At 69.7% G+C, this 57,303-nt stretch carries 51 protein-coding genes and 2 pseudogenes (1 of these 53 only partly in view); 17 read left to right on the plus strand and 36 right to left on the minus strand.

Features of this window, described 5'->3' with window-relative positions:
• Positions 1-82: 82 nt before the first annotated feature.
• The 6 genes and pseudogenes from kdpB to tal form a co-directional block, all read right to left on the minus strand.
• Positions 83-1,498, minus strand: a pseudogene (kdpB, locus tag ACIGDI_RS18565) (potassium-transporting ATPase subunit KdpB); the annotation flags it as partial.
• The gene (kdpA, locus tag ACIGDI_RS18570) at positions 1,495-3,159 is read right to left on the minus strand and encodes a potassium-transporting ATPase subunit KdpA (RefSeq protein ID WP_399897695.1); all 1,665 of its coding nucleotides are present in this window, start codon (positions 3,157-3,159) and stop codon (positions 1,495-1,497) included. The pseudogene kdpB and the gene kdpA, both read right to left, overlap by 4 nt.
• A gap of 8 nt (positions 3,160-3,167) precedes the next feature.
• Positions 3,168-3,257 (minus strand): K(+)-transporting ATPase subunit F, encoded by a 90-nt coding sequence (gene kdpF, locus ACIGDI_RS18575; protein ID WP_016434100.1) that lies wholly within the window; start codon positions 3,255-3,257, stop codon positions 3,168-3,170.
• 294 nt (positions 3,258-3,551) lie between these two features.
• Positions 3,552-3,905, minus strand: a complete 354-nt coding sequence (locus tag ACIGDI_RS18580; RefSeq protein ID WP_399897699.1) for a hypothetical protein — start codon at positions 3,903-3,905, stop codon at positions 3,552-3,554.
• A 74-nt stretch (positions 3,906-3,979) separates the two neighbouring features.
• Positions 3,980-6,205 (minus strand): transketolase, encoded by a 2,226-nt coding sequence (tkt, locus tag ACIGDI_RS18585; RefSeq protein WP_399897702.1) that lies wholly within the window; start codon positions 6,203-6,205, stop codon positions 3,980-3,982.
• A 154-nt stretch (positions 6,206-6,359) separates the two neighbouring features.
• Positions 6,360-8,015 carry a transaldolase gene (gene tal, locus ACIGDI_RS18590; protein WP_399897705.1) on the minus strand — a complete coding sequence of 552 codons (1,656 nt, stop codon included), beginning with the start codon at positions 8,013-8,015 and terminating at the stop codon, positions 6,360-6,362.
• A 164-nt stretch (positions 8,016-8,179) separates the two neighbouring features.
• Here tal and ACIGDI_RS18595 point away from each other — a divergent pair, with 164 nt between their 5' ends.
• Positions 8,180-8,680 carry a hypothetical protein gene (locus ACIGDI_RS18595; protein ID WP_399897708.1) on the plus strand — a complete coding sequence of 167 codons (501 nt, stop codon included), beginning with the start codon at positions 8,180-8,182 and terminating at the stop codon, positions 8,678-8,680.
• Positions 8,681-8,743: 63 nt separating this feature from the next.
• Here ACIGDI_RS18595 and ACIGDI_RS18600 read toward each other — a convergent pair whose 3' ends face one another.
• The 6 genes from ACIGDI_RS18600 to ACIGDI_RS18625 form a co-directional block, all read right to left on the minus strand.
• A complete protein-coding gene (locus ACIGDI_RS18600; RefSeq protein WP_399897711.1) occupies positions 8,744-9,325 on the minus strand; it encodes a hypothetical protein in 582 nt (193 codons plus the stop codon).
• Complete coding sequence (locus tag ACIGDI_RS18605; RefSeq protein ID WP_399897714.1) at positions 9,322-10,719, minus strand: hypothetical protein; 1,398 nt, start codon at positions 10,717-10,719, stop codon at positions 9,322-9,324. Before ACIGDI_RS18605 ends, ACIGDI_RS18600 begins: the two co-directional genes overlap by 4 nt.
• Positions 10,716-11,588: an ABC transporter ATP-binding protein gene (locus tag ACIGDI_RS18610; protein WP_399897717.1), complete on the minus strand. Its 873-nt coding sequence runs from the start codon at positions 11,586-11,588 to the stop codon at positions 10,716-10,718. Before ACIGDI_RS18610 ends, ACIGDI_RS18605 begins: the two co-directional genes overlap by 4 nt.
• Before the next feature lie 44 nt (positions 11,589-11,632).
• Complete coding sequence (locus ACIGDI_RS18615) at positions 11,633-12,517, minus strand: zf-HC2 domain-containing protein (RefSeq protein WP_399897720.1); 885 nt, start codon at positions 12,515-12,517, stop codon at positions 11,633-11,635.
• Positions 12,514-13,056, minus strand: a complete 543-nt coding sequence (locus tag ACIGDI_RS18620) for an RNA polymerase sigma factor (RefSeq protein ID WP_399897723.1) — start codon at positions 13,054-13,056, stop codon at positions 12,514-12,516. Before ACIGDI_RS18620 ends, ACIGDI_RS18615 begins: the two co-directional genes overlap by 4 nt.
• A 164-nt stretch (positions 13,057-13,220) precedes the next feature.
• Positions 13,221-14,228 carry a TIGR01777 family oxidoreductase gene (locus tag ACIGDI_RS18625; protein WP_399897726.1) on the minus strand — a complete coding sequence of 336 codons (1,008 nt, stop codon included), beginning with the start codon at positions 14,226-14,228 and terminating at the stop codon, positions 13,221-13,223.
• 466 nt (positions 14,229-14,694) lie between these two features.
• Here ACIGDI_RS18625 and ACIGDI_RS18630 point away from each other — a divergent pair, with 466 nt between their 5' ends.
• Complete coding sequence (locus ACIGDI_RS18630) at positions 14,695-15,384, plus strand: hypothetical protein (RefSeq protein WP_399897728.1); 690 nt, start codon at positions 14,695-14,697, stop codon at positions 15,382-15,384.
• A 390-nt stretch (positions 15,385-15,774) separates the two neighbouring features.
• A complete protein-coding gene (locus ACIGDI_RS18635) occupies positions 15,775-16,212 on the plus strand; it encodes an ATP-binding protein (RefSeq protein WP_399897731.1) in 438 nt (145 codons plus the stop codon).
• A 104-nt stretch (positions 16,213-16,316) separates the two neighbouring features.
• Here ACIGDI_RS18635 and ACIGDI_RS18640 read toward each other — a convergent pair whose 3' ends face one another.
• From ACIGDI_RS18640 to ACIGDI_RS18650, 3 genes are all read right to left on the minus strand, one after another.
• Positions 16,317-17,162 (minus strand): RNA polymerase sigma factor SigF, encoded by an 846-nt coding sequence (locus ACIGDI_RS18640; RefSeq protein ID WP_399897734.1) that lies wholly within the window; start codon positions 17,160-17,162, stop codon positions 16,317-16,319.
• 350 nt (positions 17,163-17,512) lie between these two features.
• Positions 17,513-18,304, minus strand: a complete 792-nt coding sequence (locus ACIGDI_RS18645; RefSeq protein WP_399897737.1) for a class I SAM-dependent methyltransferase — start codon at positions 18,302-18,304, stop codon at positions 17,513-17,515.
• A gap of 184 nt (positions 18,305-18,488) precedes the next feature.
• Positions 18,489-19,574 (minus strand): PP2C family protein-serine/threonine phosphatase, encoded by a 1,086-nt coding sequence (locus ACIGDI_RS18650; protein WP_399897740.1) that lies wholly within the window; start codon positions 19,572-19,574, stop codon positions 18,489-18,491.
• 352 nt (positions 19,575-19,926) lie between these two features.
• Between ACIGDI_RS18650 and ACIGDI_RS18655 the strand changes: the two genes are divergently transcribed.
• The 3 genes and pseudogenes from ACIGDI_RS18655 (at position 19,927) to ACIGDI_RS18665 (ending at position 24,415) form a co-directional block, all read left to right on the plus strand.
• Entirely contained in the window at positions 19,927-22,731 is a 2,805-nt protein-coding gene (locus tag ACIGDI_RS18655) for a SpoIIE family protein phosphatase (protein WP_399897743.1), read from the plus strand.
• A 447-nt stretch (positions 22,732-23,178) separates the two neighbouring features.
• A pseudogene (locus tag ACIGDI_RS18660) lies at positions 23,179-23,307 on the plus strand (IS5/IS1182 family transposase); the annotation flags it as partial.
• A gap of 241 nt (positions 23,308-23,548) precedes the next feature.
• The gene (locus tag ACIGDI_RS18665; RefSeq protein WP_399898842.1) at positions 23,549-24,415 is read left to right on the plus strand and encodes a phosphotransferase; all 867 of its coding nucleotides are present in this window, start codon (positions 23,549-23,551) and stop codon (positions 24,413-24,415) included.
• 263 nt (positions 24,416-24,678) lie between these two features.
• Here the strand turns inward: ACIGDI_RS18665 and ACIGDI_RS18670 are convergent, their stop codons facing one another.
• The 6 genes from ACIGDI_RS18670 to ACIGDI_RS18695 form a co-directional block, all read right to left on the minus strand.
• Positions 24,679-25,131: a hypothetical protein gene (locus ACIGDI_RS18670; protein WP_399897746.1), complete on the minus strand. Its 453-nt coding sequence runs from the start codon at positions 25,129-25,131 to the stop codon at positions 24,679-24,681.
• 248 nt (positions 25,132-25,379) lie between these two features.
• Positions 25,380-26,495, minus strand: a complete 1,116-nt coding sequence (locus tag ACIGDI_RS18675) for a hypothetical protein (protein WP_399897749.1) — start codon at positions 26,493-26,495, stop codon at positions 25,380-25,382.
• Positions 26,496-26,814: 319 nt separating this feature from the next.
• The gene (locus ACIGDI_RS18680) at positions 26,815-28,002 is read right to left on the minus strand and encodes an ABC transporter ATP-binding protein (RefSeq protein WP_399897752.1); all 1,188 of its coding nucleotides are present in this window, start codon (positions 28,000-28,002) and stop codon (positions 26,815-26,817) included.
• Between the two features lie 89 nt (positions 28,003-28,091).
• Entirely contained in the window at positions 28,092-28,925 is an 834-nt protein-coding gene (locus tag ACIGDI_RS18685) for a carbohydrate ABC transporter permease (RefSeq protein ID WP_234490295.1), read from the minus strand.
• Positions 28,925-29,878, minus strand: coding sequence for a sugar ABC transporter permease (locus tag ACIGDI_RS18690; RefSeq protein ID WP_351579418.1), 954 nt, complete (start codon positions 29,876-29,878; stop codon positions 28,925-28,927). Before ACIGDI_RS18690 ends, ACIGDI_RS18685 begins: the two co-directional genes overlap by 1 nt.
• Positions 29,879-29,936: 58 nt before the next feature.
• Entirely contained in the window at positions 29,937-31,190 is a 1,254-nt protein-coding gene (locus ACIGDI_RS18695) for an ABC transporter substrate-binding protein (protein ID WP_399897756.1), read from the minus strand.
• An 842-nt stretch (positions 31,191-32,032) separates the two neighbouring features.
• Here ACIGDI_RS18695 and ACIGDI_RS18700 point away from each other — a divergent pair.
• Entirely contained in the window at positions 32,033-32,341 is a 309-nt protein-coding gene (locus ACIGDI_RS18700) for a hypothetical protein (RefSeq protein ID WP_399897759.1), read from the plus strand.
• A 234-nt stretch (positions 32,342-32,575) separates the two neighbouring features.
• On the opposite strand, the gene ACIGDI_RS18705 is transcribed toward ACIGDI_RS18700, so the two are convergent.
• Positions 32,576-33,139 (minus strand): YdeI family protein, encoded by a 564-nt coding sequence (locus tag ACIGDI_RS18705; protein ID WP_399897762.1) that lies wholly within the window; start codon positions 33,137-33,139, stop codon positions 32,576-32,578.
• Between the two features lie 204 nt (positions 33,140-33,343).
• Here ACIGDI_RS18705 and ACIGDI_RS18710 point away from each other — a divergent pair, with 204 nt between their 5' ends.
• Positions 33,344-34,219, plus strand: a complete 876-nt coding sequence (locus tag ACIGDI_RS18710; protein WP_399897765.1) for a MurR/RpiR family transcriptional regulator — start codon at positions 33,344-33,346, stop codon at positions 34,217-34,219.
• A gap of 110 nt (positions 34,220-34,329) precedes the next feature.
• On the opposite strand, the gene ACIGDI_RS18715 is transcribed toward ACIGDI_RS18710, so the two are convergent.
• From ACIGDI_RS18715 to ACIGDI_RS18735, 5 genes are all read right to left on the minus strand, one after another.
• Positions 34,330-35,619 carry a cyanophycinase gene (locus ACIGDI_RS18715; RefSeq protein WP_399897768.1) on the minus strand — a complete coding sequence of 430 codons (1,290 nt, stop codon included), beginning with the start codon at positions 35,617-35,619 and terminating at the stop codon, positions 34,330-34,332.
• 139 nt (positions 35,620-35,758) lie between these two features.
• On the minus strand, positions 35,759-36,979 hold the full coding sequence (locus ACIGDI_RS18720) for a M20 family metallopeptidase (RefSeq protein WP_399897771.1): 1,221 nt from the start codon (positions 36,977-36,979) through the stop codon (positions 35,759-35,761).
• On the minus strand, positions 36,976-37,728 hold the full coding sequence (locus ACIGDI_RS18725) for an amino acid ABC transporter ATP-binding protein (RefSeq protein WP_399898844.1): 753 nt from the start codon (positions 37,726-37,728) through the stop codon (positions 36,976-36,978). The genes ACIGDI_RS18720 and ACIGDI_RS18725 overlap by 4 nt, the downstream gene beginning before the upstream one ends.
• Positions 37,729-37,736: 8 nt before the next feature.
• Positions 37,737-38,699: an amino acid ABC transporter permease gene (locus tag ACIGDI_RS18730; protein ID WP_399897774.1), complete on the minus strand. Its 963-nt coding sequence runs from the start codon at positions 38,697-38,699 to the stop codon at positions 37,737-37,739.
• 2 nt (positions 38,700-38,701) lie between these two features.
• Positions 38,702-39,652 (minus strand): ABC transporter substrate-binding protein, encoded by a 951-nt coding sequence (locus ACIGDI_RS18735; RefSeq protein ID WP_399897777.1) that lies wholly within the window; start codon positions 39,650-39,652, stop codon positions 38,702-38,704.
• Positions 39,653-39,985: 333 nt separating this feature from the next.
• Between ACIGDI_RS18735 and ACIGDI_RS18740 the strand changes: the two genes are divergently transcribed.
• Positions 39,986-41,404, plus strand: a complete 1,419-nt coding sequence (locus tag ACIGDI_RS18740) for a hypothetical protein (RefSeq protein ID WP_399897780.1) — start codon at positions 39,986-39,988, stop codon at positions 41,402-41,404.
• Positions 41,405-41,443: 39 nt separating this feature from the next.
• Here the strand turns inward: ACIGDI_RS18740 and ACIGDI_RS18745 are convergent, their stop codons facing one another.
• On the minus strand, positions 41,444-42,088 hold the full coding sequence (locus ACIGDI_RS18745) for a dihydrofolate reductase family protein (RefSeq protein WP_399897783.1): 645 nt from the start codon (positions 42,086-42,088) through the stop codon (positions 41,444-41,446).
• A 210-nt stretch (positions 42,089-42,298) separates the two neighbouring features.
• Here ACIGDI_RS18745 and ACIGDI_RS18750 point away from each other — a divergent pair, with 210 nt between their 5' ends.
• From ACIGDI_RS18750 to hypE, 7 genes are all read left to right on the plus strand, one after another.
• Positions 42,299-44,017 (plus strand): hydrogenase maturation protein, encoded by a 1,719-nt coding sequence (locus ACIGDI_RS18750; protein WP_399897786.1) that lies wholly within the window; start codon positions 42,299-42,301, stop codon positions 44,015-44,017.
• Positions 44,014-44,610 (plus strand): hydrogenase maturation protease, encoded by a 597-nt coding sequence (locus ACIGDI_RS18755; protein ID WP_399897789.1) that lies wholly within the window; start codon positions 44,014-44,016, stop codon positions 44,608-44,610. The genes ACIGDI_RS18750 and ACIGDI_RS18755 overlap by 4 nt, the downstream gene beginning before the upstream one ends.
• Before the next feature lie 50 nt (positions 44,611-44,660).
• The gene (gene hypB / locus ACIGDI_RS18760; RefSeq protein WP_399897792.1) at positions 44,661-45,404 is read left to right on the plus strand and encodes a hydrogenase nickel incorporation protein HypB; all 744 of its coding nucleotides are present in this window, start codon (positions 44,661-44,663) and stop codon (positions 45,402-45,404) included.
• Positions 45,401-47,740, plus strand: a complete 2,340-nt coding sequence (gene hypF / locus ACIGDI_RS18765; protein WP_399897795.1) for a carbamoyltransferase HypF — start codon at positions 45,401-45,403, stop codon at positions 47,738-47,740. Before hypB ends, hypF begins: the two co-directional genes overlap by 4 nt.
• Positions 47,741-47,743: 3 nt before the next feature.
• On the plus strand, positions 47,744-48,025 hold the full coding sequence (locus ACIGDI_RS18770; protein ID WP_200698681.1) for a HypC/HybG/HupF family hydrogenase formation chaperone: 282 nt from the start codon (positions 47,744-47,746) through the stop codon (positions 48,023-48,025).
• Complete coding sequence (gene hypD / locus ACIGDI_RS18775) at positions 48,022-49,164, plus strand: hydrogenase formation protein HypD (RefSeq protein WP_399897798.1); 1,143 nt, start codon at positions 48,022-48,024, stop codon at positions 49,162-49,164. Before ACIGDI_RS18770 ends, hypD begins: the two co-directional genes overlap by 4 nt.
• Before the next feature lie 73 nt (positions 49,165-49,237).
• Positions 49,238-50,227, plus strand: coding sequence for a hydrogenase expression/formation protein HypE (gene hypE / locus ACIGDI_RS18780; protein WP_399898847.1), 990 nt, complete (start codon positions 49,238-49,240; stop codon positions 50,225-50,227).
• 55 nt (positions 50,228-50,282) lie between these two features.
• Here hypE and hypA read toward each other — a convergent pair whose 3' ends face one another.
• The 8 genes from hypA to ACIGDI_RS18820 form a co-directional block, all read right to left on the minus strand.
• Complete coding sequence (hypA, locus tag ACIGDI_RS18785) at positions 50,283-50,630, minus strand: hydrogenase maturation nickel metallochaperone HypA (RefSeq protein ID WP_399897800.1); 348 nt, start codon at positions 50,628-50,630, stop codon at positions 50,283-50,285.
• A 7-nt stretch (positions 50,631-50,637) separates the two neighbouring features.
• Complete coding sequence (locus ACIGDI_RS18790) at positions 50,638-50,823, minus strand: hypothetical protein (protein ID WP_399897802.1); 186 nt, start codon at positions 50,821-50,823, stop codon at positions 50,638-50,640.
• 20 nt (positions 50,824-50,843) lie between these two features.
• Positions 50,844-51,050 carry a hypothetical protein gene (locus ACIGDI_RS18795; RefSeq protein ID WP_399897804.1) on the minus strand — a complete coding sequence of 69 codons (207 nt, stop codon included), beginning with the start codon at positions 51,048-51,050 and terminating at the stop codon, positions 50,844-50,846.
• 42 nt (positions 51,051-51,092) lie between these two features.
• Positions 51,093-51,689 (minus strand): DUF5947 family protein, encoded by a 597-nt coding sequence (locus ACIGDI_RS18800; RefSeq protein ID WP_399897806.1) that lies wholly within the window; start codon positions 51,687-51,689, stop codon positions 51,093-51,095.
• Positions 51,686-52,237 (minus strand): NifU family protein, encoded by a 552-nt coding sequence (locus ACIGDI_RS18805; protein ID WP_399897808.1) that lies wholly within the window; start codon positions 52,235-52,237, stop codon positions 51,686-51,688. Before ACIGDI_RS18805 ends, ACIGDI_RS18800 begins: the two co-directional genes overlap by 4 nt.
• Complete coding sequence (locus ACIGDI_RS18810) at positions 52,230-54,023, minus strand: nickel-dependent hydrogenase large subunit (RefSeq protein WP_399897810.1); 1,794 nt, start codon at positions 54,021-54,023, stop codon at positions 52,230-52,232. Before ACIGDI_RS18810 ends, ACIGDI_RS18805 begins: the two co-directional genes overlap by 8 nt.
• Positions 54,024-54,088: 65 nt before the next feature.
• On the minus strand, positions 54,089-55,177 hold the full coding sequence (locus ACIGDI_RS18815; RefSeq protein WP_200705936.1) for a hydrogenase expression protein HypE: 1,089 nt from the start codon (positions 55,175-55,177) through the stop codon (positions 54,089-54,091).
• Between the two features lies 1 nt (position 55,178).
• Positions 55,179-56,720: a hypothetical protein gene (locus ACIGDI_RS18820; RefSeq protein WP_399897812.1), complete on the minus strand. Its 1,542-nt coding sequence runs from the start codon at positions 56,718-56,720 to the stop codon at positions 55,179-55,181.
• Positions 56,721-57,124: 404 nt separating this feature from the next.
• Between ACIGDI_RS18820 and ACIGDI_RS18825 the strand changes: the two genes are divergently transcribed.
• A protein-coding gene (locus ACIGDI_RS18825) for a CbrC family protein (protein ID WP_399897814.1) crosses the window boundary here: on the plus strand, positions 57,125-57,303 show its 5' end (the start). The gene runs 355 nt beyond the window's last position; the window shows 179 of its 534 coding nt (coding positions 1-179); its start codon is at positions 57,125-57,127; its stop codon lies off the right edge, out of view.

Consider the following 57,303-nt stretch of genomic DNA (forward strand, 5'->3'; position numbering starts at 1 on the left):
ACCCGCTACGACAAGACCGCCGAGTCCTACCAGGCAGCTGTCACCCTCGCCTCGCTCCTGATGTGGGCGTGACCCATTTGAAGACAACTCCTAGGACGCGGGCGCCCCGGGCGTCCTTGACGGCAACCAGCAGCGGCGTACCGCCCGCCTGCGAGATGGCGTCGGAGAGTGCGTCCGCGTCGTCCGCGACGGTGCCGCCCTCCTCCTGGACCCAGGCGATGACCGAACCGGTCGCACCCTTGCGGATCTTGCGCCCGTCCACGTCCACGCCCGACATCCGGGTCTGCGCGGTGAAGGCGATCCAGTCGGCGCCCGCGAGCTCACCCTGGTGACGCTCGCGCAGCCCGTACTTCTCCTTCGCCAGTACGACGATGGAGCGTCCCTCCGGCGTCTCGTCGGCCAGCGACGACAGTTGGGCGGCGTCGGCGACCTCGGCCTCGGTGGTGCCGCTCACCGGCACGAATTCGGACGCCTGGCGGTTGCCGAGGGTGATGGTGCCGGTCTTGTCGAGCAGCAGCGTGGAGACGTCTCCGGCGGCCTCGACCGCACGGCCGGACATGGCCAGCACGTTGCGCTGCACCAGTCGATCCATGCCCGCGATGCCGATGGCGGAGAGCAGCGCGCCGATCGTCGTCGGGATGAGGCAGACCAGCAGCGCCACCAGCACCACCATGCCGAGCTTCGTGCCCGCGTAGTCGGCGAACGGCGGCAGGGTGGCCACCGCGAGCAGGAAGACGATGGTCAGAGACGCGAGCAGGATGTTCAGCGCGATCTCGTTCGGCGTCTTCTGCCGGGCCGCGCCCTCCACCAGGCTGATCATCCGGTCGATGAAGGTCTCACCGGGCTTCGTCGTGATCTTGATGACGATGCGGTCGGAGAGGACCTTCGTCCCGCCGGTGACGGCGCTGCGGTCGCCGCCGGACTCGCGGATGACGGGCGCCGACTCGCCGGTGATCGCCGACTCGTCGACCGAGGCGACGCCCTCGATGACGTCGCCGTCGCCGGGGATGATGTCGCCGGCCTCGCAGACCACCAGGTCACCGATCTTCAGGGCGGTGCCCGGCACCTGCTCCTCGTCCTTGCCCTCGGCCGTCAGCCGGCGCGCCACGGTGTCGGTCTTGGCCTTGCGCAGGGTGTCGGCCTGCGCCTTGCCGCGGCCCTCGGCCACCGCCTCCGCCAGGTTGGCGAAGACCACCGTCAGCCACAGCCAGGCGCTGATCGCCCAGCCGAACCAGTCGCCCGGGTCCTTGAAGGAGAAGACGGTGGTCAGGACGGACCCGATCCACACCACGAACATCACGGGCGACTTGACCATCACCCGCGGGTCGAGCTTGCGGACGGCGTCGGGCAGCGACTTGAGCAGCTGCTTGGGATCGAAGAGACCCGCGCCGACCCGTCCCTCGGCGGGTTTGTGCCCGGTGGGTACGTCGCTGTGCGGCGCCCGGGTCGGAGTGAGTGTGGACATCGAGTCCTCTTGGTTCTGTATACGGGTGGTCATGACGTCAGCCCCTCGGCCAGCGGACCCAGCGCGAGGGCCGGGAAGTACGTCAGACCGGTGATGATCAGGATCGCGCCGACCAGCAGACCGGTGAACAGCGGCTTCTCGGTGCGCAAGGTGCCCGCCGTGGCCGGTACCGGCTTCTGCTCCGCGAGCGAGCCGGCCAGCGCCAGCACGAACACCATCGGCAGGAAGCGCCCCAGCAACATGGCCAGACCGGTCATGGTGTTGAACCAGTCGGTGTTCGCGTTCAGACCCGCGAAAGCCGAGCCGTTGTTGTTGGCCGCGGAGCTGAAGGCGTACAGCACCTCGGAGAAGCCGTGCGCGCCGGAGTTCAGCATGGAGTTCGGCGGGGTCGGCAGGGCCATGGAGGCAGCCGTGAAGACCAGCACCAGGGCCGGGGTGATGAGGATGTAGCAGGCCGCCAGCTTGATCTCGCGGGTGCCGATCTTCTTGCCCAGGTACTCGGGCGTGCGGCCGACCATCAGACCGGCGATGAACACCGCGATGACCGCCATGATCAGCATGCCGTACAGGCCTGACCCGGTACCACCGGGCGCGATCTCGCCCAGCTGCATGCCCAGGATGGTGATGCCACCACCGAAGCCGGTGAACGAGGAGTGGAACGAGTCCACCGCACCGGTCGAGGTCAGGGTGGTCGATACCGCGAAGATCGACGACGGTCCGACACCGAAGCGGACCTCCTTGCCCTCCATCGCACCGCCGGCCAGCTGCAGCGCCGGGCCGTGATGGGCGAACTCGGTCCACATCATCAGGACGACGAAGCCGACCCAGATGGTCGCCATCGTGGCCAGGATCGCGTACCCCTGCTTCACGCTCCCGACCATGACGCCGAAGGTGCGCGTCAGCGAGAACGGGATGACCAGCAACAGGAAGATCTCAAGCAGGTTCGTGAACGGCGTCGGGTTCTCGAACGGGTGGGCGGAGTTGGCGTTGAAGTAGCCGCCGCCGTTCGTGCCGAGTTCCTTGATGGCCTCCTGCGAGGCCACGGCCCCGCCGTTCCACTGCTGCGAGCCGCCCATGAACTGGCCGACCTCGTGGATGCCGGAGAAGTTCTGGATCGCGCCGCAGGCGACCAGGACGATCGCCGCGATCGCGGCGCCCGGCACCAGGATCCGGATCGTGCCGCGCACCAGGTCGGCCCAGAAGTTGCCCAGCTCACCCGTACGGGAGCGGGCGAACCCGCGTACCAGCGCCACGGCGACGGCGATGCCGACGGCGGCAGAGACGAAGTTCTGCACGGCCAGACCGGCGGTCTGCACGACGTGCCCCATGGTCTGCTCGCCGTAGTACGACTGCCAGTTCGTGTTCGTCACGAACGACACGGCCGTGTTGAACGACTGCGCCGGGTTGACCGAGGAGAAGTTCAGCGAGCCGGGCAGGATGCCCTGCAGGCGCTGCAGCAGGTAGAGGAAGAGCACGCTGACCGCGGAGAAGGCGAGCACACCCCGCAGATACGCGGGCCAGCGCATCTCGGTGTCGGGGTTGGCACCGATGCCCTTGTAGATCCACTTCTCCACCCGCCAGTGCTTGTCGGAGGAGTACACCCTGGCCATGTAGTTGCCGAGGGGAATGTAGGCGAGGGCCAGCGCTCCTGTGAGGGCGAGCAGTTGGAGGAAGCCGGCGAGTACGGGACCCATCGCTTGTCTCAGAACCTCTCCGGGAAGATCAGGGCGAGGACGAGGTAGCCCAGCAGGGCGACGGCCACGACGAGGCCGACGATGTTCTCGGCGGTCACAGCCTCGTCACCCCCTTGGCGACGAGGGCCACCAGTGCGAAACCCGCGAGTACGGTGACGACGAAGGCCAGATCGGCCATCGCTAACTCCTGGAGTGAGATTCGATGAAGTCGGACGAGTAGAGGAAAGCGCCTCTTCGGCCGGATCGGGTCGCCCGTTGACGGCTCTCTTACGGCGCCGCCCACGGCTTTGACGAGACTCTTACGACCCTTGATCCATACCAGCGGTCGACGCCCACGAACGCCTGACCGGGCGAAACGGCACCACGGTCGCGCCCGAGTCCGCCGATCTGGTCTACCGCCAGCTCCGCCGCGATCTGATCGCCGTCGAGGCGGCGGAACTGCAGCGGCTGTACGACGCCCACCGCATCAGCGACACCACCCGCCGCCGGCTCCAGCGCTCCCTCGACCTGGAGGAGGCCCGGCTGGCGGACGCCTGACGGAACTCGGCCGGCCTGGGCCGCAGTCCGGGCAATGAGGCGACGGCGAGGGCCGGCAGGCCGCCCGCCCACGGGAGCAGGCCGAGGACCACCGAGCGGCCCGCGTCGACCGCGGGCCTGACGTGGACGCGGTTGATGCCGGTCTCCTTGTCCAGGGCCGCCATCCACGCCCCGAAGTGCGCGTTGGAGGTGCCCGGCTGCCGGCCCACGCAGAACTCGATCGCCTCGCCCTCCTTCCCCGCGGCCGGCAGGGCCCGTATCTCCCGGTCGTCGCGCCGGCGGGCTAGGGACGGTCGCCGGTGCTGCCGCTGGTGGGGGTGGAGGTGAACTGATGACCGCCGGGTCGCGGCGCGCGCTGGGTGTCGTGGATGCTGTCGCGGGCGGCCGCGGCAACCGCGTCGGGGGTGATGCCGAACTCGGCGTAAAGGCGCTGGTAGTCGGCGGAAGCGCCGTAGTGCTCCAGGCTGACGATGCGTCCGGCGTCGCCGACCACGTCGCGCCAGCCCTGCCCGACGGCGGCCTCGACGCTGACCCGGGCCCGTACGTCCGGCGGCAGGACCTCGTCCTGGTATGCGGCGGGCTGTGCGGCGAACCACTCCCGGCACGGCATCGACACCACGCGCGCCGCGACCCCCTCGGCCGCCAGCAACTCGCGGGCGTCCAGGGCGATCTGCACCTCGGAGCCGGTCGCGACCAGGATGACATCCGGCGCGGCCTTCGCGGAGTCCCCGCCGGCCTCCGCGAGGACGTAGCCACCGCGGCCCGCCTCCCGCGCGGGGGCGTACTGTCCGTTGTCCCGGTCCAGGACCGGCAGGTTCTGCCGGGACAGGATCAACGCCGCGGGGCGGTCGTTGTGTTCGAGGACGGTGCGCCAGCAGGCGGAGGTCTCGTTCGCGTCGGCGGGGCGGACCACGTCCAGGCCGGGGACGGCGCGCAGTGCGGCGAGGTGCTCGACGGGTTGGTGGGTGGGGCCGTCCTCGCCCAGGCCGATGGAGTCGTGGGTCCAGATGTAGGTCGCCGGCAGCTGCATCAGCGCGGCCAGCCGCACGGCCGGGCGCATGTAGTCGGAGAAGGTCAGGAACGTGCCGCCGTAGGGCCGGGTCAGACTCTGCAGCGCGATGCCGTTGAGGATCGCGCCCATGGCGTGCTCGCGGATGCCGAAGTGCAGGGTGCGGCCGTAAGGGCCGCCCTTCCACTCCTTGGTCTGGCGGTCGGCCGGTACGAAGGACGGCTCGCCGTCCATGGTGGTGTTGTTGCTGCCGGCCAGATCCGCCGAACCGCCCCACAGCTCCGGCAGCACCGGCGCCAGCGCGGTCAACACCTCGCCCGACGCGGCGCGGGTGGCCATCCCCTTGGGGTCGGCGGGGAAGACGGGCAGGGCATCGGTCCAGCCGTCGGGCAGCCGCTGCTCCTGCAGCCGGTCCAGTAGCGCGGCGCGCTCCGGATTGGCCTTCTGCCAGGCCGCGAACGCCTCGTCCCACTGGGCGTGGCCCCGGCGGCCTCGCTCAGCCGCCTGCCGGGTGCGGGCCAGGACCTCGTCCTCGACGATGAAGTGTGCTTCGGGATCGAAGCCCAGCAGCTGCTTGGTGGCGGCGACCTCGTCCTCGCCCAGCGCGGCGCCGTGGGCCTTGCCGGTGTTCTGCTTGGTCGGGGCCGGCCAGCCGATCAAGGTACGCAGCATGATCAGTGAGGGTCGGCCGGTCTCCGCGCGGGCGGCCTCGGTCGCGGCGAGCAGGGCGTCGACGTCCTCGACGTAACTGCCGGTGCCGGTCCAGTCCACGGTCTGCACGTGCCAGCCGTAGGCGGCGAAGCGGGCGGGGACGTCCTCGCTGAAGGCGACGTCGGTGTCGTCCTCGATCGAGATGTGGTTGGAGTCGTAGAAGACGGTCAGGTCGCCGAGTTCCTGGTGGCCGGCCAGCGACGCCGCCTCACCGGTGACGCCCTCCATCATGTCGCCGTCGGAGGCGATGACGTAGACGTGGTGGTCGAAGGGGCTGGTGCCCGCCTCGGCGTCGGGGTCCAGCAGACCGCGTTCACGGCGGGCGGCCATCGCCATGCCGACCGCACTGGCCAGGCCCTGTCCCAGCGGCCCGGTGGTGATCTCCACCCCGCGGGTGTGGTGGTGCTCGGGGTGCCCGGGGGTGGCCGAATCCCAGGTCCGATACGCCTCCAGGTCGGACAGCTCCAGGCCGTAGCCGGCCAGGTAGAGCTGGATGTACAGGGTCAGGCTGGAGTGGCCGCAGGAGAGCACGAACCGGTCCCGGCCCAGCCATTGGTCGTCGTCCGGGTCGTGCCGCATGATGTTCTGGAACAGCAGGTAGGCCAGCGGGGCCAGGCTCATCGCCGTTCCGGGGTGGCCGTTGCCGACCTTCTGCACGGCGTCCGCCGCCAGCAGCCGCACGGTGTCCACCGCCCGCACGTCGACCTCGTCCCAGCCGGCCCTCGCCGCTACCGGGAGCGCCAAGGACTTGTCGCGTCGTACTGTGCCGCCGGAGTGTTCACTCGCCATGCCGTTGCTCCTTCATCAAGCCGGTGATTCGGACGGCGCAGAGCGCCCGTACACAGGGTTCCGCTCTGCGCCGTCCGCGTGAGGTGCGTCATCCCGTGGGCCGTGACGATCCCTCACCTGCCACGGGGCAGATGAGGGATCGTCACGGCCGCGATCAGCTGGTGGGCGCAGTCCGGGGGACGAGCGCGCGGGTGGCTGCCGTGACCCGCAGCTCCTCCAGGGCCGTGCTCTGGCGCTCGGCGCGTTCCAGCAGGGTGTCCAACTTCGCTGCGTCCAGGCGTCGGTCGGTGTCGGCGCGGACGCGCAGGGTGCGCCAGCACGCTGCCTTGCCCTGGACGCCCAGGAGCATCGCCTCGGCTTCAAGGACGTCGCTGAGCGGGGAGCGGGAGAAGAGGTGGCCGTTGGTCTTCAGGCGGCCGGCCTTCTCCGCGACCCAGCCCAGGGCGACCTTGGTGCGGTCGACGGACACTCCCAGGTCGGCCATCAGCTGCGCCAGCGCGTCGCGGTCCTCCTTCACCTGATGGGCCAGATCCGTCAGGACCGCTTCTTCTTCGTTGCCCTTCTTGGCGGCGGCGGCGCGCTGGAAGAGTTCCAGGCCACCGGTCGCACCGGTGTAGTGGTCGTTGAGGTAGATCGCCAGCAGGCCGGCGCTGTTCGCATCACCGTCCGTGGCCCCGGCCGTCGTCCTGGTGCCGGAGCGCATCTCGCTGCCCACCGTGGCCCCAAGCTCCGCCCAGCTGGCTTCGAACTTCTCCAGCCCCTCGCGTTCCAGGACGTCGGTCACGTCCGCGAAGTCGACTCCGGCGTCCCGCAACGACGCCAGGTGGGCTTCGGCGGCGGCGTAGTCCTCGGCGTCCGGCGAGTGGGAGGGCACGATGCCGTGGTCGGCGAACGCGGTCAGCGTGGTGCCGGGCATGGTGTTGACCGTACCGGCGATGACCAGGTCGCTGACGTACATCGTGTCCGGGTAGTCCGGATTCTTCACTCCGGTGGACGCCCACAGCGGTCGCTGGGCGTTGGCTCCGGCCGCGGCCAGACGCTGCCAGCGCGGCTCGGCCACCACTTGTTCGTACGCCTGGTAAGCCAGCCGCGCGTTGGCGACCGCGGCCTTGCCCTTGAGCTCTTGGGCCCGGGGGCTGTCCAGAGCGTCGAGGCGGCGGTCGACCTCGGTGTCGACGCGCGAGACGAAGAAGGAGGCGACCGAGTGGATACCCGACAGGTCGATCCCAGCTTCCAGTGCCTGCTCGAGACCGGTCTGGTAAGCGTCCATCACCTTCCGGTACCGGTCCAGGGAGAAGATCAGCGTGACGTTGACACTGATGCCCCGGGCGATGGCTGCGGTGATCGCGGCCAGTCCCTCACTGGTCGCCGGGATCTTCACGAACAGGTTCGGCTCGGCCACCGTCTCCCACAGCTTGACCGCCTGCGTGACCGTGGCCCGGGCATCGCGAGCCAGCCTCGGGTCGACCTCGATCGAGACCCGCCCGTCCACCCCGCCGCTGCTCCGGTAGACCTCCCGGAACGCCCGGCAGCCCTCGCGTACGTCGTCGGTGGTCAGCGCGAACACCGCGTCGTCGACCCGCGCCCCCTGAGCGCCGAGGCGGGCCAGCTGATCGTTGTAGCGGTCGCCCTTGGACAGCGCCGAGGCGAAGATCGTGGGGTTGGTGGTGACCCCGACCACGTGCTTGTCGGCGATCAGCTCCTTCAGCTCCCCGCCGGCCAGCAGCTCGCGGGACAGGTCGTCCAGCCACACCGACACCCCCGCGGCGGACAGCTCAGCAAGCGGATCGGACGAAGTGGAAACAGACACGCGAAACCTCCATGGTGGAGCGGCGCCGCCCAACCACCCGGCTGTACGTACTGAAGACGATGCCTGCCCGCTGAGCGGACTCGTGGCAGCGGCACCCGCTACCTGCCGTGTCTCCGTTTTCGCCCGCCCCACTCACCGCAGGCCTCGCGGGTATGGCCCCGGCCGTGCGGATGAACGCTGACGGCCAGGTCACCGGCCTGGCCCTGGTGCTCTGCCGAGGCAAAGACACTGCCAAGGTCGCCCGCAACGGCCGCGTCTACGACGAGACCGGCGAGGAGGACAGCACGGGCCGGCGCGACGCGGACCGCATGTGGTTCACCATCGTCCAGGACAAGAGGCCCCTGCCGCGCCCCGTGGTCTACGGGGTAAACGGGCAGGTAGGCCGCGTGCGCGCCGTGCTGGACGAGCCCTGGGAACAGAGAGAGCAGGGCAAGGACGCCGTGCCGATCGGTGCGCCGCTGTCGGCGTGGGAACTCACCGACGCCTTGCCCGGGCTGCCCTTCGCCCTGGGCGACGCGCGCCCCATGATCCGTGGCAAGATCCGCGAGTACCTGGCCCTGTCCTCCCCCGGTGTTCGGGTCCGGCCACCGGTGGCTGCTGAGAGAGCGTGCGGCGACGGCCGACGGGTCAGAAACAGCCCGAAAACGGCTGCCACGGGTCACTGAACTCCTATAGCACCGAAGCCGTGCTCCTCGGGCCCGCGATTCACGCCTCGGCCCCGCCGCGGATCAGCGTCGCGGGCCCGCGACGGAGTACGCCGTGGTGCCCGCCACCGTGAGGGCCAGGGACGTCCAGGTGGCCACCGGCGTGCCGGAGGGCAGGAGCAGCCAGGACGCCACCTGCATCGGCGTACTCGTCGGTGGCGGGGCGAAGAACGCGAACGACAGCCAGACGAACGGCGGCGCCCACGCGGACTCGGCGCCCGCGAGCGCCGCGCCCAGCGCGGCCAGTCCCATCAGGCCCGCGGTGTCCCGGACGACGAACGCGGCGTCGGGCAGGTCCCTCCCCGCCGCCCGCACGATCAGCAGCATCACCGCCACGACCGCGCCGGCGAGCAGTACATGGGCCGCTCGGCGCGGCATCCATCGGATCGCGGCCGTCCGGTCCAGCGCGAGATCCTGTCCGCCGAGCCCGGTCGAGGTGGCCATCGCGCCCGCCCCGAGGAAGAGCACCGGCAGCCTCAGATCACCGGTCCCCGCACCCGCGCCCCCCTGTCCCGCGAGTGCCCACACCGCCACCGTGCCGATCACCAGCGCGGCCAGCGCCGCGGTTACCTGACGTGAGCGGGCGTACAGCGTCAGCCACCTCACCTCGACGCACCGCCCGAGAGCGCGGCGAGCGCATCCCCCTTGCAGGAGAGCGCGGCGGTGCGCATGGCGTCGATCCGGGCGCGCTGCTGGGCCGGCGGCAACGCCCTGAACTTCTTCCACAGCGGGCGGGCCTCGCTGTCGACATGGCGGCGGATGGATTCCGCCACGTCGGGCAGCGACTTGAGGTCGCCCAGCACCCAGCCGACCGCGACGGCACGTGCGACGTCCTCGCCCCCCGTGCCGCTCCAGCCGACCGGGGAGCACCCGGGCACCATGCCCTTGCCGATGAGAACCCAGGTCAGCTCCTGCCCGCTCTTCGCCGCGACGACGCCGCCGTCGTCGAAGTCGAGGGGCACGGTCCGGCCGGACCACTTCGGGGTGGTGCCCTCCTGCTGCACGGTGTCGTTCTCGCGGACCGAGACCGGTGCCCGGCGCCCAAGGGCGGTGTGCAGCAGGCTCAGCGCCTTCTTGCCTGGACCCGCCACGTCGTCGAGCCGTCCCTGCTGTGTGCGCGTCACGCACACCGGGCCGTCGCACACCGGCTCCGCGGCTGCCTTGTCGATGACGAACATCCGATCCGGGTCGGTGGGCAGGACGAGCAGGGCGACGGCCGCGCCCGCCAGGACGGGGGTCAGGGCGAGCAGGCGGGTGCGCGGCCGTGCCGCGACGAGCAGCACGAAGCCGGTCACGGCCATGCCGAGCAGCCAGATCGTCTGCCCGATGTGCACGGAGGCGGAGAGCGTGGTGAGAGTGTCGCGCACGTCCTGCACCGCAGGCGACAGCAGTGAGAGCTGGTTGGGCTCCGTGACCGGGATCCCCGACGCCGTTGCTGTCTGCGTCCGGCCCAGCGACATCTGCATGAGGACCGTGAACGCGAAGGCACCGATCGCCAGCAGCGGCGGGGTGAGCACGGACGGCAGGGCCCGCGCGGTCCCCATCCCCAGCACGGCCCCCGCGACCAGGGCCAGTGCCCCCACCAGCGAGATCGGCAGCCAACCGAGGTGTGTGTACTCGGTGTTGGCGAGCACCTGGAGCCCGCCCACGACGATGAGCAGCGCGAAGGCCGAGGCCAGGGTGGCCGCCGTCGCGCCGACCAGAACGGCCGCGCGGTGCCGGGCGGGCCGCGGCGTGGTCGCCAGCAACTCGGAGATCCTCGAGCGGTGGTCGCGCAGACCCTGGAGCGCCCCGAACCCCACGGCCAGCGGCCACAGGTAGAAAAGCAGGCCGCGGATCCACAGGGCCATGGCCGTCCACTGGGCCGTCCAGGCCGTGGTGCCGTTGCCGAGCGTGCCCTTCAGCAGCAACAGGAACCCGAGTGCCGTCGTCAGGACCGCGGCACCGGCCCACGGGGCGACGGAGCGCTTCAGCTCGATGCGCAGGACACGTGAGTTCACCACGAGCCCCTTCCCCGCTCGCGACCCTGCCGGCCGTGGTCACCTTGGCTGTCCCGGACGCCATCAGCGCTCTGGGTGCCCTGGGGGCCTTGGAGAAGTGCCGAGTAGCCGCGCTCCAGCGGGCTGTCCCCCATGTACTCGGGGCTGCCCGCCGCCGCCAGCTCGTTCGGAGTGCCCTGGAAGACCAGGCGGCCCTCGGCGAAGAGCACCACATCGGTGCAGGCGACTGCGACATCCTCGACCAGGTGGGTGGAGACGACCACGCACGTGTCCTGGCCCAGCTCCTGGAGCAGTTGGCGGAAGCGCAGCCGCTGCGACGGGTCCAGGCCGACGGTGGGCTCGTCCAGCAGCAGGACCGACGGGTCGTTGACGATGGCCTGGGCGATGCCCACGCGCCTCACCATGCCGCCGGACAGGGACTTCATCCGGTCGTCGGCGCGGTCGGCCAGCCCCACCCGCTCCACGGCGCGCTGCACCGCCGCGGGGATGTCCGCCTTGGGGACCTCCTTCAGCCAGGCCATGTACTCGACGAACTCGCGCACCGTGAAGCGCTTGTAATAGCCGAACTCCTGCGGCAGATAACCGATCCGGCGGCGCAGCGCACGGTGCTCGCCGATGCCGCGGATGGACTCCCCCAGCAGCTCCAAGGTGCCCCCGGCCGGGCGCAGCACGGTGGCCAGCGCCCGGATGAGGGTGGTCTTGCCGGCACCGTTGGGACCGAGCAGTCCGTGTACGCCGGTACCCAGTGCCAGGTCGAGCCCGTCGACGGCCATCCGTTTGCTGCCGACCCTGACCTTCAGCCCAGTGGCCCGGATCTCCCAGGCGTACGGCGTAGGCGCGATGTCGGCCGCGCTCACCGCGGACGTCATGTGATGTCCCCCTCCAATGGTCGTCCTCATGTTCGTGTTCGTGTTCATCGATGGGCTCCCAGTGCCGAGTACGCGCCCCTGCGGGCGATCACGACTCCGACGCCGAGTGCGAGGACCAGCCCCCACGCGGGCAGTCCGCCAGTCTGCAGGGCGAAGCTGGTGCGTCCGGCGGCCACGGTCGGTGCCAGGACCAGGACGGCCCATACGACGGCCAGTGCGACGGCGGCACGGGTCACCCCCACGACACCGCCGAGCGCCAGCGTCGTCGCGGTGAACGCCAGGCAGGGAAGCAGCCACTGGGCCACCATCACGCCCGTCACCCAGCCGCCGATCAGCAGCGCGGGGACGACCACGGCGAGCACGGAGGCGGTGCGCCGGAGCACCAGATACAGCCCGGCCCTCGGCGCGGAGGCCGTCAGCTCGTACGCCGGGTCCAGCGCACGCGACCACGACGCCGCGACGCCGAGCACAGGGAGGACGGGGGCGAGCAGAAGCACGACGGAGACACGGCTAGTCCCAGTGCCGGTCCCGATGTTGGAGATGGCGCCGGAGCCGCCGTCGAGCAGGTCGAGGAGCAGAGCCAGCAGGGTGACGCCCATGACCACGGCCAGCCACGGCACCATCGTGGGGGTCATCCATCTCGACAGCCGGCCCGACCAGCGCCGTCGGTGCGGCATCGGGGCGGTGACCGCCACCTGCGGTTCGAGGACGGACCACACGGAGTCGACCAGCGCCCCCACGCCGGGTACCCGCGCGGCGACGGCGTCCGACAACCGGTCACGGCACTCCCGGCACGACTCCAGATGACCCTCCACAGCCCACACCTCGTCGGCGGCAAGGACCGTGCCGCCGCGGGCGTACCCGTCGATGATCCGAGCCGAGGCGTGTCCCGCGCCGGCGCCCGTCTTCGTACTCTTTCTCCTTCTCACGCCAGTGCCTCCCGCATCGCGATCCGAGCCCGACGGGCACGGGTTTTGACCGTGCCCTCGGGCAGTCCGAGCAGGACCGCGGTCTCCCGGACGGACAGCCCGTCGAGCACCATGGCCTGCAGTACCTCTCTCAGCTCCGGCGCGAGGAGGCGCAGCGCGTCGCCGACGTCACCGTCGACGGTCGCCGCGAGCGCCTCGTCCTCGGCAGCGGGCGCGGCCTCGGGGAGGGCGGCGGCGGGCGGCGGCTCCGCGTGGTGCGCCCGGCGCCGGAACGCGTCGACGAGGCGTCGCGCGGCGATCGTCCAGAGCCACCCGGTGGCGCTGCCTCCCACGGCGGCGCCGGCGAACGCGCTCGCCGCACGCCACACCGCCAGGTAGGTCTCCTGCATGACCTCCGCGACGATCTGCTCGTCGGCACACCGCCGACGCAGCCGTACGGCCATCCAGGGCGACGTCCGCCGGTACAACTCCTCGAAGGCGCCCCGGTCTCCCTTGGCCACCAGCCGAAGGAGCCGCTCCTCGTCCACCGCCCCCAGCACTGCCCTGACTGATCTCACACCGTCTAGACGCCGAGCGGGCCCCCCGGGTTTTCGGACCGCCGTGACTCACGTCACATGGAGGGGCGTGGGTGGACTCCACGCAGTCGGTTAGCCCCCGGGCCCTATCCCGATTCGGGCCCGCCGCCAGCCGCTCCGCCCGTTGTTCAGGGCGCCGCTGGGGGCGCGGGAGGCTCCGGCATGCATCGCCGGCGTGCCGCGGAACCTGCTCCGACCCGTTCGCGCACCCGGCCCACCAAGTCGTTCGCAGCCTGCGGCCATCGGGTGTACTGAAATTCGAAGCCTTCCTCAATCAGTCGACCTGGGACGACTTGACGGCTCTTCAACAGCAGTTCGGTATCGGAACGCAGAACGAACGCGCCGACCTCCGCCATCCACCTGGTCGCAGGCAGGCCCACTGGAACGCCCCATGCGGAACGCAGGTCGCGCATGAACGCGCGCTGCGGCAGTGGATGAGGAGCCGCCAGATTCACCGGCCCTGCGATGTCCTGCCGGTCGATCAAGAACTCCACCGCGCGCACGAAGTCGTGTTCGTGGATCCATGACACGTACTGCGCTCCCCCGGCGACCGGACCGCCGAGACCCAGGCGGGCCAGCCCCAACAGAACGGCGAAGACCCCGCCGGGGTCCGGGCTCATCACCATGGCCGAGCGCAGAGCCACCTTGCGCGTGGCTGGCGTTGCAGCCTGTTGCTGGGCCTGCTCCCAGGCTTTGGCGATCTCGACGCTGTATGCCCAGTAGTCCGGCACGCCCGGTTCGGTACCACCGATAACGCCGGTGGCCTCGTCGTTGGGGGCGTCGAAGCGGTGCGCGTACACCGTGGCGGTACTCATCTGCAGCCACACACGGGGCGGTCGGGCGGCGCCCGCGATCGCGGCGCCCACAACCCGAGTGGAGTCGACCCGGGAGTCCATCATTTCGCGCAGGTTGGCCGGCGTGTATCGGCAACTCACCGTGCGTCCGGCCAGATTGATCACGACGTCGCTGCCGTCCACCTCGGCCGCCCAGGGCCCCAGGGTCTGACCGTCCCAGTGGACCTCGCCCTCGCACCTGGGGTGCCGGGTGAGAACCACGACCTCGTGGCCGGCGGCGGCCAGGGCGCGCTTCAGGACCGTGCCGACCTGTCCAGTTCCCCCGGGAATCACAATCTTCACTGCCTCCCCCTCCTTCGTCTCAGGTGAGCCTAGACCAAAGAGTTGAACGCGTTCAAAACCGGGTGGGAATCATGCGGGCAGGCGACTGCTGATGCCTCCAGTGAGCAGGACCCGAACAGGCCGGAGACGACCCGGCTGTGTCCGTCGCACCGACACCGACGCCGCCGCGAGCGGCTGACGTAGACATCGGGTCGGGGCATCGTCTTCGAGAGGCTCACCGATGACTACAAACTGTCGATGAACCGAACTCATCGCCGCCTTCGTCAGGGTGGCCTTCACCCTCCCCTGCTGGATACGCCTTACGAAACTTCGCGCGTGAGCCTGTTACACCTGTGCATGTGCCGTCTGTGCGGGTAGACGGCACTCAGGAAACGCAAGGTCGCCTCCCTTCCTTCTGACACGGTTGCAGGGAAAGCGGGTGCGGGCAGAAGGGCAACAGATGGTCAAGAGCCGCGACCGAGCGCGTATGAGGCATCCTCGCCACGAGCGTCGCGGCGAGGCACGGCTGCCGGGCGTGGCCGCCACGCTGGTGGCCATCCTGCTGTACGTGGCGCTTCCGCAGCAGCTGCTGCTCGCGCCCCGCTACGTGGTGCCCACCCTGGAAGTGCTGCTCCTGATCCCCCTCGTCGCCATCAATCCCAGACGGCTCACCCGGCAGACCGATGCATTCCGATTCCTGTCCCTGGCACTTGTCCTCGTCATCGCCGCGAGCAATCTCACCGCCCTGGGCATCCTCATCCACGAGTTGCTCTACGCCGGTGTGAAGGACGGCCGTGCACTGCTCCTGGCAGCCCTGCAAGTGTGGCTGACCAACATCATCGCTTTCGGTCTGGCTTACTGGGAGCTGGACCGCGGCGGCCCGGTGGCACGCACCCAGCTCCCCCGCGACGAGTTGCCACTGGCGGACTTCCGTTTCTCCCAGGACGAGAACGACGACGCGGTGCAAGAGGTCGCCGACGGCGCCAGCATCAGCTCCGACTGGGTCCCGAACCTCGTGGACTACCTGTACGTGTCGGTGACCAACTCCACCGCTTTCAGCCCCACCGACACCATGCCCTTGTCCCCTCGCGCCAAGCTGCTGATGAGCGTTCAGAGCATCGCGGCCCTCCTGATCTCCTTGCTGGTCATCGCCCGAGCCGTCAGCGTCCTGCACTGACCACCCAGCCCGGTTTCGATCTCCGCAAGGCCGAGGGGTCAAGTGAGCTCACTTGACCGCCCTCAGCGGTCTTGAAGGGCCCGCCGGGACCCGCGGTCGAGGTCGCGGGCCTGCTCGGGGTCGAAGGCGGCGAACCAGGCGTGCGGGGCCAGCTTGACCGTGCTCAGGCAGGGATGGATCTCGTTGACTGGCTGCTCGATGCCGCCGTGGGAAGTGCTCGAACAGCATCAGCACGTCGTAGAGAACCGCGGACCTCGAAGTCAACCGCCGACAGTGTCGATCTGTTCCAAGCGGCGCCGCCGTGAACGGGACGCCAGTGGGTAAGCGAACAGGCGACGGTAACAACACTCCGTGACGGAGAGGCAAGAAGGGGCTCACGGGAGGAGGCCTGTGGTCATATCGCTGAAGAATCACGCATCGGAGGTGGGGAAGCCTGATGTCTCGCTGCGGTACATCGCTGTCTGGAACGCGGCAGGTGTCTCGGCGGCCGACGCCCGGGCGGCGGTCCGCGCACTGCTGGCCCGCATCGGCCTCGGCCCTCACCATCGGTCGAACCAGGACGCTCAACTCGTCGTCAGTGAGCTGGTCACCAATGCAGCCCGCCACGCACCCGGTCCGGCAGCCCTCGAGTTCGAGCTGACCCCTGATGGCGGCCTGTTGCGCATCAGCGTGAGGGACAGCTCTCCTCGCCTTCCTCAGCCACGTGAACGCGACGGCGGCCGCATCGGCGGACACGGTCTGTACCTGATCGGCCAGCTCTGCGACCAGCTGCACGCCATTGCCCTGGACGCGGGCAAAAAGATAGTCGCTCACCTCCATCTGAGGTAGCCGGCCAGGGTCGCAGTGGCTTGCCTGCGGCAAACCTGAGGGTCGCCGGGTGCCCGGCAGCAGCGCCGGGCCTGTATCCGTTCTCGGCCTCGGCGCGTGCCCGGTCAGCCGGTGGTGAGCAAGCCGTCCCTCAGCCGGGCGAGGCAGCGTGAGAGCAGTCGGGAGACGTGCATCTGGGAGACGCCGAGGCGTTCACCGATTTGGGCCTGGCTGAGCTCCTCCACGAACCGCATGTGGATGATCTGTCGGTCGCGTTCACTGAGTTCGGCGATCAGTGGGGCCAGAGCATGGAAGTCCTCCACCAGTTCCAGCGCAGCGTCCTCGGTGCCGATGAAGTCCTGAAGCGCGGCTTCTCCCTCGGCGCTTGCGTTGACGGTGGCGTCCAGGGAGGAGGAGTTGTAGCCGTTGGCGGCCAGGCGGGCCTCGCGCACCTCGTCCTCGGGCAGACTCATCAGCTCCGAGAGTTCCTTGACCGTCGGGGTGCGGCCCAGTCGGCTGCTGAGCTCCTCGGTCGCTTTCGCGAGCTGCGTACGGGCCTCCTGCAGGCGGCGTGGTACGTGGACGGCCCAGGTGGTGTCGCGGAAGAACCGCTTGATCTCGCCGACGATGTAGGGGATGGCGAAGGAGGTGAACTCCGCCTCGCGGGAGAGTTCGAACCGGTCGATGGCCTTGATCAGGCCGATCATCCCGACCTGGACGATGTCCTCCATCTCCTCCGGTCCGCGGCTGCGGAACCGGCCGGCCGCATAGCGGACCAGGGACATGTTCATCTCGATCAGCGTGTTGCGCGCGTAACTGTAGGCCGGCGTGCCCTCCTCCAGCACCGCCAACTGCCCGAAGAAGAGCTTCGACAGCTCACGGGCATCCCGCGGCGCCACCCGAGAAGGATCGGCAACCTCCGGCAGATCAGCCAACTGCGTGCCCGAAGTCGTCGCACTCATGAGCGCCATGACATGTCCCTCCCACACCCCAAAGCCAGCCCCATACGGCTGTCGCCGACGCGCGTCTACCCAGTCATTTGGCATCCATGCCCGCCATCACACGAACGGAGGATTCTGGTCGCGCGCCCACCATCAGTGGGATGCGTGAGGGAAGAGGCCAGGCCGTCCGTCACACCGTTGCTCGGCATGGGCCAGCCCGCTGGACCATGCGCTGGAAGACCGCGCTGAACGCCTTCGCCATCGCCTTCCACGGCCGGCACTCGGCAGCCCGCCAATGGCCCGACCACCCTCGATACACCGTTCGTTCGGCAGACCCGGTACGGCTCGCCACGCGCGTTCGGGTGACCAGGCGCAGATGGTCAGCCCGGCTTGACCGCCAGCGTCGCAAAATAGTGCGACAGGTATGCAGCGGATGCGTTGGACTGGTGCGGCGCCTCCGCGAAGCCGGTGAGGACAAATCCCGCGGCGAGTTGCCCGCCGATCTGGTCGGTGAGGGTGTGGCTGTATTCAAGCGCGGCACCCGCGCCGAACTTCGCGGCGCGTTCCTCCGCGGTGTACTGCGTGACATCGCTGTAGGGCAGCTTGTGCACGACGATCAGCTCGCCGCGCTCGTCTAGCGCCTCGTGGTCGAACAGGTACACATCAGGGTTGAGGAAGCCCGTGAGCAGCCTGCCGCCCGGTCGCAGGACGCGGAAGCACTCACGCCACACTGCCGCCACGTCCGGCACGAACAGGTTGGAGACCGGATGGAATACGACGTCGAATGTCGCGTCACCGAAGACGCTGAGGTCGCGCATGTCGCCCAGGACCGTGCGCAGCTCGAGTCCGTCGCGCGCCGCCACCATCTGGTCCTGGCCGAGCTGGCCGGGAGAGTTGTCGAAGACGGTGACCCAAGCCCCTGCGGCGGCGAGGATCGGACCCTGCTGGCCGCCTCCGGAGGCGAGGCACAACACGTCCTTGCCGGTCAGGTCCGCCGGCAGCCAGGAGCGGTCGACCGGCTCATGCCCGATGAGAACAATCGACCAGTCGCCCCTACGGGCGCGTTCGACCTGCTCAGCAGTCACCGGCGTCGACCACTCGTTGCCCTCTTGGACGTATTTGTCCCAGGCTGCGCGGTTATGGGCAATCGGGTCGACAACACTGTCGGGCACGTTCAACTCCCTGCTCGAGCCACGGGACACCTGCGGTAGGGGCAGTCCAGCGTCGCAAGCCAACACGATGGCGGGGCGCGGGCTCAACGAAATTTGTCCCCGACCCGCGGTTGGCCGGGGATCAACCCCGCTGCCGACCCGTGCCTCACAGGGCCCGCCGGCCGTCGCCCCTCGTAGCAACGCGTCACCCCTCGCCCTCGCAAGCCAGTTCGCCGCCCCGGCCACGCCTACAGGCGGTACTCCCGGCTCCGGCGTCCGGGTAGCGCACGACAAGGGCGGCGACGTCGTCGTCGAGCTTTCCGCCGCAGTAGTGGAGCAGGGCCACGTGAAGCCGGTCGAGCAGCTCGCGGGGCGGCATCTGGCCCTGCTGCTGCGCCCAGTCCGGCAGAGGGAAGAACGTGCCGGTGCGGTCCCGGGCCTCCGTCACCCCGTCGGTGTAGAGGAGCAGCTGGTCGCCGGGTGCGAAGTCGAAGGTGTCCACGCGGTGGTGCTCGCCGACGAGCGTCGTCAGGTTGAGCGGCGGCGAGGGGGTGGTGGCCTCCAGCAGCCGGGTCTTCCCCTGATGGACGAGCAAGGGAGGGGGGTGCCCGCAGCTGAGAAGCCTGACCTGACCACCGTCCTGGGAAATCTCGGCGATGAGGGCGGTGGCAAAGTGCTCCGGCCGGTCCAGGACGGGGAACGCGGCACCGTGACGAGTGATGGTGACCTCCAGACGATGAATGATGCCGCTGAGATCGGGCTCGTCGTACGCGGCCTCCCTGAAGCAGCTGATCAGCGCGGAGGCCGCTCCGACCGCGGACAGGCCCTTGCCGCGCACGTCGCCGATGAGCAGCCGGATCCCGTACGGCGTGTCGGCCGCCTCGTAGAAGTCGCCACCGATCCGGGCCTCCTCCTGGGCCGCCAGGTACAAGGCCTCGATCTCGATGTTGTTCATGCGGCGCGGCAGGGGGCGCAGCAGCACCTCCTGGGCGGCCTCGGCGACAAGCCGGACGTGGAACAGCGTCTCCTCGCGCTGCAGCCGGACATGGCTGGCGTAGGCGGCCGCCAGGGTGACCGCGACGATGGCTGCCGACGTGTAGGGCGTTCCCAGGTCGGTGTAGACGAAGCTGAGGCCGATCATGACCAGGAGGCAGAACAGTCCGAGCAGGAGCGTGGGAAGCACGGGCCACATGGCGGCGGCGAGGGCGGGAGCGGTGGGCAGGAGGCGGCTGAAGGCGATTTGCCGCGGGGTGGAGAACGCCAGAACACCGATGAGGGCGGTGAGGATCACCGGTGACAGCGGGGCCGCTTCCCACCGGCCGCCGCGGAGAGGATGCCGACGCCAGGGCCGCCCAGTCCCGATCACAAAGTGCATCATAACGATAGGAACCAGTCATCAGCCTCGGATGGAAGGCGCGGCTGATGCTTGACGGTCAGAGACGTGCGGCAGGATGCGTCGCCATCCGGCCGACGGAATGCGCGCGCCGGGCCCGGCGCGCGGTCGCCGGCACCCCGCACCCGGCGCGCCGCTTGGGCCGTCCCCCGACACAGCCCTCCGGTTGCTCGTCCCGTCGCGGGTTCGCCCTCTCCGGACAGGCGTCGTGAGTCATACCAGGTCTGCGCAGCGGTGTTATCAAGGGTGTATGGAGGGATATCTCAGCCGATCGCGGACCACACGTCCTCCGCCCGCCGGTGGCCGGCGGACTCGGCGCCTGTCCGTACTGAGCCCGCGCACCGCGGCGGGGCAGGTTTTCCTCGTCCAGAGCCTGATCGTGGTGCTGCTGGTGGTGGCCGCGGTGGCGAGCATCATGCTGCAGGCGGCGCGCGACGCAGTGCGGCAGGGGCGTCGGGAGTCGGTGGTGGCCGCCCAGACGTTCGCCAGCGCCCCCGGTGTGAGCCTGGCGCTGCGCAGCCCGGACCCGACCGCCTTGCTGCAACCGCGAGCCGAGGAGGCGCGCAAGCGGGCGGGCATGGACTTCATCGTCGTCATGAGCACGGACGGAATCCGGTACACGTATCCCTACCCCTCAGAGATCGGGAAGAAATTCGTCGGCACCATCGAACCGGCGCTCAAAGGCCGTACCGTCGTCGAGCAGGCGGGCGGTCCACCTCTGCCGGCGGGCAAGGGGACGGCCATCCAGGCGGTCGTCCCGGTGACCGACGCGCGCGGCCGGATCGTCGGCCTGGTCTCCGCCGGGATCACCGTCACGAACGTGGCGCGACTGTGGATGCCGCAGCTGCCGATCGTCCTGGGCGTCGGTGCGATCATGCTGGTGTTGGCCGCGGCTGGGACGACAGCAGTGTCCCGGCGACTTCTGCTCCAGACCCACGGGCTGGCCCCTGCGGAGCTGGGGCGACTGTACGAGCATCACCAGGCCGTGCTGCACGCGGTGCGGGAGGGGGTTCTGATCACCGACGAGGACCGACGGCTGCTGCTGGCCAACGACGAGGCGAAGCGGCTGCTGGGTCTGCCGGCGGACGCAGAGGGGCGGCACGTGCGGGAGCTGGGGCTTCCCGAGCAGATGGCGCGCGTGCTCGCATCCCCGGAGGAGGTCACCGACGAGGTGTACCTCGCCAACGACCGGTTGCTGGCGGTGAACAAGCGGTCCACGTTCCCGGAGGCCGGCCACGCCGGCAGCGTGGTGACGCTGCGGGACACCACGGAGCTGGCGGTGGTGTCGGGGCGGGCCGAGGTGGCGCTGGGGCAACTGAAGCTGCTGTACGAGGCGGGGATGCGGATCGGGACCACCCTGGATGTGGAGCGCACGGCCCAGGAACTGGCCGACGTGGCGGTGCCCCGGTTCGCCGACGTGGTTGCGGTGGATCTGCTGGAGTCGGTGGTGCGCGGCTCGGAGCCGACGACGGAGGGCTGGCGCCGTCTGCGGCGGACCGCGATCAGCGGAGATCAGCGGATGCTGCCGGTGTACCGGCTGGGAGAAGTGATCACGTTTTCGCCGGAGACTCCGCAGATGCTGGCGCTCGAACAGAGCCGGGGTGTCCTGGAAGCGGACCTGCGGCAGGCCCAGAGCTGGCAGGAACAGGATCCCGAACGTGCCCGAAAGGCGCTGGAGCTCGGGCTGCACTCCTTGGTGACCATGCCGCTGCGGGCGCGGGGGGTGCCCTTGGGCCTCGCGCACTTCTACCGGACCGAGGGCTCGCCGGCGTTCGAGCCGGAGGACGTGGCGTTCGCGGAGGAGTTGGCGGCGCGTGCGGCGGTGGCCATCGACAACGCCCGCAGGTTCACCCGCGAGCACGCGATGACGGTGACGCTGCAGCGCAGTCTGCTGCCGCGGGGCCAGCCGGAGCAGGACGCCCTGGAAGTGGCCTGGCGGTACCTGCCGTCGGAGGCGGGAGTGGGCGGGGACTGGTTCGACGTCATTCCGCTGCCGGGCGGACGTGTGGCGCTGGTGATGGGCGACGTCGTCGGCCAGGGTCTGCACGCCTCGGCGACGATGGGACGACTGCGCACCGCTGTACACAACTTCGCCACGTTGGACCTCCCCGTCGACGAAGTCCTCGGGAAGCTGGACGATCTGGTCATCCGCCTGGACGACGAGGACGACTCCGGCAGTACCCCCGACGACCAGGATGGGGTGGGGGTGACCGGAGCGACGTGCCTGTATGCGATCTACGACCCGGTGACGGGGGTCTGCTCGATGGCCCGTGCCGGCCATCCCGGCCCCGTGGTGGTGAACCCGGACGGGACGGTCGTCTGCCCCGAGGTGCCGGCCTCGCCCCCGTTCGGCCTCGGGGGCTACCCCTTCGAAGCCGCCGAGGTGCACCTGGCGGAGGGTTCCCAGCTGATCCTGTACACCGACGGGTTGGTCAAGAACTCCACCCGCGACATCGACGCCGGTCTCGGCGCGCTGCGCCGGGCGCTGGGCGGGGCCGGGGCCGGGAAGCGCACTCCGGAGGAGACCTGCCGGGCGGTGATCGGGGCGTTGAAGCCGGCCCGGCTCTCGGACGACATCGCACTGCTGGCGGCGCGGACCCGGCGGGTCCCGTCCTCGTCGGTGGCCGAGTGGGATGTGCCCTCGGACACGGCGGTGGTGCCCTCGGTGCGGGCCGAGTGCAGGACAGTTCTGAGCGGGTGGGGGCTGGAGGAGACCGCGTTCACCACGGAGCTGATCCTCAGCGAGCTGGTCACGAACGCGATCCGGTACGGATCGCCACCCGTGAAGGTGCGCCTGCTGCATGGACGCACTCTGATCTGTGAGGTGTCGGACGGCTCCAGCACCTCGCCGCGACTGCGGCGGGCGGCGACCACGGACGAGGGCGGACGGGGGCTGTTCCTCGTGGCGCAGTTCGCCCAGCGGTGGGGGACGCGGTACACGTCCCACGGCAAGGTCATCTGGGCGGAGCAGATCCTGCACGACGGCGCGTCCGGTCCCGCGGACAACACGCCGGTCGACGATCTCCTCGAACAGTTCGGGGATCCCCTGATGTGAGGAGTCGGTACCGGCGCCGGAGCCACGGGATGATTCCGGATCGAGGTCGAACCAATGAATCTGGCGGTGCGCAGCGGCCTGGGCAGCACCCCGTTCACCGCGCGCCGTATCCCCTCCCCCGCCAACAACTGCTAGATCACACGGAAGTTCACACGCCAGGCCGTTCTGCGGTGGACGCCTGTCGGGCGCGGCAGGATCGTAGCCGCTGATCCTCGCTCCGGCCGTGTTGTCAGTGGCCCGAGATACGATCACGGCCTCGATGGGCCGGACGGAGATCGTCAGGGACTCGCGGCCATGGGGGGTGGGTCGTACAGGCCCCGGCATCCAGCTCGGGACTGGAGGTAGCTTGCCGTAACCCCACCCCCCTTCCTCCCTGCGCCGTCCGGGCCGTATCAGGAAGGCCGTCTGCCGACGGACGCAGGTAGCCGCCGATGACATGATCTTGCTGTGACTCGTGTGGTCACGGGTACGGAGCCCTCCTGGACGGCCCCGTTCGCCAGGCTGAGCCCACGTCAGTTCGGCAAGCGGGTCACCACCCTGCATGGGCACGGTGCTGATTTGCGGTCAGCCGGCCGGTGACCTTCAACCACAACGACTGCAAGGCAGGCGGCGGCGTCCACCCCTCGCCGGATGAGCGGGAAACAACACTGGTCAACCAGCAGGCCCTGGATCATTTACGGGACAGCCGTCAAGGGGCTGCAATTCGCGGGACGTGACGCGGCCGACGCCGGTACCGGTGACACCGTTGGCGAATCCGGTCCGCTGAGCCGAGGCGCGATAGCTGTCACGTCATCTATGCCAAGATCTGAGGGTGGAGATGACCGACGTCACGCGTGCGATCGCGACTGCGACTTCGGTCGCTGCATCACTCGACCTGCCAGCCAACGATGCAATCGTCCTCCACAACTCGAACAAGCTGGCACTGCGGCTGACGCCATGTGATGTCTTTGCTCGTGTCGCCCCTGTGGGACAAGAGGTTGCACAGTTCGAAGTCGAGCTCGCTCAGAGGCTCGCCGAAGTCGGGTGCCCGGTGTGTCCCTTGGAGCCTCGGGCGGACCCGCGTGTGTACACGCGCGATGGCTTCGCAGTGACGTTGTGGACCTACTACGAGCCCGTGGCACCTCACACCTCACCAGTCGACTACGCCAAGGCGCTGGAGCGGCTGCACGCCGGCATGCGCAAGGTCGATGAGTCGAGCCCGAGGTTCACGGACAGGATCACGGAGGCGCAAGAAGTTGTCGCCGACCCGGATCGCTCGCCGGAACTCGCCGACGCGGACCGCGTTTTCCTCAGCGGCAGGCTCGCAAGCCTGCGGCGAGCGGTCGACGACCGCGGCGCCGTGGAGCAGATGCTCCACGGCGAGCCGCATCCAGGCAATGTGCTCAGCACGAAGAACGGCCCGTTGTTCATCGACCTTGAGACGTGCTGCCGTGGACCCGTCGAGTTCGATCTCGCCCATGTTCCCGAGGCGGTCTGCGAGCACTATCCAAGCGTTGACCAAGGGCTGCTGGACGAGTGTCGGCAGCTCGTAATCGCGATGGTCGCCGCGTGGCGTTGGGAGCTTGGCGACCAGTTTCCGAATGGGAGGCGATTCGGAGAGGAATGCCTGCGCTTGCTGCGAGAGGGTCCTCCTTGGCCGACACTCGACACAGTGACCAGGCGACTGGATGATCTTCGGCAGTGACCGGCTTCAGGCTTTCGGCTCATCCGCCGAGTTCTACTCGGCGGGCCGGAGGGCTGCCAGCCGGGACGTCCGAGTGCGGGCCCGTGGGGTGGCGACCACGTCGGCTTCCCTGCTTGGGTAATCGCGTGCAGCGACACCGACGCCCTCCCCAAACACAACGTCGGCCTTCTCGACCACAACGGGTCATGAAGGCCGACGTCACGTTCAGCCCCGGATTCGCCAACAGTGTCGTACCGGTCGACGGGGGCCGCGTCCGTCAAGGATCAGCAGGCGTCGTACTTCCAGTCGCCGCCCTCAAGCGTCCACGGCTGCCCCTCCTGATCGAACTTCGGTAGCCCCTGCACCTTGTACGAGACTCGACCCTTGTCCCCTGAGACGGTGGCGTGCACGTCCGTCGCCGGGTGGTCGGGCCCATAGCCCTTCGCAGCCTTGTCCACGGTGGCCGCGTACACCGCCGGGTCCGCCTTGGCCCGGCAACGCTTCGACAAGAAGGCGTACGCGCCCTTCCCGTCCCCTCCGAAGTAGAGGTCCACGTACGTGTCCGCAACGCGCTCCAAATCGACGGCATCGGCCGGCGTCGGGGTGGTGGTCGGCGTCTCGGCGGCCGTGGTCGGCCTGCTGCTTGGGGCTTCGGCCTTGCCGTCGCTCGAGGAGTCGCAGGCGGCCAGAGTGGCGAGCAGGGTGGCGGCGAGTGTGATGGTGGCGCGGGTGCGCATGTGTCCCCCCATGAACATTGTGACTGAGGGGGCATGGTGCCACGCCGGTCGGACGGCGGCCTCACCGCCCTCGACCGCGCGGTCGGTCCGACAACGTGAGTACGGACTCCGCGGGCCACAGTGTCGGGAGCCCTCAACACGCCCGCCTGGCCTACGCGTCACGCCGCTGGCTGCTCCGTCCTCCGGCCGCTTTCCAGGCTGACCGGAGAGGCGGGCGCCGGCGCCATGGGCGCCCGCCTCACGTTCGGTCAGCGCTTGCGGTGGGCAAAGCGGGTGCCGTCATAGCTCTCGGCCTGGGTGTCGATGCCCGGGAACGTCCTCGCGCCGGTCAGGACCGGCAGCGCCGACCTGTCGTTCTTCAGGGTGTAGGCGTAGAACGCTCGTAGGTAGGTGACCGCGAGGCTCTGCTGCTGCGCGGCGGTCGGCCGCCCCGGCGTGTCCGGGCATGTGGTGTCGTCGCCGTCGGTCGGCCCCGGACCCGTCGTCCACTCGGTGTTGTAGAAATTGTGGTTGCCCTTCGTCACCCGCAGCCGGAAGCCGCGTGCGCCTGCCCGGCTGCGGGCGTCATCGAAGTAGGCCTCGCCGCCCAGGGACCAGCACCCGGCCGAGATGACGGCGAGGGGTGTCCTCGTCACCAGCGTGTCGTAGAAACCGCTGGGCCCGGGCGAGGCGACGGCGGCCACGCCGCGGATGCGGACGCCGGCCGGCAACTCGCCGCGGTGGGCGTCGGCGGCCTGGTACATGACGCCCTCGCCGCCGACCGAGTGGCCCATCGTGCCCACGCGACTCAGGTCGAGCCGGTTTTCGAAGTCGACCCGCACGGGCCGGCCGGTACGCGGATCGGTGAAGTGGCCGGCGAGCGGGCCGCCTCCGGTCGTGTTCAGCTGCTGGAGCAACCGAAGGTGCCGGTCGATGAGATGGGCGCGCTGCGGTGCGACGCCCATGTAGTAGTTGACGCCGTTCGCGCTCGGTGACACCACCACGTAACCGTCCCGGGCCAGCGCGTCGGCCAGATAGTCGTAGCCCCGGTTGCTGGGATAGGGAGCCACCCCCGCCGGGCACGGCCAGCTCCCCCAGTCCGCATCGTCGGCGGAGTAGCAGGAGAGCTGCTGCCCGTGCAGCAGGACGACCACCGGCAGCCGGCCGGCCGACTTGAGCGGATAATGGACCACCGCACGGATCTCTGCGACGCCGTCCCAGTCCTGCGGGTCGGTGAACGCCTCGTCGCCCAGGTTGTACTCAACCACCCCGACCGCGTCGGCCGGCTGCGCCTGCGCGCCGGGAACACCCGTCAGCAGGACGGCGACTAGGGCCGCGAGCGCGAGCCCGGCGACGCCGAGCCGCACCCGTAATACCTGGAACATGACCTGCCCCTTCGTGGTGTGACCATGACCGAAGGGACCCTAGGCATCACGTGTGAGGAAGACGTCAGCATGGCAGGGGCGGAAGCCCTGTGGAGGACTCCCGCCCGGGTCCTGCGCGGTTACGGCTCCCAGACCGGCGCCCGCCAGATCCGTTAACGACGACGATCGTGCTCGTGGACCGGATTGGCGAGGGTACAGGACCGTTTGGTCCGACCAGGCCCGGAAGTCCCGGAGCCCTGTCGGTTCCGGACAGTTCCGGGCGGTTCCGGGCGGAGGCGTCACCTGGCCGGTGATGTCGCCGTCCGGCGGCGCGGCATCGTCAGGCAGCGCTCTCCGGGTGGGTGAGGTTCGCTCCGGTCGCCGGGTCGAAAACGTGCGCCTTGGCCATGTCGACCAGCAGCTCCACCGGTGCGCCCTCACGGGCGCGCGTGGCGGCGTCGAGGCGGGCCACGATCTGCTGGACCTCCGAGCCGGTGTCCCGCATACCCGAGTCAGCCGCCAGTTCCTCCAGTTCCGTGGTCGTCACGGACCCGCCCTCCGCGGTGAAGTACACGTACACATCGGAGCCCAGCGACTCCAGTACGTCCACGGCGGCAGTGAACACCGGTCCGCCCCGGCCTCGTTCAGTGGACAGGGCCGCGTCCTCGAAGGCCTCTGGCCGCAGGCCGACGATGACGTCGCGGGGCGCGTTCTGCCGTTCCAGTGATTGCCTCGTACGGTCCTCGAGGGGCAGATCCCCGAGGGGCGAGTGCAGCACACCGCCCTCCAGGGTGGCGTTCACGAAGTTCATCGCCGGCGAGCCGATGAAGCCCGCGACGAAGAGGTTGCGCGGCAGGTCGTAGAGCTGTGCGGGCGTGCCGATCTGCTGGACCAGGCCCTGCCGCATCACGACCACCCGGTCGCCCAGGGTCATCGCCTCGGTCTGGTCGTGGGTGACGTACACGGTGGTGGTGCCGAGGCGCCGTTGCAGGCGGGAGATCTGAGTGCGCATCTGCACCCGGAGTTTCGCGTCCAGGTTGGACAGTGGCTCGTCCATCAGGAACACCTTGGGGTCGCGGACGATCGCCCGGCCCATGGCCACCCGCTGGCGCTGCCCACCGGAGAGATTCGCGGGCTTGCGGTCCAGGTGTTCGGTGAGGTCGAGAATGCGGGCGGCCTCCTCGACCTTGGAGTTGATGGTGGCCTTGTCCACCTTCGCCAACCGCAGCGGGAATCCCATGTTCTCGCGCACGCTCATGTGCGGGTACAGGGCGTAACTCTGGAACACCATGGCCACGTCGCGCTCTTTGGGAGCGAGCTGATTGACGACCTGGTCACCGATGCGCAGGGTGCCCTCGGTGATGTCCTCGAGCCCGGCGATCATGTTGAGGGTGGTGGACTTGCCGCAACCGGAAGGACCCACCAGGATCACGAACTCGCCGTCGGCGATGTCGAGGTCCACCTCCTTCACGGCAAGGGATCCGTCGGGGAAACGCTTGGTGACTCCCTCGAGGATGATCTCGGCCATGGTGCTGACTCCTTGCCTTCATGCCTTCCGGGTCCGGGTGTCGCGGTCGGTGACCCGTGCCGGCGGCCTGCATGCCGCGGTCGGCCCGGTCATCCCTTGACCGCCCCGGAGGTCAGTCCGGCGACGATCCGCCGCTGGAAGAGCAGAACGAAAATGATGATCGGAATGGTGATCACCACGGCGGCGGCGGCGATCGACCCGGTGGGCTGCTGGAACTGCGAACTTCCGGTGAAGAACGCGATGGCGGCGGGCACCGTGCGCGCGGCCGTGGTGGAGGTCAGCGAGATGGCGAACAGGAAGTCGTTCCAGCAGAAGATGAAGACGAGGATGGCCGTGGTGAACACGCCCGGCGCGGCCAGCGGCGCGATGACCAGCCGGAATGCCTGCGCGGGTGTGGCCCCGTCCACCTTGGCGGCCTTCTCCAGGTCCCACGGGATCTCCCGGAAGAACGCCGACAGGGTGTAGATCGCCAGCGGCAGGGAGAAGGTCATGTACGGGATGATCAGTCCCACCCAGGTGTCGAAGATCCCCACGATGCGTTCGATGTTGAACAGCGGGGACACCAGGGAGATCGGGGGGAACATGGCGATCAGCAGCGACATGCCGATGAGGACGCGCTTGCCGGGGAACCGCAGCCTGGCCACCGCGTAGGCGGCCATGGTGCCCAACACCACCGCGATCACCGTGGAGATCAGGGCGATACCGATCGAGTTGATCAGCGCCCGGGTGAATTCGGAGGTCTTGAAGATGCCCCGGTAGTTGTCCCAAGTCCATTCACTGGGAATGTAGTTGCCGTCGGTGAGGGTGCTGGGCTTCTTGAACGACAGCGCGGCGATCCACCACACCGGGAACAGGGCGTACAGCACCACCACCGCGTTGATGACACCCCAGCGGGTGGCGTGCGTCTTTCCCACGGTGGCCATCAGCGCTTCACCTCCGCTCCAGGTGCGGCCGCGCCGAAGAGCTTGACGAAGGCGAAGGCGATGATCCCGACGGAGATGAAGATCAGGACCGAGATCGTCGAACCGATGCCCAGGTTGAGCGCGGTGAACAGGTTGTCGTAACCGAGGATGGACACGGAGCCCGTGTCGTGGGCGCCCGAGGTCAGGATGTAGATGTTGTCGAAGATCCGGAACGCGTCCAGCGTGCGGAAGAGCAGCGCCACCAGGATCGCCGGTTTCATCAGCGGCAGCACGATCTTGAAGAACCGCTGCCGGGAGGTGGCGCCGTCCACCATGGCCGCCTTCAGGGTTTCCTCGGGGACCAGGGCGAGGCCCGCGAGCAGCAGGAGGGCCATGAACGGGGTCGTCTTCCACACCTCGGCGAGCACGATCAGCCACAAGGCGGACCACTGATGGGTCAGCGGTGCCGATCCGTTGGGCAACAGCGCCGCGAGGTAACCCAGCTGTGGCGTCCAGGCGTACTGCCAGGAGAAGGCGGCGACGACGGTGACGATGCCGTAGGGGATGAGGACCGCGGTGCGTACGGAGCCGCGGCCGAAGATGGTGCGGTGCATCACCAGAGCGAGCGCCATGCCGAGGACCAGTTCGATGGCCACGGACACGCCGGTGATGAACAGCGTCACCCAGAAGGCCTGCCACCAGAACGGGGAGGACAGGACCGCACCGTAGTTGCTCAGGCCCACGAACTTCGCCTGCCCTGGGAAGCGCAAGTCGTAGCGCTGGAGGGACAGGTAGATGGCGTATCCGATCGGGTACGCCGTCACAGCGACCATGACGATCACGGCCGGCGAGCAGAGCAGCCAGCCCAGCCGCCGCTCCTGCCTGGCGCCGGCCGAGAGCGCCGCCTGGTCTTGCTTCGTCTGCTTCGCCTCAGGGGGTGGCGGGGCTCCGGCCGGTTCCGTCTGCGTACTCATCGGGGACCGCCGCAGGATGAGACCAGCGCTCGGGGGCGCCGGCCAAGGAGGTGGTGGTTCACGGGATCACTCCCTTGGATTGCAGAGCATCGTCGATCTCGCCGCTGATGGTGTTGACCGAGCTCACCGGCTTGATCGCGGACGGCGGGGACAGCGTGTGGGAGACGGCGATCGACACGTTCTGGTAGGCGGGGGTCAGCGGCCGCACGCTCGCCGACTCCAGGGACGCGAGCACCTCCTTGGCGAACGGATACGCCTTGATGAACGGCGGCTCGTCGTACAAGGCACGCAAGGTGGGCGGCAGGCCGCCCACGAGCGCGGCGGTGCGCTGGTTCTGCCGGTTGCGCAGGCACAGGGCCGCCTCGAAGGCCAGTTGGGGGTGGCGCGAGTAGGCGCTCACGGCCAGGTCGATGCCGCCGATGGTCGGCCGTGCCGGGCGGTTCGCGTCGACCCTGGGGTACGGCGCCCAGCGGAAGTGCTTGAACAGTGCCGGATTGTTCGCCTTCATCGACGGATAGACGAACGGATAGTTGATCTCGAAGGCGGCATCCCCGGCCTCCATGGCGAGACGGTTCTGGTCCTCCATCTGGTTGGACAGGGAGGGGTCCGCGGCCACAGAGCGCGCCAGGTCGCGCATGATCCCGGCGGCCCGCACGGCGGGTGGACCGAGGGAGGGCTTGGTCGCCGACGGGTTGAGGATGGAGCCGCCCGCGCTGTTGATCAGCGTGTTGAACCAGACGGTCAGGCCCTCGTACTGAGCACCCTGGATCTCCACATAGTGCGGCTTGCCCTGCCGGGCGAGGTTACGGGCCATGTTCAGCATCTCGGCCCACGTCTTGGGCGGGGTGGGCACCAGATCCTTGCGGTACCACAGAAGCTGGGTGTTGGTGTTGTACGGGACGGCGTACAGCTTGTTCTTCCAGGTCGCCGTCTGCAGCGGTACGCGCAGGGTGCCCTCGGTGGCCCTCTGCTTCGCCGCGCCGGTCCACTCGCGGATCCAGCCCGCCTGGGCGAACTCCGCCCCCCAGGTGACGTCCAGGCCCATGATGTCGATCGAGTTGTCATGGGCCGCAAGCCTGCGGACAAGCTGCTGGCGCTGGCCGTCGGCCGCACGCGGGAGCTTGTTGTAATTGATCTTGTAGCGGCCGTGGGATGCCTGGCTGCACCGGTCGGCCGCCTTCTGGAGCGCGCCCGAGTCGTCCGGGAAGTTGTACCAGTTCAAGGTGGGCCGACCGGACGCCTGCCCACTGCCGCAGGCCGCGAGCGTCGACGCCAGCAGGGGCAGGACGGCGAACGCCCGTAGCCGTCGCATCCTCCCCTTGGGGCGCCTCTTGACCGAAAGCGGCCGAAAGCCGGTCTTCGCGTCCACGCGCTCCACACCTCGCTTCCGGGCCGGTGGTCACGGGAATCGGATCCCGCGCCGTTCTCTACCCAACGAACGCTAGACACTACATAGAGCAACAACAAGTACATATGCAGCAAATGACCTACATAGTTCATTGTGGGTCCAAAGTGACGATCATCGTCGGCCAAGGGGCGCCCGCAGGCATCTCGTGTCGGTTCGTCTCCACCCGTCCCAGGTGCAGTGCAGTCCAAGCGGTGGCACCGCCGAGGCGAAAAGGCCGACGCGTTGGATTCCGGGAGGGACCCCTCCCGGAATCTCCCGAAGCGTTGCGGCCGAGTGGGCGACGCGGCGGACCCGCGTGCCCAGGTCCAACGACGGCAGCCTCATCACCCTCACACGGTGAAGTCCGCGGCCTTGGTCTTGAGCGTCGTCTCGCCGTCCTTGGTGGTGGCCAGGGCGGCCACGTGCCACAGCCTCGCGGGGATCCGACGGTATCGGCGCGGGAGGCGGTGAGTGCTTCGCCTGCCCGCACCCGCCCTGGTCGATTGGCCGGTCTCGGCAGGGATTTGACGCGCGAGGGCGGGGCTTGAGTGAGTGTCAGGTCCATCATGCCTGGTCGGAGACGTTTTCGGTAGGACGAAGCGCACGCCTGTACGGCCTTGTTGCGGGTGGCGTCCTGCCCGCAGACTCGTCGTCATCCACTCTCCGGCCCACGTGCCGGCATCCGTCGTCGGCTGCCGGCGCGTTCGCCGTGCTGTCTCGCCGTGGGACATGCGCCGGTCGGAGAGGGGCGGGGACGAAGGGGATCGATGGATCGGGACATGGTCGTGCTGGCGAAGGTCAAGTTGCTCGGTGCCAACCGTCGGGTGGTGCGAGGCGTCGAGGGACTGTGGATCTACCGCCTGCTGACGCAGGTCGAGCCGGAGGTGTACGGATCGAAGCTGGCGTACGTCCTGGTGGAGGAGAGCGGCTCGCCCCTGGTGCGGGAGCTGCCTGAACGCAGGCTGGCCCTGCTCGACGAGGCCGTGGAGGTGGCGAAGGCCCTCAGCCCGGCGAACCCCTTCCGGGAGAAGGTGTTGCAGAGGGCACTGGCTGCGAGAGCTCGCATGGTGCCCTAATAAGGGGCACCTAGGGCGAGCATCGGACGCGATTTCGCCCTGGCAAGGCGCGCGAGCTGGTGCGCCGCACGGGCCCGCCCTCGGGGCACAGGAGGGCGGGCCCCGGCCGTCTGCGACCGGAGCGCAGTGCGGGATCGGTGGCGGTTCTGGATGCAGAGAACCAGAAGGCTGCTGCCGGGGCCGCAGGCGCGCCGGAACCCCACGCCGTCACACGGCTGCGGTGCTTCTCCGTGGCTACGGGTACAGCTTCTCGCCCTTCGCCAGCATCGCTACGTACTTCTCTATCCGGCGCGCCCGGGTCTCGGGCTTCTTGGCGTCTTGGACCCGGTAGAGGATCGAGTAGCGGTTCTGCCGGTCCAGCGTCTCGAAGAATTCCGCCGCGGCCGGGTCGGCGGCCAGGGCCGCCGCGAGGTCGTCCGGCACCGCGGCGGTCTTCGCGCCGTCGTAGGCCGCCTCCCAGCGGCCGTCTGTCTTGGCACGGTCGACCTCGGCCTGCCCCGCGGGATGCATCCGGCCCTGCTCGATCAGGGCGGCCGCCTTGTCCCGGTTGACCTTGGACCACTTGCTGCGCGGCTTGCGCGGGGTGAAGCGCTGGAGCCACCACTGGTCGTCGAACTTGGCCTTCTGGCCGTCGATCCAGCCGTAGCAGAGGGCCACGTCGAGCGCCTGGGCGTAGTCCAGCGCGGCGACTCCGGGGCCCTTCTTGCGAAGCTTGAGCCAGAGGCCGGGCGAGGCGGCGTGGTGCTCGCCGAGCCATGCCTCGAAGGCCTCGGCGGATTCGAACGCGACGATTTCCAAGTCCGGAGTCACCTCAGCAGCGAACCACGTTCGACGCCAGACCGAGACCGTCTCGCAGAGTCTGGCGATGATTACCGCCACTCTCGTAACAGGCGGTACATTGAGTTCCGATATATGTCCTGTTGTATCGCCTCGTGTGCGGCGGCCCGCTGTCCGAAGAACATCGTGATGCCGTGAAATGAAAGTACTGGGGAGGACCGTGTCATGAGCGGCACGCTGGCCGACGAGATCCGCAGCCGTCTGGGGGATCTCAGCCCCGCCGAGCGTAAGGTCGCCCGGGTGCTCTTGGCGGGGTATCCCGCCGCCGTCTTCGAGACAGTGGCGACCATCGCGGAGCGTGCGGCGGTGTCCACTCCGACCGTTCTGCGCTGCGCCTCCCGGCTCGGGTACCGGGGATTTCCCGACCTGCAGGCCGCGCTGCGTGCGGAGCTGGATGCCCGCAACGCCTCCCCAATCACCCTGTACGAGTCCGCTGTTGCCGGACCGGACGAGCGACCGGACGAGGTTGCGGGTGACGAGGGGCGGTTGCAGGGTCGGCTGGCGCTGCTCCAGCAGGCGCTGTCACAGACCTTCCACGAGGTGTCCCCGCACGATTTCGAGACTGCGGCCGAACTGCTCAGCGACGCCCGGCGCCGGGTTCATCTGGTCGGCGGTCGCTTCACGCATCTGCTGGCGCGCTATCTCGGTCTGCACTTGATGCAGGTGCGTGATCAGGTCGCTTTCCTGCCGGACCGGGACGTGGAGCGGACCTCGTCCCTGACCCAGTTGACCCGCCGCGACGTCATGGTCATCTTCGACTACCGCCGGTACGAGACGGAGATGACCGTCATCGCCGAACTCGTTCGTGAGCGAGGCGGGAAGGTCGTCGTCTTCACGGATCCCTGGCTCTCCCCCGCGGCCGCGCACGCCGACGTCGTCCTCATCAACCAGGTCGCGTCCAGCTCGCCGTACGACAGTCTGACCCCGACGCTTGCCCTTATCGAGACGCTGATCTCCGCGGTGCTCGACCTGCTCGGCCCGGACGCGCACCAGCGGATGAAGGACGGCGAGGACATCGCACGCCGAACTGGGCTGCTGTAAGCCGACGTTGGACCGATGCCGGGACTTCGACCTGGATCATGACGAGGGTGGCCGCGTTCTTGAAGAACGCGGCCACCCTCGTCATGTGCTCAGGACGGCAACCAGGGCTGTCAGCGCGGTGCGATCGAGATGCGGAGGCCGACGAGAGTGTCGGCAGTGCTGCCGTTACCGCTCCAGGCGGCGAAGGCGTCGGGCTTGGTGAAGGTGACGTCGAAGCGCGGGCCGGATTCGAGGGTGGAGGCGGTCGCGGTGTTCTGGGCACCGGACTGGGCGAGCGCACGGGCTGTTCCGCGGAAGGAGTACGCGCTGCCGTGGGGGTTGGCGGCGGAATGGAAGACGTCCGTGTTCGCGGGCACGGCGGCCGCGCCAGCGGGGGTCACGCGCTGTTTGTCGGAGGAGGGGTGGACTCGCCACGTGCGGGCGTCGTAGCGGTCGCGGTCGGTGAGGTAGGAATATCGGGCTCCGCACAGGGTCCATCCGACGGGTGAGGTGCCGGCGCGGGCGTGGCGCAGGTCCAGGACGCCGACGCCGTTGGGGCCCAGGACGGTGAGCTCTTCGTGTGTGCTGCCGGGGTGGTCGACGACGAGGGCGGTGTTCTCGTCGAGGGCGTAGACGCGGTCGTGTCCGGTGTCGGCGGCCAGGCGATAGGCGCGGCCCTCTCGTCCGTAGACTCCGGTGTGGGTGTCGATGAGGGCTGAGCGCAGGAAGCCGAAGCCGCCTCGGGGGATGTAACCGAGGCGAGTGGCGTCGTCGAAGTAGCCGGGGGCGCTGCCGTCGCGCACTCCCTCGTACGACTCGCCACCGCTGACCATGTCGGGCCCGGAGGCGATCTGGGCGCCCGCAGAAGATCCGGCGACGACGGCCCCGCGCGCCAGCTTGGCGCGGATGGCGGCCAGGACCTTGGAATCCTTCTGCCGGGGTCCGCGCAGCAGGGTCTGGATGTAGCGGTACTGGTCGCCGCCGCCGAAGAAGAAGCCGGTCATCGAGTTGACCTGGGCGACGACGGCATCGGAGTCGGCGTTGGCCACATGGTCGAGGTCGACGGGGATCCACTGTGCCTCGGCCGCACCGTGCTTCTTGAACAGCGCCGAGTAATAGGCGCCGTTGCAGGCGGAGTTGCTGCACCGGTCGGGGTCGGCGGCGTCAGGGTCCTGGCTCTCGGGAACGGAGGCGGCGGTGATGACGCCGATACGGGCCCCGGCGCCACCGGCGCGGTCGATGATCTCGCCGTACACCTCGGTGTTGTCGTCCTTGAGGGCGCCACCGACGAGGACGAGCGAGCCGTCGTGGCCGGTGGGCCCCTCACTGCTCGCGTGTGTGCCGGGGGTGGCGGCAACGAGGGTGAGGACGATGCTGCCGACGAGGGCGGCACGGTGGGTGAGGCCGCGAGGTGCGCGCATGGTCTCTCCAGTTGTGAGAGGTGGGCAGAGGGCTTGGGGCTGCCGCGCCTGTCGGCGGGCCCGGCAGGGCGTGGCAGGGCGCGGCAGCTGACGAAAGCGCATCGGGCTTCCGCGCTCGGTGAAGCGTCGGTGGCGCGGGTCAGAGGGAGGCGTCGGCGGCGGAGCCGAGCGTGGCGACGAGGGCGGCCAGCATGGCGATGCGCTGGGGCACGCTGGTGGTGTCGAGCCATTCCTGGGGGGTGTGGTCGGCTCCACCGATGGGGCCCAGCCCGTCCAGGGTCGGCACGCCGGTTCCTGCGATCAGGTTGGCGTCGCCGACTCCGCCGGTGGTCGTGGCCGCCAGGCTCACTCCGACCGCCCGGGCCGCCAGTTGGGCCGTCTCCAGCATGTGGCGGGAGGCGGCGGTGACCTCCATGGGCGGGCACAGGTCGAGTCGTTCGACGGTGATGCTGGTACCGGGGACTGCGGGCCTGCCGGCGGCATCCCGGATGGCACGCTCGACGAGCTGAACGTCGGCGATGGTGGCCGCGCGGACCTCAACGCGCAGTTCGGCGTCGGCGCAGACGATGTTGGCGCGGCTGCCGCCCCTCAAGGTTCCCACGTTCACGGTGACGTCGTCCCAGCGGCCGTTGAGAGCTTGCAGGTCGACGATGAGATGGGCGGCCGCGAGCGCCGCGTTGGCGCCGCGTTCGGGTTCGATGCCGGCGTGGGCGGCCCTGCCGGTGACGGTGATGTGGAAGTCGGCGACGCCTTTGCGGCCGATGACGAGGTCGCCGTTCTCCCGTGCGCATTCCAGACCGAGGGCGAAGTGCATGCCGCGGGCGGTGCGTTCGATGAGGGGACGGCTGGCGGGAGAGCCGATCTCCTCGTCGGGCGTGGCGATCAGGACCAGTTCGTCGTAGGCGGTCCACCGGTGTTCGTCGAGGATCTCGAGCGCTGTCAGGCCGGCGAGCAGGCCGCCCTTGTCGTCGCTGACGCCGGGGCCGTGGGCAAGGGAGCCTTGGAGTGTGAAAGGCCGGGTGAGGGCGGTTCCGCGGTCGAAGACGGTGTCCATGTGGCCGGCCAGGAGGATCCTGCGGCCGCCCTCGCCGGCTGGGAGGGTGCCTTTCTTGCGAGCGACCAGGGCGTCACCCGCCTGGTACGGGCCGTCGGTGGAAAAGCTCACGCGTTCGACGGTGAACCCGGTCCGCTGCAGGCGACGTTGCACCCAGTCGGCGACCTGGTTGACGCCGTCGGGGTCGTAGGACCCCGAGTCCATGGCGACGAGTTCGCTGAGATCCTCCAGGTAACGGGAGCGACGAGACATGGCCAGGTCGAGCAGGTCCGCGGCGAGTTCCTGCCGGCGCGTCGGCGCGCTCACAGGACCTTGGACAGGAAGGCACGGGTGCGTTCCTGTGTCGGTTCGACGAGGACCTGGCCGGGCTCACCGGCTTCGACGACGACACCCTCGTCCATGAAGACGGCGGTGTCGCCGACTTCCCTGGCAAAGCCGATCTCGTGGGTGACGACGACCATCGTCATGCCGTCGGCGGCCAGTTGGCGCATGACGTCCAGGACGTCGCCGACCAGCTCGGGGTCGAGAGCCGACGTCGGCTCGTCGAAGAGCATGAGCTTGGGCTTCATGGCGAGAGCGCGAGCGATGGCGACACGCTGCTGCTGGCCACCGGAGAGCTGGGCGGGGTAGTGGTGGCCGCGATCTGCCAGGCCGACCTGCGCGAGCAGTTGCTGCGCCAGGTCTCGGGCCTGGCCCTTGGGCACGGCCCCGACCTTGACGGGCGCCTCGATGATGTTCTCCAGGGCCGTCATATGGGGGAAGAGGTTGAATCGTTGGAAGACCATGCCGATGTTCCTTCGGCGCTGGGCCACCTCCCGCTCGCGCAGCTCGTGCAGCTTGGTGCCGTGCTGGCGGTAGCCGACGAGGTCGCCGTCGACGCTGAGCCGGCCCCCGTCGACCTTCTCCAGGTGGTTGATGCAGCGCAGAAACGTGGACTTCCCCGAGCCGGAGGGCCCCAGCAGACAGCACACCTGCCCGCGCTCGACGGTGAGGTCGATGCCTTTGAGCACCTCGAGCCTGCCGAAGCGCTTGCGCACCCCTTCGGCCCGGACCATGGCCGCGGTCATCGGCCGTCCTCCTTGTTCTTCTTGCCGAAGATGCTTGCGGCACCGCCGAGCATCCGCTGCAGCGGTGAGGCCTGGGCGCCGCGGGTGGTGCCGCGCCCGTAGCGGCGCTCCAGCCACGCTTGAGGGACGCTGAGCACGCTCACCAGCGCCAGGTACCAGATGCTGGCCACGACGAGCATGGGGATGACCTGGTAGTTCTGGGCGTAGACGTCCTGGATGTTGGACATGAGGTCGTGAGCGGAGATGACCGAGACGAGCGCGGTCATCTTCAGCATGTTGATGGTCTCGTTGCCCATCGGGGGGATGATGACGCGCATCGCCTGGGGCAAGACGATCCTGCGCATGGTGAGCGCCGGGCGCATGCCGAGCGAGTGCGCGGCCTCGGTCTGGCCCGGGTCGACGGACTGGATGCCGGCGCGGACGATCTCGGAGGCGTAGGCGGCCTCGTTCAGCCCAAGCGCGAGCAGTGCGGCGACAGCCGGGGTGAGCAGGGCGTTGGTCTCCGTCTGGAAGAACGTGATGTCGGTGAAGGGGACGCCGATCTTCACGTACTTGTAGAGGGCTGCGGCGTATCCCCAGAAGATGATCTGTACGAGCAGTGGGGTGCCGCGGAAGACCCAGACGAAGGCTGTGGCGATGCCGTACAGGACCGGGCTGGAGGACAGCCGCATGACGGCGATCAGGGTGCCCAGTCCCAGGCCGAGGGTCATGGCCGCGGCGGTCAGCCACAGAGTGGTGCCCAGTCCGTTGAAGACGAGGTCGGCGAAGAGGTAGTGGCCGACGATGTCCCAGTGCAGGTTGTGGTTCTTGGCGAGGGAGCCGATGAGGCCGACGAGTGCCGTCAGGCTGATCACCGCGGCGATCCAGCGCCCGTAGTTGCGGACCGGGACCACTTCGGGTTCCTGACCGCCGGGGTTGCCGGTGGGCGGGGCCGTCAGCACATCCTTGGTGTCGATCATCGCTAGTCCACCGCCGCGTTTTTCGTGGCTTCCTTCGTGGCGATCGAGGCCACGCCGTACTTGTCGTAGATCTTCTTGACGGTGCCGTCGTCGATCAGCGCCTGCAGCGCCTTCTGGATGGCGTCGGTCAGCTCGGGCGACTGCTTGCTGACGGCGATGCCGTTGGGCGAGGCGTTGTACCCTCCGGGCGCGGTCGGGTCCTCGACGAGGTCGAAGGCCTTGCCGCCGTCGGCGGTCTTGGCGACCCAACCGGCCGCGGGCTTGGTCAGGACCTGTGCGACGACCTTGCCGGAACGCAAGGCGAGTTGGGCGTCGGAGTCCTTGGGGTAGGTCTGGATGTCGATCTTCCCCTTGCCTGCGGCGGAGCAGTCTGCCTGGTGCTTCTTGAGCAGGTCGAGCTGGTTGGTCGCGGCCTGCACGGCGACCTTCTGTCCGCACAGGGACTCGAGGTTGGTGATCTTGCCGGGGTTGCCGTCGGCGACGAGGATGCCCGAGCCGGACTGGGAGTAGTCGACGAAGTCGACGACCTGCTGGCGCTGCTTGTTGTCGGTGATGGCCGACAGTGCGGCGTCGAACTTGCCGGCCTGGATGGCCGGGACGATCCCGTCGAACTTCTGTGGCGTGAAGGCGAACGTCACGCCGAGCTTGCCGCCCAGCGCCTGGCCGAGGTCGTAGTCCAGGCCGGTCAGCCGGCTCTCGCCTTCCTTCACGAACATCTCGAAGGGCGGGTAGGGCACGTCGGTGGCCACCCGCACCTTTCCGGCCTTCTTGATCCGGTCCGGGAGCTTGTCGTGCAGGGCCTGGTCCTTGGTGATGTCCACGCCGGCGACCGAGACCTTCCCGTTCGCCGCGGGCGTGGTGTCGGCGCCGCCGTCCTGGCAGGCGGAGAGCGCAGTGAGAGCCGCGGCTGTGGTGGCGGCGGCCGCCATGCGCCGAGCGAGACGAGCGTTCATCGTGGTGGGACCTCTCCGGATCTCTGCCGACGAACCCCTGCCGTCGGCAACAGCAGGGAAGTTACAGAAGGATCCCACAGATGGCTAGATGTATCGTGCGTTACTTTCGCGTAACGCCGCCTCGAAGCCTTGATCGGCTCGACTGACCGCCTATTTGCAGCGATTTATTCGGTTATGTGCCCGCCCTACAGCGGATGCGAGTCATACATCTTCCGGCGCGAAGAATTGACTTGTATCTTCCGCTACTGAGCATGAACTCGCCTCGCGCTCTGACCCGGCGGCTTCCCCATGCCCGCCCGGAACAGGCGCCTCCTCCCCACCACTGGAGCCCTTGTGACGTACCGTCATGCCCGCAAGGCCGTCTACACGGCCGCGGCCCTGTGCGCCCTGGTCCTTCCTCTGGCCACACATCAGCCCGCCCAAGCCGCCGCCAACCGGATCAGACTCGGCAGCGCCTCCGATGTCAGCCGAACCTCCTGGAACGGGCCCGCGTTCACCATGAACGGGGCCGGTGCCGTGGTGCCCGCCTCGATGAGCCGCGCCATCGACGACATACGCGGCGGCACCGGGAGCCTGGACGTGGTGGTCCTCGCCGGCTCAGTGCCCACCTCCGGCAGCAGGACGCCCGAGTGCGACACCGTCATGACGCTCGCGGGCGTCAACTCATGCACGACCTGGACCCTCACCGCCGCGAGCGACGCGGCGAACAGCCAGGTCAACACCGACGTTCGCAACGCCGAGTTCGTGTACTTCGCCGGCGGTGACCAATGCCGGTACGCCGCCTGGAAAGGCACCGCGCTGGAGGCGTCCGTGGAATCGGTCGTGGCCAAGGGAGGAGGCTCCGGGGGCGGCAGCGCCGGCCACCACATCAACAGCCCCATCGTCTACGACGCCTGCAACGGCAGCGTCACCAGCACAGAGGCGCTCGCCAACCCCTACGACCGTGCCATCAGCTTCACCACCGGCATGTTCCAGTGGCCCGACTACGCAAACGTCATCAATGACTCCCACTTCGTCACCCGCGACCGGATGGGCCGCACCATGGCTTTCGTCGCCCGAGCGATCGAAGACGGCCTGACCACCGGCGGCGCCGCCTGGGGCGTGGGCGTCGAGGAGGGCGGCTCCCTGTTCATCGACCGCAACGGCCTGGGCACCCAGTACGGCAACGACGCCTACGTCGTCCTGGGCGACCACCAGCCCGAACAGGCCGTCGACCGCAAGCCGTTGACTTACTCCAACTTCAAGATCTGGCACCTGACGCCGGGCACCACCTTCGATTTCGGAGACCGGCCCGCATGCGGCTACTACCTGCGCAGCGTCACCGCCGGTGTGCCCGACACCAACCTGTACGACGGCACCCCCGTCACGAGCTGCGGTCAGAACGGCGGCGGAGTTCTCACCGAGAGCGAGCCGAACGACACCCGCGACACCGCCGACGACGCCACCGCCCTGCCCTCCCCCGCGACCATCACCGGCGACATGAAGTCCACCAGCGATAGCGACTACTTCAAGGTCACCCTGGGCTCCGGACGGACCGCCTCGCTCACGTGTACCGTCCCCAGCGCCTACGACATGGATCTGTACTGGCTCGACTCGGCCGGCAGCACCCTGGAGCGGTCCGTCAGCGACGGCCCCGGGACCGACGAAGCCCTCACCTTCACCCGGACCGCCGCCGGCACGGGCACCTACTACGTCGACGCCGAGGCGTTCAGCGGGTCCGGCTCCTCCCCCTACACCTGCACCCTGAGCTGACCCGCCGCTCCGCCGTCTGAACTCGACCGGGACCTCGCGTCACCTTCGCCAGAACAGGTGGTGCACCACGCCACTCGGGCTGGGCACGACCTCCAGGTGAAACCGGTCGAGCAGCTCATCCGGGGACTCCCACAGCCGCAGTCCGGACCCGAGCTGCACCGGCGAGACCGCCACATGCAGGGTGTCGACGAGGCCGGCATCAAGGAACTGCCGGATGGTTGTGACCCCGCCGCCGAGCCGGACGTCCTTGCCGTGCGCAGCTTCCCGCGCCCGTTCGAGGACCGTGGCCGGATCGCCGTCGACGAAGTGGAACGTGGTGTCGGACAGCGTGAACGACGGACGCGTGTGGTGGGTCATGACGAACACCGGCGTGCGGAACGGGGGTTCCTGGCCCCACCAGCCGCACCACTCATGGTCCTGCCAGGGGCCGCGCTGAGGCCCGAACTTGTTGCGGCCCATGATCTCGGCTCCGATGTTGCGGGCGAAGTCCCGCGTGAAGCAGTCGTCGAGGCCCCTGCTCCCCCCGGGATCCGTGCGCATGGGCCAGCTCGCGGTGGCTCCGGCCCAGGCGAACAGCCTCTCGGGATGATCGTGGCCGAAGGGCCGCTCAAGACTCTGGTGCTCACCGGCACCGATACCGTCACTCGAGACGTTGAAGTTCATCACTCTCAGCAGCTGATCCACGCGTGTCCTCGTCAGTCCTGTCGCGTCCCCCTGCGGCGAGGCGCCGCACACCATGACGTCGAACGGGACACGGCCGCATCGACAGTCGGAGCCAGAGATTCGCAAGACCGGCGGAATTCGATCCAGATGGAGCAAGCGACCTGACGGAGGACGGCGAAACGCCGCCGGGGTCCTTCTCGGCCTGCGGTAAACCGACGATCATGCCGCATCATGGACATCTTGCTCGTCGCCAGCGCGTTCAACAGCCTGTCCCAGCGTGTGTACGCGGAACTGTCGGACGAAGGGCACCGGGTCGACGTCGTTCTCGCCTCGCACGGCGCCGAGGCGGTCCGGACCGCCGTACGCGAAACAAGTCCGGAACTGATCATCGCTCCGATGCTGAAGACAGCGCTGCCGGAGGACGTCTGGCGGGCACACACCTGCCTTGTCGTGCACCCGGGGCCTCCCGGCGACCGCGGCCCGTCTTCCCTGGACTGGGCCATCGCCGAGGACGCGCCCCAGTGGGGAGTGACCGTGCTCCAGGCCGAGGCCGCCATGGACGCCGGCGACGTGTGGGCATCCGAGTCGTTCCCGATCGCGCCGGTCGGCAAGAGCGACCTGTACCGCAACGAGGCCTCCGACGCCGCCGCGGCCGCCGTCCGGCTGGCCGTACAGCGGTACGCCGAGGGATCGTTCAAGCCGCAGCCGCAGAGCGACCCCTCGGTCCGCGTGGTGTGGCGCGACTTCTTCCGCCAGGAGCAGCGCAGGATCGACTGGGAGAACGACGACACCGAGACGGTGTTGCGCAAGCTTCGCGGGGCCGACTCTCAGCCGGGCGTCCTGGACGAACTCCTCGGCCACGAGGTGTTCCTGCACGGCGGGCATCCCGAGGACCGGCTGCGCGGACACCCCGGGGAGCTGCTCGCGACGCGCGCCGGGGCGGTCTGCCGGGCCACCCGGGACGGCGCGGTGTGGATTCCGGAGCTGAGGCCCCGCAAGAACTCCGGCGACCCCGCGCCGTTCCGCCGCCCGGCGGCCTCCGTGCTGGCCGACTTCTCCGCTCCGCGGCTGCCGGAGATCGCGGCCCCGCTCGACCTGCCTCCCGGCCGCAACACCTGGGCCGACATCCGGTACCGGCAGCACGGCGACACGGGCTTCCTGACCTTCTCCTTCCCCGGCGGGGCAACGAGCACCGTCCACTGCCGCAGGCTGCTCGCCGCCTACCGGTACGCACTCACCCGCCCCACCCGGGTACTGGTGCTCGGCGGATCCCGCGACTTCTTCTCCAACGGCATCCACCTCAACGTCATCGAGTCCGCCGCCGACCCCGCGGGCGAGTCCTGGTCCAACCTCAACGCCATGGACGACCTCGTCGAGGCCGTCCTGCGCACCACCGACCGCCTCGTGGTGGCGGCACTCGGCGGCAACGCGGCAGCCGGCGGCGTCATGCTCGCCCTGGCCGCCGACCAGGTGTGGTGCCGCACCGGCACCGTCCTCAACCCGCACTACCGGCGGATGGGCCTGTACGGCTCGGAGTTCTGGACCTACACGCTGCCCCGCCGCGTCGGAACCGAGACCGCCCGGCGGCTGACGGCGGAAGCACTGCCGGTGAGCGCCACCACCGCCGCACAACTCGGAATGGTCAACCGTGTGGTGCCGACCTCGGCCCAGGAGTTCGCCGCCGAGGTCGAGAACCTGGCGACCGCACTCGCCGACGACCCGGACCTCGAGCGCCAGATCACCGCGAAGGCCACGACCCGCCGGACGGACGAGGAACAACGACCACTCACCGACTACCGGCGGGCCGAACTCGCCCGTATGCGCGCCATCTTCTTCGATCCGCACGCCCCGTACCACGCCCTGCGCTCGGCCTTCGTCCGCAAGCTGCCAAGCGGCTCGGCCCGCCCCCTGTCCCCGGTCGACGAGCCCGTCGCCGGGGGTGACCGATGACAAGGCCTGCCACCCGACTGCTGGTGGCAGGCGTCGGCAACATCTTCCTCGCGGACGACGCCTTCGGCCCCGAGGTGATCCGCGCCCTGGACCGGCGGCCGCTGCCCGCCGAGGTGCGGGTGCGGGACTTCGGCATCCGCGGGCTCGATCTCGCGTACGAACTCCTGGACGGCTACGACACGGCCGTCCTCGTCGACGCGGCCGTGCGAGGGCACCAGCCGGGCACCCTGTCACTGATCGAGCCGGAGCTCCCGGACGGCGGCACGGGCGCCGCCCCGCCGGAGGCGCACGGCATGGATCCGGCGAAGGTGCTGGCCCTGGCCGCCCACCTCGGCGACGAGCCGCTGCCGCGCGTCCTCGTACTGGCTTGCGAGCCCGAGGTGCGGCCCCACGGGGACGACGACATCGCCCCGGGCATCAGCGCGACGGTCCGCGACGCGGTCGAACGGGCCGTCACGGCTCTGCACACCATGGTTCCGGTGCTCCTCGCCGACCCCGCGGCCACGCCCCCGTTGAGCCGCCCGGACGAATCCACCGGCCCGTCCGCGGCCGGGCTCCCGCAGCCGGTGGCCGGCGGCGTCGAGGATCGGTGACGCACCGACACCCGGTCTCTCCCCCACACCGACCGCGAGGAGCACCGCCCATGTGCGAGTCCATGGAGGACGTCACCCAGGCCGTTCTGGCGAAGAACGACGGCCTGGCCGCCGGCCTGCGCGAGGAACTGGCCCGGCGCGGGGTCGCCGTGGTCAACCTCCTGTCCAGCCCGGGCAGCGGGAAGACGGAACTGCTGGGACGGGTGCTGGCGCTGGCGGTGGAGCGGGGTATCCCCGTGGCCGCTCTCACCGCCGACCTGGCGACCGAGAACGACGCCCAGCGCCTGGCACGTTCGGGAGCACCCGTGAAGCAGCTCCTGACCGACGGGCTGTGCCATCTGGAGGCCCGGCAGCTCAGCGGCCATGTGCAGGACTGGCTGCCCGAGAGCACCGCGGTGCTGTTCGTCGAGAACGTCGGCAACCTCGTCTGCCCGGCCTCCTACGACCTCGGCGAGAGCCTGCGGATCGTGCTCATGGCGGTGACAGAGGGGGAGGACAAGCCACTGAAGTACCCCACGGCCTTCGGCTCCGCCCATCTGGTCGTGCTCACCAAGACCGATCTGGCCGAGGCCGCCGGTTTCGACGAGGCCGCCTTCCTCGCCCATGTGCAGCGGGTCAACCCCGGGGTGGAGGTCGTGCGGTCCTGCGCCCGCGACGGCGACGGCGTCAGCACCGTACTGGAACGGGTGCTTGCCGCTCGGGACGGAGCTCCCGTGCACCGTCCGCCCCTCGCCCCGCACCCCCACCAGCACGTGCGGAAGGTCCCCGGCCTCACAGTCGGCCGCCTCTCGTGACCGCACCCGCCACGCAGGCGGTACGCTGCCGGGTCACCGTGCGCGGCACCGTGCAGGGCGTGGGTTTCCGTCCGTTCGTGCACCGCCTGGCGACCGACCTCGCCCTGTCCGGCTTTGTGAGCAACACGGCGAGCGGCGTCCTCGTCGAGGTGGAGGGCCCGCCGGAGGGGGTCGCTCGCTTCTGCGACCGGCTGGCCGCCGAGCCCCCGCCGCTGGCCGTCGTCACCGGGGTAGGGGTCGAGGACCTGCCTGCCACCGGCACCGACCACGCCTTCACGATCCGGGCGACCGAACGCTCCCCGGGCCGTACCCAGCTCCCGCCCGACACCGCGACCTGCGGCGACTGCCTGCGCGAACTGGCCGATCCGGTCGACCGCCGCCACCGCCACCCGTTCGTCACGTGCACCCACTGCGGCCCCCGCTTCACCATCGCCACCGGGATGCCGTACGACAGGGCGCTGACCACGATGACCGGCTTCCCGATGTGTCCCGCCTGCGCCCGGGAGTACGGCGATCCCGCGGACCGCCGCTTTCACGCCCAGCCCGTCGCCTGCCCGGACTGCGGCCCCCGGCTGCGCCTGGTGCCCGCGGCCGGCAGCGGCCTGCGCCCCGCGCGGGACGGCGACGCCCTGGCGGGGGCACGGGCTCTGCTGGCGGCCGGGCGGATCGTCGCCGTCAAGGGCCTCGGCGGCTACCACCTGGCCTGCGACGCCACCGCCGCACGGGCCGTCGACACGCTGCGCGCCCGCAAGGAGCGCGGCGGCAAACCGTTCGCGGTGATGTGCGCGGACCTCGACACCGTGCGGTCGATCGCCGAGCTCTCCGCCACCGAACGCGCGGCCCTCACCGGACCTCGCCGCCCCATCGTCCTGCTGCGCAGGCACGAACAGGCCGCGCACCTCCGGCTCGCTCCCGGAGTGTGCCCGGGCAGCCCGCACCTCGGCGTGATGCTGCCCTACACACCCGTGCACACGTTGTTGCTGGGGCTGCCCGGCGACCCGCCCGGCCCTCGTGTGCTGGTCATGACGAGCGGCAACCGCTCGGGCGAACCGATCGTCACGGACGACGAGGAGGCGCTCACTCGGCTGGACGGGCTGGCCGACGCCTGGCTCGCCCACGACCGGGTCATCGCCTCCCCGTGCGACGACTCTCTGTTGCGGGTGCGCGCCGACGGCACCGAGCAGGTGCTGCGCCGCTCCCGCGGGTATGTGCCCCGCCCGCTGCGTCTGCCGGTGGCCGTGCGGCCCGCGCTCGCGGTGGGCGGTGACCTGAAGAACGCGCTGTGTGTCGGCGAGGGCGACCAGGCCTGGCTCGGCCCGCACATCGGCGACATGGGCGACCTGACCACGCTGGAGGCCGCCCGGCGGGCGGAGGGGCACATGCGGCGGCTGAGCGGCGTCACCCCCGAGCTCGTCGCGGCCGACCGGCATCCCGGCTACCACTCCTCCCGCTGGGCCCGTAGCCGCGCCGCCGAACTGCCCCGGCCCGCACCCGTGTTCGTCCAGCACCACCACGCGCACATCGCCTCGGCGATGGCCGAGCACGGCCTCGACGGCACCACGCCCGTGATCGGCGTCGCCTTCGACGGCACGGGCTACGGCGACGACGGCACCGTCTGGGGCGGCGAGATCCTGCTCGCCGACTACACGGGCGCCCGGCGCTTCGCCCACCTCTCCCCCGCGCCGCTGCCCGGCGGCGACGCGGGGGTGGCCAACCCGTGCCGTCTGGCCCTGGCCCGGTTGTGGTCCGCGGGAGTGCCGTGGGACTCCGACCTGCCTTGCGTCGCCGCCTGCTCGGCCACCGAACTGAGCGTGCTGGAGCAGCAGTTGACCCGCGGAGCGGCCTGTGTGGCGACGTCCAGCATGGGGCGGCTCTTCGACGCGGTGTCGTCCCTCGTGGGTGTCTGCCACCGCGCGGGATACGAGGCCCAGGCCGCCCTGGAACTGGAAGCAGCGGCCACTTCGGCCCGGGACGCCGACGACTCGGCGTACGCCTTCGCCGTCGCCTCCGGCGCGTGCGACCCGGGACCCGTGCTGCGTGCCCTGGTCGCCGACCTGCGTCGCGGCACACCGGTGCCCGTGCTCGCCGCGCGTTTCCACCGCGGCGTCGCGCAGGCCGTGGCGGAGATCTGCCGGCGGGCTCGCCGGGAGACCGGCGTGGCGACCGTCGCGCTCAGCGGCGGGGTCTTCGCCAACGCACTGCTGGAGGAGGAGTGCACGCGGCTTCTCGCCCAGGACGGCTTCGCGGTGCTGCGGCACGGCGAAGTCCCCCCGAACGACGGCGGTTTGGCCCTTGGACAACTCGTGGTCGCGGCGCACGAACGACAAGAGGAGTGACCCATGTGTTTGGCAGTGCCCGGCAAGGTCGTCTCGATCGACGACAGTGCCGACCCGCTCACCGGGCTGATCGACTTCGGCGGTGTGCAGAAGCAGGCGTGTCTGGAGTACGTGTCCGACGTGCGGGTGGGTGAGTACGTCATCGTGCACGTCGGGTTCGCGCTCCAGCGCCTGGACGAGGAATCGGCCCTGGCCTCCCTGAAGCTCTTCGAGGAACTGGGCCTGCTGGAGGAGGAGTTCGGTGACGCCTGGCAGCAGGCGGCGAAGGAGGCGGGTACCGCGTGAAGTACATCGACGAGTTCAACGACCCCGATCTGGCGCGGCGCCTACTGGACGAGATCCGCGCCACCGTCACCCGGCCATGGGCCCTGATGGAAGTGTGCGGCGGACAGACCCACTCCATCATCCGGCACGGCATCGACCAACTCCTTCCCGAACAGGTGGAGTTGATCCACGGCCCCGGCTGCCCTGTGTGCGTCACCCCGCTGGAGGTCATCGACAAGGCCCTGGAGATCGCCTCGCGTCCCGGGGTGATCTTCTGCTCCTTCGGTGACATGCTCCGGGTACCGGGCACCGGCCGGGACCTGTTCCGGGTCAAGGGCGAGGGCGGCGACGTACGGGTGGTCTACTCACCGCTCGACGCTCTGGAGCTGGCCCGCCGCAACCCGGACCGGGAAGTGGTGTTCTTCGCCATCGGCTTCGAGACCACGGCCCCCGCCAACGCGATGGCCGTGCACCAGGCGCGCCGCCTGGGCCTGACCAACTTCAGCCTTCTGGTGTCGCACGTACGGGTGCCCCCGGCCGTCGAGGCCATCATGACGGCGCCCTCCTGCCGGGTGCAGGGCTTCCTGGCCGCCGGGCACGTGTGCAGCGTGATGGGCACGGGCGAGTACCCGCGGCTGGCCGAGCGGTTCGGCGTACCGCTCGTGGTGACCGGCTTCGAACCGCTGGACATCCTCGAGGGCATCCGCCGGGCGGTACGCCAGCTCGAGCGCGGGGAGCACCGGGTGGAGAACGCCTACCCGCGTGCCGTACGCGAGGACGGCAACCCGGCCGCCGTACGCATGATCGAGGAGGTGTTCGAGGTCACCGACCGCAACTGGCGCGGCATCGGGCCCATTCCCGACAGCGGCTGGCGGCTGACCGAGGCGTTTCGGGCGTACGACGCCGAGCACCGCTTCCAGGTCACCGACATCCGCACCGAGGAGCCCGCCGAGTGCCGCGCGGGCGAGGTGCTCCAGGGGCTGATCAAGCCGACCGAGTGCGGCGCGTTCGGCACCACCTGCACCCCGCGCACCCCGCTCGGCGCCACCATGGTCTCCAGCGAGGGCGCCTGCGCCGCGTACTACCTGTACCGGCGGATGAACGCCGCGACGCCGCAGGCCGCACAGGCCGCGCGGGAGGAGATGAACCCCGTTGCCTGAACTCGCCGAGACGGCCGTCGACCCCGCGAACTGGACCTGCCCCGCACCCCTGCGCGACCAGCCCGTCGTGGTCATGGGACACGGCGGGGGCGGGGCACTGTCGGCAGAGCTGATGGAGCAGATCTTCGCCCCCGCCTACGGCAACGCCACCCTCGCCGCGCTCGCCGACTCCGCCGTCCTCGAACTGGGCGGCGCCCGGCTGGCGTTCTCCACCGACTCCTACGTGGTCAGACCGCTGTTCTTCCCCGGTGGGAGTCTGGGCGACCTCGCGGTCAACGGCACCGTCAACGACCTCGCGATGAGCGGAGCCAGGCCCGCCTACCTGTCGGCCGCCTTCGTCCTGGAAGAGGGCGTGGAACTGTCCGTCGTCGAACGGATCGCGCGTGCCATGGGTGCCGCGGCCGAGACCGCCGGGGTCACCATCGCCACCGGCGACACCAAGGTGGTGGAGTCCGGGCACGGCGACGGCGTGTACGTCACCACCGCCGGCGTAGGGCTCGTCCCCGACGGGGTCGACATCCGACCCCAGCGGGCGCGGCCTGGTGACGCCGTCATCGTCAGCGGCCCGATCGGCCTGCACGGGGTGGCGATCATGAGTGTCCGGGAGGGGCTGGAGTTCGGCGTCGAACTGGCCAGCGACACCGCGCCGCTCGCGGACCTGGTGGCGGCCATGCTGGCGGTCACCCCGGACATCCACGTCCTGCGCGACCCCACCCGCGGCGGTCTGGCCGCATCCCTCAACGAGATCGCTCGCGCCTCCGGAACCGGTGTCCGACTGCGGGAGCGTGCCATCCCGGTGCCGGACGCGGTCGCGAACGCCTGCGGATTCCTGGGGCTCGACCCCCTCTACGTCGCCAACGAGGGCCGGCTCGTCGCCTTCGTGCCCCCGACGGAGGCGGAGGAGGTCCTCGCGGCGATGCGTGCCCACCCGCAGGGCGCCGGGGCCACGCTGATCGGTGAGTGCGTCGCCGACCATCCCGGCATGGTCGTGGTCGCGACCGGACTCGGCGGCACCCGGGTGGTGGACCTGCCGCTCGGCGAGCAACTCCCGCGCATCTGCTGACCCGGGCACCAGTGGGCCCCGCCGACACGCCATGGGTCGGCGGGGCCCGCTGGTGTCAGCGCCGGGCCTCGATCCCGGTGATCTCCAGCTCCCGGCCGCTGCGCAGATCGGTGGAGGGTCGGTCGCAGCGTGGGCACCAGAAGAACGGGGGCATGCCCACCGAGAACTCCTCGGCGCACGGGCCGCAGTAGGCCTGCGCGGGGACCTGCTCGACCACGAGCCGGGCGGCGGCGAGTGCCGTGCCGCCGCGGGCCACTTCGAAGGCGAAGTCCAGGGCGTCGGGCACGACTCCCGACAGCTCGCCGACCCGCACGGTCACCGCCGAGACGGCGTCCGTCCCGTCCGCCCGGGCCAGTTCGTCGGCCCGCTCGATGATCGCGGTCGCGATCGACAGCTCGTGCACGGTCGGCTCACGGATACCGGTGGCCCGCGCGCAAGCCGCCGGCCATCCGGTAGATCCGCAACTCGCGCCGCAGACTCGGCAACTCATGGACGAAGAGCGCCAGGGCCACGGCCCCGGCCACGACGGCCTCGGCCATCAGCAATCGCCGTCCCGGCGTTCCGCCCTGTGCGTTGGCTGCTCGTTGGACCTTCATTCCGGCTCCCTGCTCTTTCCTCATCCCGGCGGGATGTTCGGCATGACGTCCAGGAGGGTGTCGTGCCGCTTCCAATGGATCCCGGTGGAGCGCCGCGCGTCGGCGGTGCCGTCCTCGTGATGCCCGGTCTGACGGGCGTACGGCCCGGTGTTGCCCTTGTGCATGCCGAGCACGTGCCCGGTCGAGTCGGGCTTGGCCTGGGGTCGGCCGACCCTGATGCTGCCCATGGGGTGCTCTCCTTCCTCGCCTCCGCGCCGCGGAGTGCGGGCTCAGGTCCGCTCGGTGAGGTCCTCGAAGAACCGATCGACGGCGGGCCAGATCCGGCCGCCGCCGGACAGGCCCCGCCATTCCCGGCGTACGACGGCGACCATCCGGTAGCAGTCGTCGACCGGGACGATCCAGTGGTGGTCGTTGCCGTGGACGGTGTTCACGAGCAGTGCCTCCACGTCGGGTTCCACGGAGGCCAGCGGCGGACACGCCGCGGCCAGCCGCTGCCAGGCCTCCGCGTCGACTTCCCACCGCATGGCCCCGGCCGGGCTGGGGCCCTCGGCGGTGACCGTGCCGTCGGCCCGGGGCACGAAGAAGACCAGGCCGACCGGCACGCCCAGGACATCAGTGTCCACCCGGGGCAGGCGGATCCGCCTGCGGGGAACGAGCCGGTAGCGCCCCTCCCCCGCACTCCCGTCGGCGAACAGCACCGAGCAGGGGCCGCAGGCGCAGGACACCTGCTCGTCCGTGGTGTCGTAGAGGTGAGGGTGCCCGTCGGGCACGGGCGCGGCGCACAGGTCGCACCGCTCCGTCTCGGGCTCCGCGGCGCGGTCGGCGGAGGAGCGGATGAGGCGGGCCAGGGCGCCGTCCGTGGTCACGATGTGCCTCGGTGGGTGAGCGTGGTCAGCGGTACGAAGGCCGGGGGCGCCGTGGTCGCCACCGGTTCCACCGCCGTCAGCTCCGGCGCGACGGCGAGCACCGCCTCCTGGACCGCGGCGGTCACGTCGCTCGTGCCGCCGCCGCAGCCGGAGCCGCAGCCGCCGGTCGTCAGTCGCACGCGTCCCACCTCTCCGTCCACGCCGGCCCACTCCACGTCTCCGCCGCGTTCCCGGACGGCGGGCCGCAGCCGCTCGACCGCGCGGGCCGCCCGGCGCTCGACCGGCTCCGGGTGGACCCCGTGCAACACGAGGAGGTGACCCAGCAGCTCGTCGTCGGCCAGACGCTCGGACAGCTGCGCGTCCGCCTGGTCCATGACCCGGGCCAGCGCCTCGCCGTAGACCTCGGTGAGCAGCCCCACCGCCTCGATCGCGGAGCGGGTGGTTGGACCCGGGACGGACTCGAGCCCTTCCAGCAGCTGGTCGAGGCGGGCGAGCCGGGACTCCACCGCCGGGTCGGCGAGGCGTTCGACGGCTCCGGCCTCAGCCATGGTTCGCGCCGTAGGTCGGCGAGTGCAGGGTGGTCAGCGTCTTGCCCTTGCCGACGTACATGTGCACCCCGCACGGCAGACAGGGGTCGAAGCTGCGCACGGTGCGCATGATGTCGACGCCCTTGAAGTCGTCGGGCCCGTTCTCCTCGAAGATCGGCTGGCCCTGGACGGCGTCCTCGTACGGGCCGGGGGTGCCGAACTTGTCGCGGGGGCTGGCGTTCCACGGGGTGGGCGGGTACGGGTGGTAGTTGGCGATCTTCTTGTCCTTGATCACCAGGTGGTGGGAGAGGACACCGCGCACCGCCTCGTGGAAGCCGCAGCCGATCGCCTCGTCGGGCACCTCGAAGTTCTCGAACACCTTGGTGTCGCCGGCGCGCACCAGTCCCATCGCCTCTTCCAGGAACTGCAGGGCCATGGCGGCCGCGTAGGCGACGAAGTACGGCCGGGCGCGGTCCCGTTCGATGGTGTTGCTCCACTTCGGGATGCGCCATTCCAGGGTCGTCTCCGGCAGCGACTCGCCCTTGGGCAGGGAGATGCGCACGCTGTTGCCGGTGGCCTTGACGTACGGGGTGTCGACGAGGCCGCTCAGCGCGGTGGACCAGAGGCGGGCGAGCGGACCGCCGCCGGTGTCGAGGGCGAGGTGGTCGCCGGTGCGCTGGTCGTACCAGCGCGGGCTCATCACCCAGCTGTACTTGTCGTCGAAGTCGCGCTTCTGCGGCACCGGGACGGTGGTCTGGTTCCAGGGGTGGCGCATGTCGACGGGGTTGCCGAGCGGGTCGTGGGTGACGAAGGGCTTCTCGTTGACCCAGTCCTCGTAGTAGGAGCTGCCCAGCATGATGCGCAGTCCGAGGTTGATGTCGACGAGGTTGTTGGTGACCAGTTCGCCGTCGACGACGATGCCGGGGGTGACGTACATCGCCTTGCCCCAGGTGTTCATGTTCTCGTAGCGGTAGTCGACGACGTCGGGGTCCTGGAAGGCGCCCCAGCAGCCCAGCAGGACGCGGCGGCGGCCGACCTCCTCGTAACCGGGCAGCGCCTCGTAGAAGAAGTCGAAGACGTCGTCGTTCATGGCGACGGCCTTCTTGACGAAGTCGATGACCCGCATGAGCCGGCTGAGGTAGTCGGTGAAGACGGTCGGCTGCGGCATTGTGCCGACACCACCGGGGTACAGCGTGGACGGGTGGACGTGCCGCCCCTCCATCAGACAGAACATCTCGCGGGTGACCCGGCTGACCTTCAGGGCCTCCTTGTAGACCTCGCCCTCGAAGGGGTTGAAGGCCTTCATGATGTCGGCGATGGTCCGGTAGCCGTGGATGTCGCCGCGGGGGGCGTCGGTGCGCTCGGCGCGGGCCAGCACACTGGGGTTGGTGGCCTTGACCATGGCCTCGCAGAAGTCCACGAACACCAGGTTGTCCTGGAAGATCGTGTGGTCGAACATGTACTCGGCCGCTTCGCCGAGGTTGACGATGTGCTCGGCGAGCCGCGGCGGCTTGACCCCGTAGGCCATCTGCTGGGCGTAGTCGGAGCAGGTGGTGTGGTTGTCGCCGCAGATGCCGCAGATGCGTGAGGTGATGAAGCCCGCGTCGCGCGGGTCCTTGCCCTTCATGAACACCGAGTAGCCGCGGAACAGCGACGACGTGCTGTGGCACTCCACGACTTCCTGGTTGGCGAAGTCGATCTTCGTGTAGATGCCCAGGTTGCCGATGATGCGGGTGATCGGGTCCCAGGACATGTCCACGAGCTGCGGCGGTTTGCGTCCCGTGGGCCGGGACTCGGTTGTGGTCATCGCTGTTACTGCCCCTTGCTGTCGGTGTTCGGTCGGTCCGTGGTGGGGTGGGTTCTCGCGCGCTGTCAGGGCCGCCAGTAGGGGTCGTAACCACTGGTCAGCTTCCGCTTGTTGTGGCGCCACTTGGGTTCGTGGTTCACCAGTTCGTTGGTGAAGCCGCGCAGGCGGCGGATGACGGCGCCGTACGGTTTGACGATCATCGACGACAGCGTGCCGCCGGGCGGCTCGTCCATGAACGGCATGAACGCGTCCGGGAAGCCGGGCATCGTGCAGCCGATGCAGATGCCGCCGACGTTCGGGCAGCCGCCGATGCCGGCCATCCAGCCGCGCTTGGGGACGTTGCAGTTGACGACCGGCCCCCAACAGCCCGCCTTCACCAGGCACTTGGGTGAGTTGTAGTCCTTGGCGAAGGTGCCCTGCTCGTAGTACGAGCCTCTGTCGCAGCCCTCGTGGACCGTCTTTCCGAACAGCCACTGCGGACGCAGCATGTGGTCCAGCGGGGGCGGCGGAGCGGATCCGGCGGCGTGGTAGAGGACCCAGATCAGGGTCTCCATGAAGTTCTCGGGCTGGATCGGGCAGCCGGGGACGTTCACGACGGGCAGGGCGCCCTGCGATCTGAAGTCCCAGCCCAGATAGTCCGCGAGGCCCATGCTGCCGGTCGGGTTGCCGGCCATCGCGTGGATGCCGCCGAAGGTGGCGCAGGTGCCGGCGGCGACCACCGCCCAGGCTTTGGGGGCGAGTTGGTCGATCCACCAGTTCAGCGTCTGCGGCTCGCCGGTCTCGGGGTCGTTGCCGAAGGACGTCCAGTAGCCGTCGCCCTCGATGATGTTCTGGTTGGGGATCGAGCCCTCGATGACGAGGATGAACGGGGCCAGGTCGCCGCGTGCGGCCGCCCGGTAGGGGGCGAGGAAGTCCTCGCCGCCCAGGCTCGGTGAGAGCACCTTGTTGACCAGGTTCACCTTCGGCAGGCCCGGGATCAGGCCGAGCACCAGGTCCTCGATGGAGGGCTGGTCGGCGGCCGTCAGGGAGACGGTGTCGCCGTCGCAGCTCATGCCTTCGGAGATCCAGAGGATGTGGATCTCGTCGAAGCCCTGCCGGTCCTCGGCGCGGTCGGGTTCGCCGCTGACCTCGGTGGTACTGCTGTGGGTTGTCATGTCAACGGCCTCCGCTGCGGGGGGTGTCGGAGTCGGTCGAACTGAGTGGTTCGAGTTCGTCGGGGCGGAAGTAGTGGAAACGGCCGTACCAGCTGTGCAGTTCGGCCGCCGGATCGTCGTCGAGAGTGACGGCGAGGTGCACGCTGCCGTCCACGTCGTGGAAGACGGCCGCCACCTCGGCGGTCCGTCCGGCCAGGAACATGTCCTGGGCGTCGGCACCCCGTCGCCGCGGGCGAAGCCGGACGCGACAGCCGCCGCCCAGCGCTACGCCGTCGACGAGCACTGTGTCGGTGGACGGGGACAGACCGTCGTCGGCGCCCTCCTGCCACCAGGCGGCGCGTTCGGCGGGTGGGGTGGAGAGGGTCTGCGGGGTGAGGGTCTGCGGGGTGACCGGGGAGAGGGAGCGGATGGCACCGTGCAGCCGTTCGAAGACCTCGGGGGGCATGGTGTCGACCCGGTCGAGGATCGCGGCGGCCCGCGGATCGGTGGCGCGCGCCTCGCGCTTCTCCTCGTCGGTCAGCAACATCGTGCGCAGGGTGAGGATCTCGTCGATCTCCCCCGCGTCGTGCAGGTCGCCGGGGCTCTCCGGGGCCACCTGCGGGTGGTCGGGAAGGATGATCGGCGAGGCCAGCACGACCCGTCCGACGGCGCCCGCGCCCGCGGGGGAAACACTGTCCGCCGGTTGGCCGCCGAGGACGGGGAAGGTGAATTCGTTGCGGCATGCGTCCGCATGGCCGCGCAGGTCCTCGGGCGGGTCGATCAGTGAGGCGAACTCGACGCCGTCACCGCCGATGAGGGTGTGGGTGGCGATGAGCGCGCGGCGCAGTGCCTCGTCACGCGAAGCCCGCGGCTCGGGGGCTGGGCCGGTGTTCACAATGCGTACGCGGATCCGGCAGAGGTTCTGCCCGAGTCGCTCGGCGCTCACGGTCGTGCTCGCCCGTACCTCCTCGCGACGGCGCACCACCCGCCCGGCGTCCTGCGGCAGTGCCTCGACGTCCACGCCGGCCGCGGCTCCCGTCGGCACAGTGCGTTCACCCTGGAGGAGGTCGTCCATCGGGACCGCGATGTCGACTTCGCACGGCACCGCCTCGTCGAAGGTGAGATGCACGGTGCCGTCATCGGTCAGCAGCGACTCGACGGCATGGTGGCCACCGTCCTGGCCGGCCCCCTCCGCCTTCTCCACCTGCTTGCGCTGCATCTGCAGGTATCGAAGCCTCACCCGCAGGAGCGCGTCGGGCTTCCGGATTCTCAGCAGACACTCGGTCTGCTGGTACCAGGAGTCGGCGGAGCCGGACACCCCGGGGACGACGGGGCCGTCCTGCTCGACCCAGTCCCTCGGGAACAACACCCCGAACTGCCACCGGACGCGGTTCTTGGCCGAGGACCGCCGGTACGGATACAGGAGGTAGCCCTCGTACAGGACGGCGTCGGCCACGGCACCCAGCTGTTCGAAGGCGCTCAGGGACTGGTCGGGAGGCAGGTCTCCGGCGGCGCCCGTCGTGACAGCGGACGCCATACCGCGCTCGACCTCTCCGTCCGACATCGCGCCTCCTCGTCTCCACGTGCACGCACATGCCTGCCACCACCGTCACACCGCTCACGCATCCTCGCCTCCTGCGGCGCGGCGAGGTTGAGCCGTTCGGGCGATTACTCGGGATGGTGGGGTGTGGTTGGCGGCCGGAGAGGATGCGGGGTCTGTCCAAGGTTCTCGGTGCGGAGGGGGTACCAGGGCCTGTCCCAGCTGCTCGGCGCGGACGGGGTACCAGGCCCGTCCCAGCTGAGCGTGATCTGGCCGACGCACCCCCGACCAGCGGCGGTTGGATCTCGCCGCTTGATCACAGGATTACTTGCGGACAGACTGCGGCCCATGAGGTTTACAGGCGTGCACACCGGCGCGCAGACCGCCCGCGTCGACGCGGCTCCCTCCTTGCACAGGCAGGCTCACCAGTGAGCGCCAGCCTGCCCTCCTTCCGCTATCACCCCGAGCCAGTCGCAAGCGGATCCATCCGCGAGAGCGTCGAGACTTGCGTGTGCTGTGAGCGCAGAACCGGGTGGATCTACACCGCGACCTTCTACACGGCCCAGGACGTCAACGGGCAGTTCTGTCCCTGGTGCATCGCCGACGG

The organism is Streptomyces sp. NPDC085900 (assembly GCF_044540925.1).
In the GTDB taxonomy this organism is placed as follows: domain Bacteria; phylum Actinomycetota; class Actinomycetes; order Streptomycetales; family Streptomycetaceae; genus Streptomyces; species Streptomyces gilvifuscus.

Bases quoted from the DNA above. Each gene is read 5' to 3' on its own strand.
- kdpA (WP_399897695.1), bottom strand. From the start codon at position 3,159: ATGGGTCCCGTACTCGCCGGCTTCCTCCAACTGCTCGCCCTCACAGGA.
- tkt (WP_399897702.1), bottom strand. From the start codon at position 6,205: ATGGCGAGTGAACACTCCGGCGGCACAGTACGACGCGACAAGTCCTTG.
- ACIGDI_RS18610 (WP_399897717.1), bottom strand. From the start codon at position 11,588: ATGACGTCCGCGGTGAGCGCGGCCGACATCGCGCCTACGCCGTACGCC.
- ACIGDI_RS18630 (WP_399897728.1), top strand. From the start codon at position 14,695: ATGAGGCATCCTCGCCACGAGCGTCGCGGCGAGGCACGGCTGCCGGGC.
- ACIGDI_RS18640 (WP_399897734.1), bottom strand. From the start codon at position 17,162: ATGGCGCTCATGAGTGCGACGACTTCGGGCACGCAGTTGGCTGATCTG.
- ACIGDI_RS18655 (WP_399897743.1), top strand. From the start codon at position 19,927: ATGGAGGGATATCTCAGCCGATCGCGGACCACACGTCCTCCGCCCGCC.
- ACIGDI_RS18665 (WP_399898842.1), top strand. From the start codon at position 23,549: ATGACCGACGTCACGCGTGCGATCGCGACTGCGACTTCGGTCGCTGCA.
- ACIGDI_RS18670 (WP_399897746.1), bottom strand. From the start codon at position 25,131: ATGCGCACCCGCGCCACCATCACACTCGCCGCCACCCTGCTCGCCACT.
- ACIGDI_RS18675 (WP_399897749.1), bottom strand. From the start codon at position 26,495: ATGTTCCAGGTATTACGGGTGCGGCTCGGCGTCGCCGGGCTCGCGCTC.
- ACIGDI_RS18680 (WP_399897752.1), bottom strand. From the start codon at position 28,002: ATGGCCGAGATCATCCTCGAGGGAGTCACCAAGCGTTTCCCCGACGGA.
- ACIGDI_RS18685 (WP_234490295.1), bottom strand. From the start codon at position 28,925: ATGGCCACCGTGGGAAAGACGCACGCCACCCGCTGGGGTGTCATCAAC.
- ACIGDI_RS18690 (WP_351579418.1), bottom strand. From the start codon at position 29,878: ATGAGTACGCAGACGGAACCGGCCGGAGCCCCGCCACCCCCTGAGGCG.
- ACIGDI_RS18695 (WP_399897756.1), bottom strand. From the start codon at position 31,190: ATGCGACGGCTACGGGCGTTCGCCGTCCTGCCCCTGCTGGCGTCGACG.
- ACIGDI_RS18700 (WP_399897759.1), top strand. From the start codon at position 32,033: ATGGATCGGGACATGGTCGTGCTGGCGAAGGTCAAGTTGCTCGGTGCC.
- ACIGDI_RS18710 (WP_399897765.1), top strand. From the start codon at position 33,344: ATGAGCGGCACGCTGGCCGACGAGATCCGCAGCCGTCTGGGGGATCTC.
- ACIGDI_RS18715 (WP_399897768.1), bottom strand. From the start codon at position 35,619: ATGCGCGCACCTCGCGGCCTCACCCACCGTGCCGCCCTCGTCGGCAGC.
- ACIGDI_RS18725 (WP_399898844.1), bottom strand. From the start codon at position 37,728: ATGGTCCGGGCCGAAGGGGTGCGCAAGCGCTTCGGCAGGCTCGAGGTG.
- ACIGDI_RS18730 (WP_399897774.1), bottom strand. From the start codon at position 38,699: ATGATCGACACCAAGGATGTGCTGACGGCCCCGCCCACCGGCAACCCC.
- ACIGDI_RS18735 (WP_399897777.1), bottom strand. From the start codon at position 39,652: ATGAACGCTCGTCTCGCTCGGCGCATGGCGGCCGCCGCCACCACAGCC.
- ACIGDI_RS18750 (WP_399897786.1), top strand. From the start codon at position 42,299: ATGGACATCTTGCTCGTCGCCAGCGCGTTCAACAGCCTGTCCCAGCGT.
- ACIGDI_RS18755 (WP_399897789.1), top strand. From the start codon at position 44,014: ATGACAAGGCCTGCCACCCGACTGCTGGTGGCAGGCGTCGGCAACATC.
- hypB (WP_399897792.1), top strand. From the start codon at position 44,661: ATGTGCGAGTCCATGGAGGACGTCACCCAGGCCGTTCTGGCGAAGAAC.
- ACIGDI_RS18770 (WP_200698681.1), top strand. From the start codon at position 47,744: ATGTGTTTGGCAGTGCCCGGCAAGGTCGTCTCGATCGACGACAGTGCC.
- hypE (WP_399898847.1), top strand. From the start codon at position 49,238: ATGGGACACGGCGGGGGCGGGGCACTGTCGGCAGAGCTGATGGAGCAG.
- ACIGDI_RS18790 (WP_399897802.1), bottom strand. From the start codon at position 50,823: ATGAAGGTCCAACGAGCAGCCAACGCACAGGGCGGAACGCCGGGACGG.
- ACIGDI_RS18795 (WP_399897804.1), bottom strand. From the start codon at position 51,050: ATGGGCAGCATCAGGGTCGGCCGACCCCAGGCCAAGCCCGACTCGACC.
- ACIGDI_RS18805 (WP_399897808.1), bottom strand. From the start codon at position 52,237: ATGGCTGAGGCCGGAGCCGTCGAACGCCTCGCCGACCCGGCGGTGGAG.
- ACIGDI_RS18810 (WP_399897810.1), bottom strand. From the start codon at position 54,023: ATGACCACAACCGAGTCCCGGCCCACGGGACGCAAACCGCCGCAGCTC.
- ACIGDI_RS18815 (WP_200705936.1), bottom strand. From the start codon at position 55,177: ATGACAACCCACAGCAGTACCACCGAGGTCAGCGGCGAACCCGACCGC.
- ACIGDI_RS18820 (WP_399897812.1), bottom strand. From the start codon at position 56,720: ATGTCGGACGGAGAGGTCGAGCGCGGTATGGCGTCCGCTGTCACGACG.